At 68.9% G+C, this 46,793-nt stretch carries 42 protein-coding genes; 26 read left to right on the top strand and 16 right to left on the bottom strand.

Features of this window, described 5'->3' with window-relative positions; all coding sequences use genetic code 11:
- Positions 1-132 precede the first annotated feature (132 nt).
- On the bottom strand, positions 133-1,014 hold the full coding sequence (locus tag AAHM41_RS13060) for a LysR family transcriptional regulator (protein WP_342236978.1): 882 nt from the start codon (positions 1,012-1,014) through the stop codon (positions 133-135).
- Positions 1,015-1,109: 95 nt separating this feature from the next.
- On the opposite strand from AAHM41_RS13060, the gene AAHM41_RS13065 reads away from it, so the two are divergent.
- Entirely contained in the window at positions 1,110-2,093 is a 984-nt protein-coding gene (locus tag AAHM41_RS13065; protein WP_342236979.1) for a quinone oxidoreductase family protein, read from the top strand.
- On the opposite strand, the gene AAHM41_RS13070 is transcribed toward AAHM41_RS13065, so the two are convergent.
- Genes AAHM41_RS13070 through maiA form a run of 3 tightly spaced genes read right to left on the bottom strand, consistent with a single transcriptional unit; the run spans position 2,090 to position 4,928 of the window.
- Positions 2,090-2,980, bottom strand: coding sequence for an amidohydrolase family protein (locus AAHM41_RS13070; protein ID WP_342236980.1), 891 nt, complete (start codon positions 2,978-2,980; stop codon positions 2,090-2,092). The genes AAHM41_RS13065 and AAHM41_RS13070 overlap by 4 nt on opposite strands.
- The gene (locus AAHM41_RS13075; RefSeq protein WP_342236981.1) at positions 2,967-4,232 is read right to left on the bottom strand and encodes an MFS transporter; all 1,266 of its coding nucleotides are present in this window, start codon (positions 4,230-4,232) and stop codon (positions 2,967-2,969) included. The genes AAHM41_RS13070 and AAHM41_RS13075 overlap by 14 nt, the downstream gene beginning before the upstream one ends.
- A 54-nt stretch (positions 4,233-4,286) precedes the next feature.
- On the bottom strand, positions 4,287-4,928 hold the full coding sequence (maiA, locus tag AAHM41_RS13080; RefSeq protein WP_342236982.1) for a maleylacetoacetate isomerase: 642 nt from the start codon (positions 4,926-4,928) through the stop codon (positions 4,287-4,289).
- 66 nt (positions 4,929-4,994) lie between these two features.
- Here maiA and AAHM41_RS13085 point away from each other — a divergent pair, with 66 nt between their 5' ends.
- From AAHM41_RS13085 to AAHM41_RS13100, 4 genes are all read left to right on the top strand, one after another.
- A complete protein-coding gene (locus tag AAHM41_RS13085; RefSeq protein ID WP_342236983.1) occupies positions 4,995-5,621 on the top strand; it encodes an HAD family hydrolase in 627 nt (208 codons plus the stop codon).
- Between the two features lie 110 nt (positions 5,622-5,731).
- Positions 5,732-6,682 carry an ArsR/SmtB family transcription factor gene (locus tag AAHM41_RS13090; protein WP_342236984.1) on the top strand — a complete coding sequence of 317 codons (951 nt, stop codon included), beginning with the start codon at positions 5,732-5,734 and terminating at the stop codon, positions 6,680-6,682.
- Entirely contained in the window at positions 6,679-7,608 is a 930-nt protein-coding gene (gene metF, locus AAHM41_RS13095) for a methylenetetrahydrofolate reductase [NAD(P)H] (protein ID WP_342236985.1), read from the top strand. Before AAHM41_RS13090 ends, metF begins: the two co-directional genes overlap by 4 nt.
- Positions 7,609-7,620: 12 nt before the next feature.
- Complete coding sequence (locus AAHM41_RS13100; protein ID WP_342236986.1) at positions 7,621-8,409, top strand: class I SAM-dependent methyltransferase; 789 nt, start codon at positions 7,621-7,623, stop codon at positions 8,407-8,409.
- 60 nt (positions 8,410-8,469) lie between these two features.
- Here AAHM41_RS13100 and AAHM41_RS13105 read toward each other — a convergent pair whose 3' ends face one another.
- Together AAHM41_RS13105 and AAHM41_RS13110 are read right to left on the bottom strand one after the other, a co-directional pair.
- Complete coding sequence (locus tag AAHM41_RS13105) at positions 8,470-9,438, bottom strand: SDR family NAD(P)-dependent oxidoreductase (RefSeq protein ID WP_342236987.1); 969 nt, start codon at positions 9,436-9,438, stop codon at positions 8,470-8,472.
- Between the two features lie 60 nt (positions 9,439-9,498).
- Complete coding sequence (locus tag AAHM41_RS13110; RefSeq protein ID WP_342236988.1) at positions 9,499-10,254, bottom strand: SDR family NAD(P)-dependent oxidoreductase; 756 nt, start codon at positions 10,252-10,254, stop codon at positions 9,499-9,501.
- Between the two features lie 157 nt (positions 10,255-10,411).
- Here AAHM41_RS13110 and AAHM41_RS13115 point away from each other — a divergent pair, with 157 nt between their 5' ends.
- Positions 10,412-11,023: a TetR/AcrR family transcriptional regulator gene (locus AAHM41_RS13115; RefSeq protein WP_342236989.1), complete on the top strand. Its 612-nt coding sequence runs from the start codon at positions 10,412-10,414 to the stop codon at positions 11,021-11,023.
- A 148-nt stretch (positions 11,024-11,171) separates the two neighbouring features.
- On the opposite strand, the gene AAHM41_RS13120 is transcribed toward AAHM41_RS13115, so the two are convergent.
- The 3 genes from AAHM41_RS13120 to AAHM41_RS13130 all read right to left on the bottom strand — a co-directional run bounded on the left by AAHM41_RS13120 (position 11,172) and on the right by AAHM41_RS13130 (position 16,596).
- Complete coding sequence (locus AAHM41_RS13120) at positions 11,172-14,468, bottom strand: efflux RND transporter permease subunit (protein ID WP_342236990.1); 3,297 nt, start codon at positions 14,466-14,468, stop codon at positions 11,172-11,174.
- A gap of 14 nt (positions 14,469-14,482) precedes the next feature.
- Positions 14,483-15,700, bottom strand: coding sequence for an efflux RND transporter periplasmic adaptor subunit (locus AAHM41_RS13125; protein WP_342236991.1), 1,218 nt, complete (start codon positions 15,698-15,700; stop codon positions 14,483-14,485).
- An 89-nt stretch (positions 15,701-15,789) separates the two neighbouring features.
- Positions 15,790-16,596 (bottom strand): MipA/OmpV family protein, encoded by an 807-nt coding sequence (locus AAHM41_RS13130; RefSeq protein WP_342236992.1) that lies wholly within the window; start codon positions 16,594-16,596, stop codon positions 15,790-15,792.
- Between the two features lie 143 nt (positions 16,597-16,739).
- Between AAHM41_RS13130 and AAHM41_RS13135 the strand changes: the two genes are divergently transcribed.
- The 9 genes from AAHM41_RS13135 to AAHM41_RS13175 all read left to right on the top strand — a co-directional run bounded on the left by AAHM41_RS13135 (position 16,740) and on the right by AAHM41_RS13175 (position 25,962).
- On the top strand, positions 16,740-17,399 hold the full coding sequence (locus tag AAHM41_RS13135; RefSeq protein WP_342236993.1) for a response regulator transcription factor: 660 nt from the start codon (positions 16,740-16,742) through the stop codon (positions 17,397-17,399).
- Position 17,400: 1 nt separating this feature from the next.
- Positions 17,401-18,789 (top strand): sensor histidine kinase, encoded by a 1,389-nt coding sequence (locus AAHM41_RS13140; protein WP_342236994.1) that lies wholly within the window; start codon positions 17,401-17,403, stop codon positions 18,787-18,789.
- A 150-nt stretch (positions 18,790-18,939) separates the two neighbouring features.
- Positions 18,940-20,196, top strand: a complete 1,257-nt coding sequence (locus AAHM41_RS13145; protein WP_342236995.1) for an ROK family transcriptional regulator — start codon at positions 18,940-18,942, stop codon at positions 20,194-20,196.
- Positions 20,177-21,724: a sugar ABC transporter ATP-binding protein gene (locus AAHM41_RS13150; protein WP_342236996.1), complete on the top strand. Its 1,548-nt coding sequence runs from the start codon at positions 20,177-20,179 to the stop codon at positions 21,722-21,724. The genes AAHM41_RS13145 and AAHM41_RS13150 overlap by 20 nt, the downstream gene beginning before the upstream one ends.
- A gap of 14 nt (positions 21,725-21,738) precedes the next feature.
- Positions 21,739-22,734 carry an ABC transporter permease subunit gene (locus AAHM41_RS13155; RefSeq protein ID WP_342236997.1) on the top strand — a complete coding sequence of 332 codons (996 nt, stop codon included), beginning with the start codon at positions 21,739-21,741 and terminating at the stop codon, positions 22,732-22,734.
- 80 nt (positions 22,735-22,814) lie between these two features.
- Positions 22,815-23,741 (top strand): ABC transporter substrate-binding protein, encoded by a 927-nt coding sequence (locus AAHM41_RS13160; RefSeq protein WP_342236998.1) that lies wholly within the window; start codon positions 22,815-22,817, stop codon positions 23,739-23,741.
- Between the two features lie 160 nt (positions 23,742-23,901).
- Positions 23,902-24,834, top strand: a complete 933-nt coding sequence (locus AAHM41_RS13165; RefSeq protein ID WP_342236999.1) for a DMT family transporter — start codon at positions 23,902-23,904, stop codon at positions 24,832-24,834.
- Between the two features lie 47 nt (positions 24,835-24,881).
- Complete coding sequence (locus tag AAHM41_RS13170; RefSeq protein ID WP_342237000.1) at positions 24,882-25,400, top strand: pentapeptide repeat-containing protein; 519 nt, start codon at positions 24,882-24,884, stop codon at positions 25,398-25,400.
- Between the two features lie 43 nt (positions 25,401-25,443).
- Complete coding sequence (locus tag AAHM41_RS13175) at positions 25,444-25,962, top strand: hypothetical protein (RefSeq protein ID WP_342237001.1); 519 nt, start codon at positions 25,444-25,446, stop codon at positions 25,960-25,962.
- A gap of 3 nt (positions 25,963-25,965) precedes the next feature.
- On the opposite strand, the gene AAHM41_RS13180 is transcribed toward AAHM41_RS13175, so the two are convergent.
- The gene (locus tag AAHM41_RS13180; protein WP_342237002.1) at positions 25,966-26,448 is read right to left on the bottom strand and encodes a GNAT family N-acetyltransferase; all 483 of its coding nucleotides are present in this window, start codon (positions 26,446-26,448) and stop codon (positions 25,966-25,968) included.
- A 104-nt stretch (positions 26,449-26,552) separates the two neighbouring features.
- Between AAHM41_RS13180 and AAHM41_RS13185 the strand changes: the two genes are divergently transcribed.
- From AAHM41_RS13185 to AAHM41_RS13195, 3 genes are read left to right on the top strand one after another with little or no spacing between them, the layout of a single operon-like run.
- Positions 26,553-28,811 (top strand): ATP-dependent helicase, encoded by a 2,259-nt coding sequence (locus AAHM41_RS13185; RefSeq protein ID WP_342237003.1) that lies wholly within the window; start codon positions 26,553-26,555, stop codon positions 28,809-28,811.
- 5 nt (positions 28,812-28,816) lie between these two features.
- The gene (locus tag AAHM41_RS13190; RefSeq protein ID WP_342237004.1) at positions 28,817-29,482 is read left to right on the top strand and encodes a hypothetical protein; all 666 of its coding nucleotides are present in this window, start codon (positions 28,817-28,819) and stop codon (positions 29,480-29,482) included.
- Between the two features lie 54 nt (positions 29,483-29,536).
- A complete protein-coding gene (locus AAHM41_RS13195) occupies positions 29,537-32,935 on the top strand; it encodes a DEAD/DEAH box helicase (protein ID WP_342237005.1) in 3,399 nt (1,132 codons plus the stop codon).
- Here the strand turns inward: AAHM41_RS13195 and AAHM41_RS13200 are convergent.
- Positions 32,932-33,387, bottom strand: coding sequence for a hypothetical protein (locus AAHM41_RS13200; RefSeq protein ID WP_342237006.1), 456 nt, complete (start codon positions 33,385-33,387; stop codon positions 32,932-32,934). The two genes, AAHM41_RS13195 and AAHM41_RS13200, sit on opposite strands and share 4 nt — an antisense overlap.
- Positions 33,388-33,623: 236 nt before the next feature.
- On the opposite strand from AAHM41_RS13200, the gene AAHM41_RS13205 reads away from it, so the two are divergent.
- From AAHM41_RS13205 to AAHM41_RS13220, 4 genes are read left to right on the top strand one after another with little or no spacing between them, the layout of a single operon-like run.
- Positions 33,624-35,213, top strand: a complete 1,590-nt coding sequence (locus AAHM41_RS13205; protein ID WP_342237007.1) for an ABC transporter substrate-binding protein — start codon at positions 33,624-33,626, stop codon at positions 35,211-35,213.
- 12 nt (positions 35,214-35,225) lie between these two features.
- Complete coding sequence (locus AAHM41_RS13210; protein WP_342237008.1) at positions 35,226-36,167, top strand: ABC transporter permease; 942 nt, start codon at positions 35,226-35,228, stop codon at positions 36,165-36,167.
- Positions 36,167-37,042: an ABC transporter permease gene (locus tag AAHM41_RS13215; protein ID WP_342237009.1), complete on the top strand. Its 876-nt coding sequence runs from the start codon at positions 36,167-36,169 to the stop codon at positions 37,040-37,042. The genes AAHM41_RS13210 and AAHM41_RS13215 overlap by 1 nt, the downstream gene beginning before the upstream one ends.
- 1 nt (position 37,043) lies before the next feature.
- Positions 37,044-38,711 carry an ABC transporter ATP-binding protein gene (locus tag AAHM41_RS13220; RefSeq protein WP_342237010.1) on the top strand — a complete coding sequence of 556 codons (1,668 nt, stop codon included), beginning with the start codon at positions 37,044-37,046 and terminating at the stop codon, positions 38,709-38,711.
- Positions 38,712-38,725: 14 nt separating this feature from the next.
- On the opposite strand, the gene AAHM41_RS13225 is transcribed toward AAHM41_RS13220, so the two are convergent.
- The 4 genes from AAHM41_RS13225 to AAHM41_RS13240 form a co-directional block, all read right to left on the bottom strand.
- Positions 38,726-39,733 carry a hypothetical protein gene (locus AAHM41_RS13225; RefSeq protein WP_342237011.1) on the bottom strand — a complete coding sequence of 336 codons (1,008 nt, stop codon included), beginning with the start codon at positions 39,731-39,733 and terminating at the stop codon, positions 38,726-38,728.
- A gap of 3 nt (positions 39,734-39,736) precedes the next feature.
- Positions 39,737-40,612 carry a serine hydrolase gene (locus AAHM41_RS13230; protein WP_342237012.1) on the bottom strand — a complete coding sequence of 292 codons (876 nt, stop codon included), beginning with the start codon at positions 40,610-40,612 and terminating at the stop codon, positions 39,737-39,739.
- Complete coding sequence (locus tag AAHM41_RS13235; protein WP_342237013.1) at positions 40,612-41,355, bottom strand: gamma-glutamyl-gamma-aminobutyrate hydrolase family protein; 744 nt, start codon at positions 41,353-41,355, stop codon at positions 40,612-40,614. The genes AAHM41_RS13230 and AAHM41_RS13235 overlap by 1 nt, the downstream gene beginning before the upstream one ends.
- Positions 41,356-41,450: 95 nt before the next feature.
- Positions 41,451-42,359, bottom strand: coding sequence for a LysR family transcriptional regulator (locus AAHM41_RS13240; protein ID WP_342237014.1), 909 nt, complete (start codon positions 42,357-42,359; stop codon positions 41,451-41,453).
- A 78-nt stretch (positions 42,360-42,437) separates the two neighbouring features.
- Between AAHM41_RS13240 and arfB the strand changes: the two genes are divergently transcribed.
- From arfB to cynS, 4 genes are all read left to right on the top strand, one after another.
- Positions 42,438-42,854, top strand: a complete 417-nt coding sequence (gene arfB / locus AAHM41_RS13245) for an alternative ribosome rescue aminoacyl-tRNA hydrolase ArfB (RefSeq protein ID WP_342237015.1) — start codon at positions 42,438-42,440, stop codon at positions 42,852-42,854.
- A 93-nt stretch (positions 42,855-42,947) separates the two neighbouring features.
- Positions 42,948-43,871, top strand: coding sequence for a DUF2167 domain-containing protein (locus tag AAHM41_RS13250; RefSeq protein WP_342237016.1), 924 nt, complete (start codon positions 42,948-42,950; stop codon positions 43,869-43,871).
- A gap of 18 nt (positions 43,872-43,889) precedes the next feature.
- Positions 43,890-44,612 (top strand): site-2 protease family protein, encoded by a 723-nt coding sequence (locus AAHM41_RS13255; protein WP_342237017.1) that lies wholly within the window; start codon positions 43,890-43,892, stop codon positions 44,610-44,612.
- A gap of 69 nt (positions 44,613-44,681) precedes the next feature.
- Entirely contained in the window at positions 44,682-45,167 is a 486-nt protein-coding gene (gene cynS / locus AAHM41_RS13260) for a cyanase (protein WP_342237018.1), read from the top strand.
- A gap of 91 nt (positions 45,168-45,258) precedes the next feature.
- Here cynS and AAHM41_RS13265 read toward each other — a convergent pair.
- A partial coding sequence (locus tag AAHM41_RS13265) for an ABC transporter substrate-binding protein (RefSeq protein ID WP_342237019.1) occupies positions 45,259-46,793 on the bottom strand: 1,535 nt, incomplete at its 5' end.

Here is a 46,793-nt window from a genome sequence, read left to right on the forward strand (position 1 = left end):
GCGCCGCCGGCCTCGCGGCCTCCACGCGGCCGCCCACACCCCCCCCCCCCTCGACCAGGCGCTGCGGGCGGCAACGGGGACGTAACGATCGTCGGCGCGTAGGTTGGGTTCGCTACCGCGAACCCAACCTTGCTACGCGGCAGAGGCAGCTCCTTCCAGCAGCCGGCGTTCGCGGGTGAAGATTTCCGCGATCGCGTCCATCGCCAGCCGCATCCGGGGGGAGCGGCGGAGGTCCTCATGGATGCCGATCCAGATCTCGCGGCTGCCGACGCCGTCGCGGTCGGCCTCGACGCAGGTCAGGCCGGCATCGGCCTCGCCGACGAAACAGGGCAAGGCGGCGATGCCGATGCCGGCGCGGGTCGCGGTGAGCAGCGTCGTCATGTCGTTGCTGCGCAGCACCAGCGGCCGCGGCCCGGCGAAGCCCAGCATCCAGCGATGCTGCGGCAGCTCGCCCGAGGACTCGTCGTCGCCCAGGAACACCCAGTCCTCCGGCTGCCGGCCCGCCAGATAGGACGGCGCGGCGTAGAGGCCGAAGGCCATGGTGCCGACCCGGCGGGCCACGGCGCCATGCTCGGTCGGCCGCGACAGGCGCAGCACGATGTCGGCCTCGCGCTGGCCCAGCAGCGCCGCCCGCTTTTCGCCGACCAGGGTCAGCACGATGCCGGGATGGGCGGCCAGGAACGGCCCCAGCCGCGGCGCCACGAAGTGGTTGGCGAGGAAGGGCGGGGCCGAGACCGTGACCGGACCGGCGACGCCGGTGCCGCCGGCGGCCCGGCGGGCGAAGGCCAGCGCCTCCTCCTCCAGCCTGGTCGCGTCGTCGACCAGGCGCTCGCCCTCGGCGGTCAGGCGCCAGCCGCGCGGCAGCCGGTCGAACAGCCGCGTATCCAGCGCCGCCTCCAGCGCGTCGACCCGGCGGGCGACGGTGGTGTGCTCGACGCCCAGTCGGCGCGAGGCGGCGGCCAGCGATCCGGCCCGAGCCAAAGCGAGGAAGTAGCGGACGTCACCCCATTCCATCCGTGCAATCTTGCACGGATCTCGTGCGAATTCCCGGAATTCCGAACGAATTTTCCCGGCCCCATCTTCGGCCGGTCGCAATCCGAGGAGGCCGCATGTCCACCACCCGCGCCATCCGCCTGCACGCCACCGGCGGGCCCGAGGTGCTGTCGCTCGACACCGTCGTCCTGGCCGAGCCCGGCCCCGGTGAGATCCTGGTCCGGCAGAGCTTCGCCGGCGTCAACTTCGTCGACATCTATCACCGCACCGGGCTGTACGGTCAGCCGGCCCTGCCGGCCGGGCTGGGCGTCGAGGGCGCCGGCACGGTCGAGCGGGTCGGGCCGGGCGTGAGCGGTCTCCGCGAAGGCGACCGCATCGCCTATGCCGGGCTACCCGCCGGCAGCTACGCCGAACGCCGCCTGCTGCCGGCCGACCGCGCCATCCGCCTGCCCGACGCGATCGGCTTCGACGTCGCCGCCGCGGTGCTGGTGCGCGGCCTGACCGCCCATATGCTGTTCGAGCGGGTGCGGCCGCTGCGCCCCGGCGACACGGTGCTGATCCAGGCCGCGGCCGGCGGCGTGGGCGTGATCGCGACGCAATGGGCCAAGCGGCGCGGTGCCACCGTGATCGGCACGGTCGGCGATGCCCGCAAGGCGGAGGTGGCGAAGGCGCATGGCGTCGACCACGTGATCCTCTACCGCGAGACCGATTTCGTCGCCGCGGTGCGCGAGGCCACCGGCGGGCGCGGCGCCGACATGGCGATCGACGGCGTCGGCGGCGACACGCTGCTCAGGACCTTCGACGCCATGGCGCCCTATGGCCTGGTCGCCAGCCTCGGCCAGGTGGGCGGCAGCCTGCCGAAGATCGATGTCGGCGAGCTCGGGCCGGCGCGGTCGATCGCGCTCGCCCGGCCCAGCGTGCTGCGCCACTACCTGCCCGACCCGGCGATCTATCCCTGCGCCGCGACCGAGGTGCTGGCCGAGGTCGATGCCGGGCTGCGGCCGCTGATCGGCGCCGTCCACCCGCTGGCCGAGGCGGCCGAGGCGCACCGGGCACTGGAGGCCGGCCGCACCAGCGGGTCGGTGCTGCTGGAGGTCTAGCCGAACCCGTATAGCCGCGCCGGGTTGGCGGCGAGGACGGCGTCGCGCTGGACGGGGTCGGGCACCCAGTCGGCCAGCAGGTCGAGCAGGTCGCCGACATTCGGCATCGCCCCGGGATGGGCGACATGCGGCCAGTCGCTGCCCCACACCATCCGGTCCGGCGCGGCCTCGACCAGGGCGCGGGCGAAGGGGATGGTGTCGGCATAGGGCGGGCCGGCCGTCGAGACGCGGAAGGCGCCGGACAGCTTGACCCAGCCCCTGCCCCGGCGCAGCAGGCCGAGCAGCGCCTGGAAGCCGGGATGGTCGATGCCGGCCGAGACTGGCATGTGGCCCATATGGTCGATGACGAAGGGCACCGGCAGCCGCTCCAGCCGCGACGCCAGCTCCGGCAGCGTCCGGGCGTCGAGCAGGAACTGCAGGTGCCAGCCGAGCTCGCGGCAGCGGTCGCCAAGGCGCTCCAGCTGGTCGAAGCCGACGCCGCCGCCGAACAGCACGTTGAGGCGCAGACCGACCACGCCGGCCTCCTTCAGCCGGGCCAGCTCGGCGTCCGGCGCGTCGGCCCCGACCACGGCGATGCCGCGCAGCCGGCCGCGATTAGCCGCCAGCGTCTTGACCATCAGCCGGTTGTCGGTGCCGTGCACGCTGACCTGGATCAGCACGCCACGGCCCATGCCGACGGCGTCGAGCATGCCGAGATAGGCGGCCGGCGGCGCCTCGGGCGGGGTGTAGCTGCGGCTGGCGACCAGGGAATAGCCGGGCAGCCCACCGATGACATGGGCGTGGGTGTCGCAGGCCCCATCCGGCAGCAGGACCCGGCGCGGCGGCCGCGGCGCCGGGTCGGGGCCCTGGCACAGCGGCGCGGTGGGCAGCGGCTCAGCCATCGGCATGCAGCGTCTTTCCCTTGGTCTCGGGCAGGGCCATCGCGGCGATGAACAGCAGGGCATAGGCGCCGATGGCGAAGATCGCGATCGCCCGGCCCAGCGGCATGCCGGCGCTGAGAGCGCCGACCAGCATCGGGAACAGGGCGCCGACGCCGCGGCCGAAGTTGTAGGCGAAGCCCTGGCCCGAGCCGCGCACCCGGGTCGGGAACAGTTCGGTCAGGAAGGCGCCGACGCCGCTGAAATAGCCGGAGCCGAAGAAGCCGAGCGGGAAGCCCAGCATCAGCACCACCTCGTTGCTCAGGTTGAGGCTGGTATAGGCGAACACCATGATGATGGCGCAGGCCGAGAACACGAAGAACAGCATCTTCCGCCCGATCCGGTCGGCGAGATAGGCGCCGACCAGATAGCCGGTGAACGACCCGGCGATGACCACGGCGAGGTAGCCGCTGCTGCCGATGTCGGACAGGCCCTGGCCCTTGAGGTAGCTCGGCAGCCAGGTGGTGATGGCGTAGTAGCCGCCCTGGGCGCCGGTGGTCAGCAGCGAGGTCAGGATGGTGATCTTCAAGACCGGGCCGGAGAAGATCTCCAAGAGCCCGGGCCGGTCGCCGGTCTCGGCGATCCGGCGCTGCGTCTCGGCGAACACCGGCGGCTCGTCGACGAAGCGGCGCAGGAAGAACACCAGGATCGCCGGCACGATGCCGATGAAGAACAGGTAGCGCCAGGCGACGGACGGGTCGAAGGCCAGGAACAGGATGGTCTTGACGATCAGCGCGATCGCCCAGCCGATGGCCCAGCCCGACTGCACCGTGCCGACCGCCTTGCCGCGATGCTCGGCCCGGATCACCTCGCCCATCAGCACCGCGCCGGCCGCCCATTCGCCACCGAAGCCGAAGCCCATCAGGGCGCGGGCGATCAAGAGCTGCTCGAAGCTCTGGGCGAAGCCGCTGAGGAAGGTGAAGACCGAGAACCACAGGATGGTCAGCTGCAGCGTCCGCACCCGGCCGATGCGGTCGGCCAGCAGGCCCGCGGCCCAGCCGCCGACGGCGGAGCACAGCAGCGTCACCGTGGCGATCTGGCCGGCCTGGGCGTTGGTCAGGCTCCACAGCGCGATGATGGTCGGGATCACGAAGCTGTAGATCTGGACGTCCATCGCATCCAGGCCCCAGCCGGCGAAGCAGGCCCAGAAGGTCCGCCGCTCCGGCGGCGACATCTCCTGGAACCAGTCGGTCGGGCTGGTGTCGATCGTCTCGGTCGTCATGCTGCCCCTCGTGGTTGCCCGGCGCGCCCCCCGGCACGCCGACGATGTCGGCGCTCAGGCTTCTGCGTCGCCCTGGCGCTCCGGCGCCGCCTCGGCGAAGGCCGGCAGCGCCACCGCCCGCTCCTCGATCCCGAGCAGCGTCGGATAGGGGTTGAGGTCGCAGTCGAAGCGGCGGGCGTTGTAGAGCTGCGGGATCAGGCAGCAATCGGCGATGGTCGGCATCGCGCCATGGCAGAAGGCGCCGGTCTCCGGCGACCGCGACAGCTGGGTCTCCAGCGCGCCGAACCCCTCGGCCACCCAATGCCGGTACCACGCCTCGATCGCCGCCTCGTCATGGCCGAGCGGCGAGCGCAGGTAGCGCAGCACGCGCAGATTGTTGACCGGATGGATCTCGCAGGCGATCGACAGCGCGATCGACCGCACCCGGGCGCGGCCCGCCGGGTCCGGCGGCAGCAGCGGCGGCGCGGGATGCGTCTCCTCCAGATACTCGATGATCGCCAGCGACTGGGTGATCACCGCCCCCTCGCCTTCCAGGGCCGGCACCAGCTTCTGCGGGTTCAGCGAGCGGTAAGGCTCGGCCGCCTGCTCGCCCCGGCGCAGATGGTGGAACACCGAATCATAGTCGAGCCCCTTCAACGCCATGGCGATGCGGACCCGATAGGCGGCCGAGGAGCGATAATAGGTGTGCAGCTTCATGGCTTGGGTCAGCTTTCCCCGCGTGCTACCAGCGAATCCACATAGCCCGAAGCGGAGCCTGTTGCCATGTCCTCGTCACACTCGACCTCGGGGCGCCCCACCGTCGTCTTCGACATCGGTGCCGTGCTGCTCGAGTGGAATCCGCGGCATCTCTATCGCAAGCTGTTCACGGACGAGGCGGCGATGGAAGCATTCCTGGCCGAAGTCTGCACCCATGACTGGAATCTGTCGATGGATGGCGGCACGCCCTTCGCCGAGGCGATCGCCGCCAAGGTCGCCGAGTTCCCGCATCACGAACCCCTGATCCGCGCCTTCGACGAGCGCTGGGAGGAGATGGTGCCGCATGTCATCGAGGGCACGGTCGAGATCCTGAAAGGGCTGAAGGAGCGCGGTGACAAGGTCTACGCCATCACCAACTTCTCGGCCGAGAAATTCGCGCTGGCCCTGACCAAATGGCCGTTCCTGGGCTGGTTCGACGGCGTCATCGTCTCGGCCCACGAGAAGCTGCTGAAGCCGGATGCGCGGATCTACCGGCTGCTGGAGACCCGCTTCGGCCTCACCCTCGCCGACTGCATCTTCATCGACGACAACCCGGACAACGTCGTCGGCGCCCGCGCCGTCGGCATGCGCGCGATCCGCTTCGAGTCGCCGGAGCAGGCGCGGTGGGAGCTGACCGAGATGGGGGCGCTGTAGGGCGGCAGGGTCCAACCGCTTACACAAACACATAAAGACATGTTTATGTCTTGCTGAGAGTTTGGTATCGTGGCTCTCATGTGTGGTGCTGAGCGGGAGGCCTGAGGGTCGTGGAGCGTCTGCTGCAGGGGCTGAAAGCGGCGGCCGAGCCGACACGGCTTCGGATCCTGATGCTGTGCGCCCATGGTGACCTGTCGGTCACCGACCTGACGCAGATCCTGGGCCAGAGCCAGCCGCGCGTGTCGCGCCACCTCAAGCTGCTGGCCGAGGCCGGGCTGCTGGACCGCTTCCGCGAGGGCACATTCGCCTTCTTCCGGCTGGCCGAGACCGGCGCCGTGGCCGAGCTGGCGCGCAGCCTGGTCGACCTGATCCCCGACGCCGACGCCACGGTCGGGCTGGACCTCGAGCGGCTGGAGGCGGTGAAGCGCCAGCGCGCCGAGATGGCCGCCGGCTATTTCCGCGACAACGCCTCGCATTGGGACGACATCCGCACCCTGCATATCGCCGACAGCGCGGTCGAGCAGGCGATCCTCGACCTGCTGCCGCCCGGCGAGATCGGCGACCTGCTCGACCTCGGCACCGGCAGCGGCCGGATGCTGATCCTGCTGGGCGAACGGGTGCGCCGCGCCGTCGGCATCGACCTGTCGCGCGAGATGCTGTCGGTGGCCCGCGCCAATATCGAGCGCGCCGGGCTGCAGCGCCATTGCCAGGTGCGCCAGGGCGACCTGTACCAGCTGCCGTTGCCCGGCGAATCCTTCGATGTCGCGCTGGTCCACCACGTGCTGCACCACCTCGAGGATCCGGCCGCGGCGATCGCCGAGGCGGCGCGCGTGCTGCGCCCCGGCGGCCGGCTGATCGTCGCCGATTTCGCGCCGCACGACGTCGAGAACCTGCGCAGCGAGCACGCCCATCGCTGGCTCGGCTTCCCCGACGACATCTTTGCCCGCTGGCTGCAGCGGGCCGGTTTCGATGCCGAACCGCCGGTGCATCTGCCCGGCGCCCCCCTGACTGTCACCATCTGGCCCGCCAGGCGGGCGGCGCAACGGAAGGCCGCAGCATGACGACCCACCTGCCCCACGCGAATGCCCCCCATTCGAGTGCAGCAACCGAAGCCGGCCGCCGCGATCCGATCGTCAGCTTCGAGTTCTCTCCGCCGAGGACCGAGGCGGCGGAGGCGACACTGATGGAGACGGTGACGCGGCTGGCGCCGCTGGCGCCGGACTTCGTCTCGGTCACCTACGGCGCCGGCGGGTCGACCCGCGAGCGCACCTTCGGCATCGTCACCAAGATCCAGGACGAAAGCGGCCTGCCCGCCGCCTCGCACCTGACCTGCGTCGGCGCCTCGCGCGAGGAAATCGACGACCTCGCCCGCGCCCTGTGGGCCGCCGGCATCCGCCGCATCGTGGCGCTGCGTGGCGACCCACCCCGCGGTACCGCCTCCTACGAGGTGCGGCCGGACGGCTATGCCTATGCCGCCGACCTGGTGGCCGGGCTGCGCCGCATCGCCCCCTTCGACATCTCGGTCGCGGCCTATCCGGAGACGCATCCGGAGGCGCCGTCGCCGGAGTTCGATCTGGACAACCTGAAGCGCAAGGCCGATGCCGGCGCCGACCGGGCCCTGACCCAGTTCTTCTTCGACACCGAGGCCTTCCTGCGCTTTCGCGACCGCGCCGCCGCTTCCGGCATCCGCCTGCCGATCGTGCCCGGCATCCTGCCGATCACCAACTTCGCCCGGACCAAGGAGTTCGCGCAGGCCTGCAGCGCCAGCATACCGGACTGGCTGGAGATGCTGTTCGAGGGGCTGGACGAGACCCCGGACACGCGCCAGCTGGTCGCCGCCTCGGTCGCGGTCGAGCAGTGCCGCCTGCTGCAGACCCACGGGGTGGAGGAGTTCCACTTCTACACCCTGAACCGGGCCGAGCTGACCCTGGCGATCTGCCGCTTCCTCGGCATCCGCCCCCGCCGCGCCGAGGCCTGCGCCGCCTGAGAGGTCCTCGCCATGGCCAATGAGCGGAACCCGCTCTCCGACGCCGACCGGCCGGAAGCCCTGGCGCAGCGCGTCTACCGCCGGCACACCGGGGCGCTGGCCGGGCTGGGCTTGGCCGACACCTTCGACTACATCTGGCGCAACAATGTCTGGGGCGCCGAGGAATCGCGCTCGGGCCTCGGCTCCGGCCTGGACGGCACCGCCCGGCTGCGTGACGCGATCCCGGCCCTGCTGCGCGAGCTCGGCGCCACCTCGCTGCTCGACCTGCCATGCGGCGATTTCGGCTGGATGAGCCGCGTCGACCTCGAAGGCATTTCCTACACCGGCGGCGACATCGTCGCCGACCTGGTCGCCAAGAACATCGTGCGCTACGGCGAGACCGGCCGGCGCCGCTTCCTGCGCCTGGACCTGACCCGCGACCCGCTGCCGAAGGCCGATGTCGTGCTATGCCGCGACTGCCTGGTGCATCTCTCGGCCGAGAGCATCACTGCGGCCTTCGCCAATCTCCGCCGCTCCGGCTCGACCTGGCTGGTGCATCTCTCGGCCGAGAGCATCACTGCGGCCTTCGCCAATCTCCGCCGCTCCGGCTCGACCTGGCTGCTGACCACCACCTTCCTGGAGCTGCAGGGCAACCGCGTCATCGCCGACGGCGACTGGCGGCCGCTGAACCTGCAGCGCCCGCCCTTCGGCCTGCCGGCGCCGCACCGCGTCATCGTCGAGGGCTGCACCGAGGAGGGCGGCGCCTATCGCGACAAGGCGCTGGGCCTGTGGCGGATCGCCGAGCTGCCGGATCTCGCCTGAGCGGACTGGTCGAGCCCGAACGTGGAATGGATGATTGCGTTCGGATGTGCGCGATAACCTTCACGACGCGGCGCTGATCAATTCCTCGCTTTTCGCCCAAAGCTGCCTGGCCTTGTCGGCGTCGAGCGCATACGACCTTACGCCGTCGGCAAACGGGTTGGGCATGTCATTGATCGGCGCGACCGCGCAGTCTTCGAGATAGCGTCCGCCGATCTCGTCCTTGTTGGCCACGACTGCGGCCCAGACCGACGTAGCCGCCGCCTGCGGGATTTCCTTCAGCTCTGCCGGCGGAAGACCCGCTTCGGCGCGCGCTTTGCCGACAATCTCGAACAGGCTCTGCAGGTCATCCTGCGAGAGATGGCGGGGGAGACCGGTGATGCTGTTCCCGGGCATCACCGACGCAGCCCGGAGGCCGCGATCGCGATGCCGCCTGTCGAATTCCGCTGCGAAGAGAGAGTTGGCCGTCTTCGATCGGCCATAGGCGGCCCATGGGTCATATGCCTTTCGCTCGAAATTCGGATCGTCCAGGTCGACATCGGCGACGCGATGAGCCTGGGACGACAGCACCACCACGCGCCGGTTATCGGCGAGCAGCGGCTCGATCCGATTGATCAAAGCGAAATGACCGAGATGGTTGGTTCCGAACTGGACTTCGAAGCCGTCAACCGTCCGGCCGAACGGAGTTGCCATGACGCCGGCATTGGCGATGATGGAATCGAACGGCCGGCCGTCAGCCAGCAGCTTGTCCGCGCAGGCGCGAACGCTCTGCAAGGATGCCAGATCGAGCTCGATCAACGCCAGGCTGCCACCCCCTTGCGACGCGGCCTCACGGACCGGTGCCATGGCCGGCTCGGCCTTGGCGGGGTCCCTGACCGCGCCGACGACGTTGGCGCCGTGAGAGACCAGTGATCGGGCGGTTTCAAGCCCAATGCCCGACGATGCACCCGTAACGAGAAATCGCTTTCCCTTGAGATCAACGCCGGAAAGCACCTGGTCGGCGGTCGACTTTGCACCGAACGTCCCGGTCATCTCTTTTCCTTCAATTGCGTGTGCAGGAGCTTGGACCTTTTCAGTCCTGATCTTCGACGCTCAGACTTGCAGGCCGCCGGCCACGTCGATCACGCCGCCGGTGATGTAGCCGCCGTTCGGCCCCGCCAGAAAACAGACGATGGCCGACACCTCCTCAAGCGTCGCGATCCGACGGATGGGGTGCAGGTCCATGATCGCATCGGGCAGCTTGTCGCGCACCGCTGCCGCCATGTCGGTGGGCATGATGCCGGGCTGGACGATGTTGACCGTGATATTGCGCCCGCCGAGATCGCGGGCGACGCCCTTCGCATATCCGGCGATGGCCGCCTTGGTTCCCGCATAGTCGGCGACGCCGGTGAACGGGATGCGGCTGCCCAGGAGGGAGCCGATGAAGATGATCCGGCCGCCATCCGGCAGCACCGGCGCTGCCGCGCGCGTGGTCGCCACCGCGCCCATGACGTTGATCTGCCACTGACGATCGAGGTTGACCGTGTCGAGATCGGGATCGTCGACCGTCTTGCCCTGCACGGCGATCGCCGCATTGTTGACGAGGATGTCGAGCTTGCCGAAATACGCCACCACGGTGTCGACCAGCGGCCTGGCCGCGGCCATGTCGGCCTGGTCGCTGCGGATCGCGAGAGCCCGGACGCCCTTCGCCTTCAGCCTCTCGACCACAGCTTCGGCCTTCCCGGCCGACGCGACATAGCTGATCGCAACGTCCGCTCCCTGCTCGGCCAGGGCCTCCGCCGCCGCAGCGCCGAGCCCGCGCGAGCCGCCGGTAACGAGAGCGACCTTACCCTTCAACGTGTTGGACATGAGGATCCCTTCTGTGCGCGATCGAGGCGCCGCTCGACCCTAGCGAGCCGCCAGCTCTTTTCGTAACGTCCGTTACTATAACGACTGGTATGAAATCTGGACAGAAGCTGTCAAGCGGTTTAGTAACGTCCATTATGAAAAAAGCTGGGCCGGACTGATGGGGCGCCGTCGCGAATTTGACGTCGAGAAAGCGCTCGACGCCGCGCTATGCGTCTTCTGGCGCAAGGGCTACGAGGGCGCTTCCTACGCTGACCTGACCGAGGCTGCCGGCGTAGAGAGACCCGCCCTCTATTCAGCCTTCGGCAACAAGGAAGCGCTCTTCCGCCAAGCCCTGGCTCGCTATGAGGAGCGATATCTGGGCTACATTCCGGAGGCGCTGCAGCTCCCCACAGCGCGGGAGGTCGCTGCGCACATCCTGTACAACGCAGCCGACCTCAACACGCGCTATCCCGACCATACGGGGTGTTTCGGTATCAATGGGGCCCTGGCGGGATCGGATGAAGCGGAACCTGTGCGGCAGGCGCTGATCGAGTTTCGCGCGGCTGGTCAGGCGCAGCTTCGCGAACGGTTCGAACGGGCGAAGGCCAAAGGTGACTTGCCGGAGACGGCCAGATCCGATGCCCTTGCGGCGTTCGTGATGGCTGTCACTCACGGCATGGCGGTGCAGGCCAAAGCCGGCTTCAGCCGCGAGATGCTGAAGGCCGTTGCCGAGCAGGCGCTGTCCACCTGGCCTACAGGTGGTTCCACGCCTTCCGCAACGTCATCCTAAACCTTGGTGAGAAGGGCGCCGGGCGTCGGGCAGTTCTCGCCGTCGGCGCCAAGCAGTCGTCACGAGAAGTCATCCAAACCGACGCCGTAGAGTTCGAGGACGCCCCAGAGCCACGGGGCTTTGCGGATTCTGCCGGTGGTCGCGCAATTCAAGCCGAATGGCCTCTGGCAACCTTGCGGTCGGATTTGCTGCTCCGCTCTTCCTCCAGCCTCCTGACGCGCTCTCCCAGGCTTTCGACCGCCCTGCCCTGCTCGGCGGCAAGCCTGGCAAGGGCCTCGCGATCGAGCGGCAGGCATTCCTCGTCCTTCTTGCCGACCCAGCGGCCCAATATGCGGGCGAGCAGCCGCGAGAGGTCGTCCATGATGAGGAAGACGGAGGGAACGACGACGAGGCTCAGGACCGTCGAAACCATGATGCCGCCGATGACGGCGATCGCCATCGGGGCGCGGAAGGAGCCCCCTTCGCCGACGCCGAGGGCCGAAGGCAGCATGCCTGCGGACATCGCGATCGAGGTCATGACGATCGGCCGCGTCCGCTTGCGCCCGGCCTCGATGATCGCGACCGTCCGGTCCATGCCGGCACGCACCATCTCGACACCGAAGTCGACGAGCAGGATCGCGTTCTTGCTGACGACGCCCATCAGCATGAGGATGCCGATCAGCACCGGCATCGAGAGCGCGTTCTGGGTCAAAATCAGGCCGGCCGCGACACCGCCGATGGCGAGCGGCAGCGAGAACAGGATGGTGAAGGGCTGCACCACGTCCCTGAAGAGCAGGATCAGGACGGCCAGCACCAGCATCAGGGCCAGGATCATCACATTGGCGAAGCTCTGCTGCACTTCGGCCTGCAGCTCGACATCGCCGCTTTCGAAGAACTGGACGGCCGCAGGAAGGCCGGCCTCGGCCGCAAGCTCCCGGAAGTGTTCGGACGCGGTATCGAGTGCGACGCCGGCCGGCAGGTTCGCGCCGAGCGCAACGACGCGGTGGCGGTCGTAGCGCCTGATCGAACTGGGTCCTTCCGAAGTGTCGATGTCCGCGACGCTGGACAGCGGAACGGTCGATCCGGAGCCGGTCTCGACCTTCAGGTTGCGGATCGCGGCGATGTCGGTGCGGAAGTCGCTGTCGAGCTGCACACGGATCGGGATCAGCCGCCCGTCGAGCGCGATCTTCGTCAACTGCTCATCGATATCGCCGATGGTGGCGACGCGGATGACCTGAGAAACCTGCTCCGGCATGACGCCAAGTCGCGCCATCCGGTCGTCGCGTGGCCGGATCTGCAGTTCCGGCCGGGGCAGGGAACCGTCCGCGCTCACATCGGCGAGCAGCGGATCGCCGCGCAGCTTTGTCTCCAGAAGTGCGACCGCCTTGTCCAAATCCGCTTCGGTGTTGGACAGCAGGTTGAAGGACAGGTCGTGCGTGCCCTCTTCATTGATCTTGAAGATGCGAGCATCGGGGATCGAACGCAGTCGGCCGAGGATGTCCGCTTCGATCTGCGATTGAGGCCTGGTGCGGCCAACCGATGGCGGCCTCGGTATGTAGAGTTCGAACACCCGACTCCAGCCGACCACGGTGTCGACGACCTTGGTGAAGAGCGAATGGTCGAGCGGCTCGAGAAGCACGGTGACGGTGGCGAGCCGCAACTCGAGATCGCCGCGCGGCGAAGCGCCGCCGAGCACCAGGACGTTCCTGACGCCATCGATATCCTTGATCCGGTCATGGATGGCCGTCGTCGTCCGGTCCGTATCCTCAAGCATCGCGCCCGGCGGCAGCTCGACCGCCAGGTTGATGCGCGAGTCGTCCTCCGGCGGTATGAAGCTGCCCGGGATCTGGGCCATGACGTAAACAGAGACGGCCAGGCAGCCGAGGGCGGCGAGCAGTGTCGCATAGCGCCAGCGGGTCGTGACGCCGAGGAGGGCCGTATAGAGTTTCGTGATGCCGCTGTCGTCGCGGCCATGGCAGTCGTCGCCGATATCCGTCGGGCGCATCAGATAGGCCGCCATGACCGGCGTGATCAGCCGGGCGACCAGGAGCGAGAAGAAGGCGGAGACGGCGACCGTCAGGCCGAACTGGATGAAGTATTGCCCGGGGATGCCCGGCATGAAGGAGACCGGCAGGAAAACCGCGATCAGCGCGAAGGTGGTGGCGATCACCGCGAGGCCGATCTCGTCCGTGGCATCGATCGCGGCACGGTAGGGAGACTTGCCCATCCGGATGTGCCTCGCGATGTTTTCGATCTCCACGATCGCGTCGTCGACGAGGATGCCCGTCGCGAGCGTCACGGCGAGCAGGCTGACCTGGTTCAGCGAGAAGCCGAGGAGGTCCATGACCCAGAAGGTCGGAACGGCCGACAGCGGCAGGGCGATCGCCCCGATCAGTGTCGATCGCCAGTTGCGCAGGAACACCATCACGACGAGGACGGCGAGGAGCGCGCCCTCGATCAGAGCGTCAACTGCGGCCTGGTAGGTCCCATAGGCGATGGAGACCGCATCGTCGACCATCTCGATGGTGACGTCCGGGTGCTTCGCGCGGATGTCGTCGAGCGTCTTGACCACCACTTCGGCGACGCTCACCTCGCTGGCGCCCTTGGCCCGGAACACGGAAAACGTGACGACCGGAGTCCCGTTGAAGCGGGAAAACGACCGCGGCTCTTCAACGGTATCGGCCACTTGGCCAAGTTCGGACAGCCGGACGAAACGGCCGTTCGGCAGCCAGATCATCGTGTCGGCGAGCCTGGCCGCGTCGCGCGCATCGCCCAGCATGCGGATCGCCTGTTCGCTGCCGCCGATCTGGCCGCGGCCGGAGCCGAGATCGAGGTTCATCCGGCGGAGTTGCCCGTTGACGTCGGCGGCGGTGATTCCGAAGGAGTCAAGGCGATCGGCATCGAGCTCGACACGAACCTCGCGATCAGAGCCGCCGTAGCGCTCGACGCGGCCGATGCCACGCTGACCGTGGATGGCCCTGATGATCGTATCGTTGACGAACCAGGAGAGTTCCTCGAGCGTCATGCCGGGCGAGGAGACCGCAAAGGTCTGGATCGCCTGAGCTTCGAACTCAATTCTCGATACGATCGGGGGATCGATCGCGGCCGGAAGATCGCCGCGGATCCGGTCGACCGCATCCTTGGCATCCTGTACGGCCTGGGCCGTGGGCACTTCCAGGCGGAAGGTGACGGACGTCGTGGATCGCCCGTCGGTGACCGTCGACTCGATGTGATCGACGCCGGAGATGCCGGCGACCTCGTCCTCGATCAGCTTGGTGACCTGGGTTTCGAGTTCGACCGGCGTGGCGCCGCTCTGCGTGACGACGATCGAGACGATCGGGATGTCGATGTTCGGGAATTGCGTGATCGGCAAGGCGTTGAACGATTGCCAGCCCAGCACGACGAGCACGAAGAACGTCAGAATCGGCGCGACCGGATTGCGGATCGACCAGGCAGAGAGGTTCATGGTCTCGAGTCCGGTCAGTTGGTGAACGACTGGGCCGGCTTGACCGGAATGATCCGGTCACCGTCGCGCACGAAGGCGCCGGCCTTCGCCACCGCCAGCTCGCCCGCCTCGAGGCCCGAGAGGATCTCGACGAACGGCCCGTCCTGAATGCCGACCGTCACCGGCACCAGCCGCACGACGCCGTCCTCGACCTTGCGGACCGTGGATAGGCCGTGCGCTGACGTGACGGACGTCCGCGGCAGGACGACCGCCTGCTTCTCTTCGGCGATGATGGTTGCGCTCGCATACATGCCCGCCCGGGCCTTGGCCGTATCGGCCAGGGTGATGTGGACGGTGCCGAGACGCGTCTGCGGATCGACCGTCGGTCTCACCATGCGGATCTTGCCCTGGACGATCGTGCTGCTGCCGGCGAGCCTGACCGCTGCGGACTGCCCCACCGCGAGCTTGATGAGGTCGGCCTCCGCCACTTCGGCCTTCATCTCGATGAGGCCGTCGCGGATGATCGTGTAGAGCGGCAGACCACTGCCGGCGACGACGCCGCCCACCTTGGCATTCCTGGCGGAAATCACGCCGCCGACGGGAGCCTTGACGGCTGTGCGGGCGAGACGCAGGTCGATGTCATCGAGTTGCGAGCGGGCCAGCCTGACATCCGCTGCCGCAATGCTCAGGGATTGCTCCGCCGAACGGAGGCGGGCGCCCGAGGCGGTGGCCAATGCCTTCAGCCGGTCGACCTCCGCCCGCGAGACCGTCCTGTTGGCCGATAGCAGCTCGGCGCGATGGGCGACGCGCGTCGCCTCCTCCGAATTCGCCCTGGCTTCGACAAGCTGCGCCTGGAATTGGATGAGCGCGGCCTCCGCCCTGGCGACTCCGGCCTCGAGCTGGTCTTTCTCCAGAAGCAGCGCGTCGTCGTTGAGGACGGCCAGCGTGCTGCCCTGTTCGACCCGGTCTCCGATATCGGCGTTCAAGGTCCGGATCGGAAGCCCGTCCACGAGCGGCGAAACATGGATCTCGTCGACGGCCTCGATCGAGCCGGTCGCGAGAACATGGTCGCCGATCCTGCGCTCGACAGCCTCGGCGACAACGATCCACGGCAGTATACGCTGCCGGTCCGGCCTTGCCGCTTCCTCGGCCAGGACGCCGAAGTTCAGGATGACCGCAACCGCCACGCGGGCGCTGAACAACAGAAGCCCCCAAGGCTTCAGTCGGCCGCCACGACAGAAAAGCGAAACCATTTCACCTCACCGATCCTCGGTCGAGCTGTCGTCCAGCAGGCTTGGGGGAGGGTGGAAGCGGAGAGCGCATCTGCCGCTCCCTCGCTCCGTTACCAGCGGTAGGTCAAGCCGAGCATCGCGGAGAGCTGATCGGCGCTGCCCTCGTCGTCGACCAGCGGGCTGTCGGCGGCGTCACCGAGCAGCCGGCTGTAACCGACCTGGCCCATGACGTAGATCGAGTCGGTCATCATGTATCCGATGCCGAGATCGATGCCGACGTCCTTCAGGCCGCTGCCGGCATCGTAGCTGGCGAGCCCGCGGGCGGATCGTGCGGCCCGGGCTGCGGTGATGCCGAAGGTGTTGCTCATGTACTCGTCGTCGGCCCAGGTGAGGTGCGGCTTCACGTTGAGCCGGACGTCATCCAGCAGCTCAATCCCGTATTCCGCCTCGGCGGTCGCTGTCAGCCCGTTGCGGTCGCCGGTCAGGTCACGGGCAACCTCCAGGCCGAGGCTCACGGGACCGGCCTCGTAGCCGAGCCGGACCACCGCCACAGCGCCGACTTCCAGATCGCCGAGCCCCTTCAGGGCGTCGTTGTCGTCCTCGTAGCGCCCGAAATCGTACCGAACCCCGAGATCGAACCGCAGGCCATCGGTCATGAATGGGGTAGCATAGATCCCCAGTCCGCTCAGACGAATGCGATCTCGCCAGGACACCTCTACGAACGGCAGCGGCATCACTGAGTAGTCGTCGGACCCCTCGTAGTCCGGCGCATACATGCCGCCGCCGCCGAGGGTGAACGACCATTCCGCCGGAGGCTCGTCCTGGGCCACTGCACTTCCCGCCGCCGTCTGGACCGCCGCAGTGACGCAAAGGGTCGCCGCCGGGAACAGCCCGCGGCCGAAGAATGCGCGTCTCATCTTGTTTTCGCCTATGTTAGGTCGGATGCGGCGCCGACCCTGCCAGCGGCACCTGAACCGGACCTGAACGTGACGAAGGTGGCGATTCAGCTTCGTTTCAGGTTCCGATGGGATGCTGTCGCCCGAGCCACCGGGAGTGAGTGATGCGCATCCTGCTTGTCGAGGACGACCCGCTGATCGGCGACGCCATCCGCGCACGCCTGACCCGGTCCGGCATGACCGTCGACTGGCTCCAGGACGCCGCCGGCCTCGACGGGATGACCGAGCTGGACGCCTTCGACCTGATGATCCTCGACCTCGGCCTGCCGGACCGGGACGGCCTTGAGATCCTGCGGGAGCAGCGGGCCGCCGGCCACGACCTTCGTGTCCTGATCCTGAGCGCACGCTACGAGCTGGACACCAGGGTGCGCGGCCTCGACCTCGGCGCCGATGACTATCTGGTCAAGCCCTTCGCCATGGAGGAGCTGATGGCCCGCTGCCGCGCGCTTGCCCGTCGCCGCGGCGACCGCAGGTCGGAAGCCCTGCAGTATCGGGACCTGTGGATCGATCCCGCGTCCTTCGCCGTGCTGCGCGGCGGCGAAAGCATCACGCTGACGCCCAAGGTGTTCGCGCTGCTGCTGATGTTCGTCGAGAACCAGGGTCGGGTGCTCACCCGGCACGTTCTCGAGGACCACCTCTACGGCTGGAACGGAGAGGCCGAGAGCAACACGCTGGAAGTGTTCGTCTCGCAGATCCGCCGCAAGCTCGGCGCCGACTTGGTTCAGACGATCCGTGGGGTCGGCTACATGCTGCCGAGAGAGTAGCATGACGTCTATCCGTGCGCGCCTGCAGCGCCGGCTGGCCTGGCTGATCGCGGCGGTCTGGGCGCCGGCATCCCTCCTGATCGTGGTTGCCGTCGCCTTGGAGTACAACGAGTCGTTCCACAGCCGGACCGCTCACACGGCACAGCTGATGCTGGCCTTCGCCTCGACACAGCCGGCGTCGCCGACGGTGTTTCCGTTGTTCAGACCGCAGCAAAGCTCCGACTTCGACGTCGACCTCGACGACTACCTGGTCGTGATCAGCCGGGACGGGCAGCTGCTTTATGCCTCGGAGCCGCTGCCACCGGAGCAACTGCTGGCCCTGCCCACGAAAGGCAATGTCGAAATCGGCGGTGAGCCGCGGACGATCGATAGCTTTGAGGACGAGCGTACCGGCACACGGGTCGTGATCGGCATCGACACGTACGAGCCACTGGTCTCCTCTCTCCAGGTGGCTGGTTTGGTGGCGGGCTATGTCCTGATCGCGACGGCATTGGTGCGTTTCGTCTTGAACTTCGGCATCCGCTCCGGCCTGAAGCCGCTCGGCGCATTCGCCGACCAGGTCCGCGACCGGAGCGAGGAGAACCTCGCTCCGCTCGACGAGACCGAGGCCCCGAGCGAGCTGCGAGGGGTCGCCCACGCGCTCAACGGCCTGATGGCACGGCTGCAGCTGGTGCTGGAGCACGAGCGCGACTTCGTGTCGAACGCGGCCCATGAGCTCCGCACCCCGCTGACCGCGATCCGGGCACAGGTGGAAGCCCTCGAAGGCGACCTGCCCGAGCGCATCCAACCGCGCTTCGCCAACATCCTGGAGGCCACGGACCGGGCGGGCCGGCTGGTCGCGCAGCTGCTCGACGTCGCCCGGTCACAGTCGATCGACCTCACGCGGCGCCCTGGCAGCCGCATCGATCTGGTCGAGCTCGTTCAGTCGGTCATCGCCGACCTGGTGCCATCGGCCAATGAGCGCAACGTGGAGGTCACGCTGGAATCGCCCCGGTCGGCCGCGGTCACGGGCCACCGGGAGCTGCTGGCGATCGTGCTGCGGAACCTCGTCGAGAACGCGGTGAAGTATGCCGCCTCGCCGGGCCGGGTCATCGTCACGGTCGCGCGAGGCCAGCCGGCCGCCATCGACCTGCTGGTGGAGGACGACGGCCCCGGCCTGTCGGCGGAAGCCTTCGAGCGCGCGTTCGAGCGGTTCCAACGGCTCGGGCGCTCCGGCGGCGATGGGGTCGGTCTCGGCCTTTCGATCGTCGCCGAGCTGTGCCGGCGCATGTATGTGCCGGTGGACCGGCTAGAACCCGGCGCGCTCGGCGGGCTGCACGTCCGCTTGCGGCTGCCCGGCGCGCTGCCGCCGGTGTTGCCGCCGGACCTCCGTACCTCGCACTATGGATGACGGCCCCGGCGGCCCCGCTGCGCAGCGGCGGAGAGTTCCTGTCGCAGCCCCACACAGGAACGAGAGAAACTGTCCCTTGACGCGGGCAGCCTGTCGGGATTAATTCCATCACGTTCAATTAATTAACGCGCCCGGGAGGAGAGGAAGGAAGTGCGACGGTCCGCCATCCGCCGCGGCACGAATTCGGTGCAGCTCCGCCGCTACAACGAGCGGCTGGTGCTGCAGACCCTGCGCCGCGCCGGCGAGGCGTCGAAGGCCGAGCTGGCCCGGCTGGCCGACCTGACCAACACCGCAATCGGCGGCATCATCGCGCAGCTCGAGGCGGACGGGCTGATCGTCTCGCTCGGCAAGCGCCATGACGGCGGCCGCGGCCAGCCCGCCACCCTGTACCGGCTGGCGCCGAAGGGCGCCTACGGCATCGGCGTGCGGCTGGACCGGCGCAGCATGGAGTCGGTGCTGATCGATTTCGGCGGCGCGGTGATCGCCCGCCGCAGCCATGACGGGCTGCTGCCCGCCCCGGCCGAGGCGCTGCGCATCGCCCGCCAGGACGTGGCCGAGCTGCTGGCCGTCCTCGCCCCGGCCGACCGGCCGAAGCTGGCCGGCATCGGCCTGGCCCAGCCCTATAATCTCGGCGCCTGGCTGCACCAGCTGGACCTGCCGCCGGCGGATTTCGCCACCTGGGACACGGCCGATTTCGCCGCGATGCTGGAGGTGGCGACCGGCCTGCCCGTCTTCGGCGAGAACGACGGCACCGCAGCCGCGGTGGCCGAGCTGTTCTACGGCATCGGCCGCAGCATCGACGATTTCCTGTACCTGTTCATCGGCCCCGCCATCGGCGGCGGCGTGGTGCTGGGCGGCGACTGCCTGCGCGGCCCGACCGGCAATGCCGGCGATGTAGCGCTGCTGCCGGTCGGGCCGGGGCGCCTCGCCTCCGCCCCATCCCCCGCCGACGGCCGCGACATCCTGCTGACCCGCGCCTCGCTGAACGCGCTGTCGCGCCATCTCGTCTTTCACGGCCTGCCCGGCGGCAGCCGCGCCGACCTGAAGGCCGCGATCGCCGCCGGCCGGCCACCGGTGGCGGAATGGGTCGAGGACTGCGTCGACGCCCTGACCGATGCGATCTGGTCCGCCACCGCCCTGCTGGAGGTGCGCAGCGTGATCATCGACGCCGATATCGACGACGGGCTGATCGACGCCCTGATCGGCCGGCTGCAGGTGCGGCTGGCCGCCACCGTGCCGGAGGCCGGCCTGCCGCCGCGCCTGCTGCACGGCACCTTCGGCTGCGATGCCGGCGCCATCGGCGCCGCCAGCCTGCCGATGTTCTTCAGCTTCTCGCCGCGGGCCTCGATCCTGACCCGCAGCGCCGACGAGAGAGGATGGCGCGACCATGCTGCAGCCGCAGACTAGCCCCACGCCGATCCTGGAGATGCACGGCATCTCCAAGACCTTCCCGGGGGTGAGGGCGCTGACCCGGGTCGACCTGACCGTCTATCCCGGCGAGATCCACGCCCTGATGGGCGAGAACGGCGCCGGCAAGTCGACCCTGATGAAGGTGCTGTCCGGCGCCTACCAGGCCGATGCCGGCGGCACCATCCGCCTCGACGGCCGTGAGGTGGCGATCGACGGGCCGCTCGCCGCCAAACAGCTCGGCATCGCCGTGATCTACCAGGAGCTCAGCCTGTCGCCGAACCTGAGCGTGGCAGAGAACATCTATCTCGGCCGCGAGCCGAAATCCGGCCCCTTCGTCGACCGCAAGGCGATGCTGGCCGGCTGCGAGGACGTGCTGAGGCGGCTCGGCGCCGGCTTCCGCCCGACCACGCTGGTCGGCACCCTGTCGATCGCCGAGCGCCAGCTGGTCGAGATCGCCCGCGCCATCCACGCCCAGGCCCGCATCCTGGTGATGGACGAGCCGACCACGGCGCTGTCGGCGCGCGAAACCGACCGGCTGTTCGAGCTGATCCGCCGGCTCAAGGCCGAGGGGCTGGCGATCATCTACATCAGCCACCGGATGTCGGAGATCTACGAGCTGTCCGACCGCGTCTCGGTGCTGCGCGACGGCAGCTATGTCGGCACGCTGGACCGCGATGGCCTGTCCGCCGAGGCGCTGGTCAAGATGATGGTCGGGCGCGACATCTCCGGCTTCTACAAGAAGGAGCATGACGCGCATCAGAGCCGCGGCCGGGTGGTGTTCTCGGTCCGCGACATCAGCGACGGGCACCGGGTGCGCGGCTGCAGCTTCGAGCTGCACGAGGGCGAGGTGCTGGGCATCGCCGGCCTGGTCGGGTCCGGCCGCACCGAGCTGGCGCGGCTGATCTTCGGCGCCGAGCCGAAGACATCCGGCGAGGTCAGCCTGGACGGCAAGCCGCTGCGGATCCACGGTCCTGGCGACGCCATCGCCGCCGGCATCGCCTACCTGACCGAGGACCGCAAAGGCCAGGGCCTGTTTCTCGACATGTCGGTGCAGGACAACATCAACCTCGTGGTCTGCGGCACCGACGCCGGGGCCGGCGGCGTGCTCGACCGCGCCCGCGCCAAGATCCGGGCCCGCGACGCCATCGCCGCGCTGAAGATCCGGGTGGCCAATCCGGAGGTCACGGTCGGCGCGCTGTCCGGCGGCAACCAGCAGAAGGTGCTGCTGTCGCGCCTGCTGGAGACCAAGCCGCGCATCCTGATCCTCGACGAGCCGACGCGCGGCGTCGACATCGGCGCCAAGTCGGAGATCTACCGCATCATCGACGGGCTGGCGAAGGCCGGGATCGGCATCATCGTCATCTCCTCGGAGCTGCCGGAGGTGATCGGCATCGCCGACCGCGCCTTGGTGATGCGCGAGGGCCGGATCGAGGGCGAGGCCGGCGGCGCCTCCGGCCGCCCGCTGACCCAGGAGGCGATCATGGCCCTCGCCACCGGCATCACCGACCCCGTCACCGTCCAGTAAGGGATCGTCATTCCATGGCCGACAACGCCGCAACCTCCGCCGTCAACCGCGACGCCGAACGCCGGCTGATGATCCAGGGCCTGATCCGGACCGTCGGCATGCTGCCGGTGCTGATCCTGCTGTGCATTGCCTTCTATGCGATGAACGGCCGCTTCGCCTCCTGGCAGAACGCCTCGATCGTGATGCAGCAGGCCTCGATCAACACCGTGCTGGCCGCCGGCATGACCTTCGTCATCCTGACCGGCGGCATCGACCTGTCGGTCGGCTCGATCCTGGCGGCCGCCGCCATGGTCGCGGTGCTGGGATCGCTGATCCCGGATGCCGGCCTGCTCGGCATCCCGCTCGGCCTGCTCTGCGGCCTCGGCTTCGGCCTCGCCAACGGGGCGCTGATCGCCTTCCTGCGGCTGCCGCCCTTCATCGTCACGCTGGGGTCGCTGACCGCGGTGCGCGGCATCGCCCGGCTGCTGGGCGACGACACCACCGTGTTCAACCCGTCCCTGGCCTTCGACTTCATCGGCAACGGCACCCTCTTCGGCGTGCCCTGGCTGGTGATCATCGCCTTCCTGGTGATCGTCCTGTCCTGGCTGGTGCTGCGGCGGACGGTGCTGGGCGTGCACATCTATTCGGTCGGCGGCAACCCGGACGCGGCCCGGCTGTCGGGCATCAAGGTCTGGCGGGTGCTGCTGTTCGTCTACGGCGCCTCCGGCCTGCTCGCCGGCCTCGGCGGGGTGATGTCGGCCGCCCGGCTCTACGCCGCCAACGGGACCCAGCTCGGCACCAGCTACGAGCTCGACGCGATCGCCGCGGTGATCCTGGGCGGCACCTCCTTCGTCGGCGGCATCGGCTCGATCTGGGGCACGCTGGTCGGCGCGCTGATCATCGCCGTGCTGTCGAACGGGCTGATCCTGGTCGGCATGCCCGACGTCTGGCAGTACATCATCAAGGGCCTGATCATCATCGGCGCCGTCGCGCTCGACCGGCTGCGCCTGCAGGGATCGGCCCGCACCTGAGTTTCCGACCATCCGGAACGGGCCGGCGGGACCTCTGGTCGCCCGCCGGCTCCAATCGCACAGACCAGGGGAGGAACCACGTGCTGAAACACATCCTGCTCGCCGGCGTCGCGCTGGCGCTGTCTGTCGGTGCCGCCGAGGCCAAGGATCTCAAGAAGATCGGCGTCTCGCTCGGCTCGATGGGCAACCCGTTCTTCGTCGCCCTGGCCAAGGGCGCCGAGTTCGAGGCGAAGAAGACCAATCCGGATGTCGAGGTCCAGGCCGTCGGCTACGACTACGACCTGGGCAAGCAGTTCACCCAGATCGACAACTTCATCGCCGCCGGCGTCGACATGATCCTGCTCAACCCGGGCGACCCGAAGGCGATCGGGCCGGCGATCAAGAAGGCCCAGGCCGCCGGCATCATCGTGGTCGCGGTCGACACCGCGGCCGAGGGCGCCGACGCCACGGTGACGACCGACAACGTCCAGGCCGGCGAGATCGCCTGCAAATACATCGCCGACAAGCTGGGCAACAAAGGCAACGTCGTCATCGTCAACGGCCCCCAGGTCTCGGCCGTGACCGACCGGGTCAAGGGCTGCCACAACGTCTGGGACAAGCTGCCGGACCTGGAGATCCTGTCCGGCGACCAGGACGCCAAGGGCTCGCGCGACGGCGGCCTGGCGGTGATGCAGAGCCTGCTGACCCGGTTCGAGAAGATCGACGGCGTCTTCGCCATCAACGACCCGACCGCGATCGGCGCCGACCTGGCGGCCAAGCAGCTCGGCCGCAGCGACATCGTCATCACCTCGGTCGACGGCGCGCCGGATATCGTCGCCGCGCTGAAGGGCAGCACGCTGGTGCAGGCCTCCTCGGCCCAGGACCCGTTCTTCATGGCCCGCAAGGCGGTGCAGGAGGGCGTCGGCCTGCTCAACGGCCAGAAGCCGGCGCAGGACCCGACCCTGATCCCCTCGACCCTGGTCACCCGCGACAACGTCAACGACTACAAGGGCTGGACCGGGGAGTAAGCCTCGCCGCCTGGATTGGGTTCGCGGACCGCGAACCCAATCCAGGCGTCCTGTCCGACGTCGCCGTGCATGGCAGACCCGGCGCGATCGGCCATGGCCCTGCCGATTCGTCCGGCGTAACTCTGGAGGAACGATCGAGCCGCAACGGGCCCCGTTTCCGATGACGATCTCCCAGGCCGAACCGAAAGGGTCCGCTGACGAAGCGGCCCCGGCCTCCATTCTGCCCGCCATCGGCTACAAGCTGGCCTCGGCCGCCCTGTTCACCTGCATGTCGGCGCTGATCAAGCAGCTCGGCGACCAGTATCCGGTTGGGCAGATCGTCTTCGTCCGCAGCTTCTTCGCCATGATCCCGGTGCTGTGGCTGGTCCATCGCCTCGGCGGCTTCCGGGTGCTGAAGACAGAGCGGCTGGGCGGGCATCTGCGCCGCTCCGGCTCCGGCCTCGTCTCGATGTTCTGCGGCTTCACTGCGTTGAGCATGCTGCCGCTGGCGACGGCGACGGCGCTGGGCTACGCCGCGCCGATGTTCATCACCATCCTGGCCATCCCGCTGCTGGGCGAGACCGTGCGGATCTATCGCTGGAGCGCGGTGGTGATCGGCTTCGTCGGCGTGCTGCTGGTGGTGCATCCGACCCCCGCCACCGGCGTCTCGCTCGGCGCCCTGGTGGCGCTCGGCGGGGCGCTGGCCACCGCCTTCGCCATGGTCTCGATCCGCAAGATGGCGGACACCGAATCGAACGTCACCATCGTCTTCTACTTCACCTTGTCCGGCGCGGTCGCGGGCGCCGCCACCCTGCCCTTCATCGGCGTCTGGCCGGACCTGATCGACATCCCGATCCTGGTCGCGGTCGGGGTGCTGGGCGGCATCGCCCAGATCCTGATGACCAAGGCCTATCAGCTGGCCCCGGCCTCGGTGATCGCGCCGTTCGACTATGCCTCGCTGATCTTCGCACTCGGCCTCGGCTTCCTCGCCTGGGGCGAGTTCCCGACCCCGATCGAGCTGCTCGGCACCGCGGTGATCGTCGGCTCCAGCCTGTTCATCGCCTTCCGCGAGCGACAGCGCCGGATCGTCCGCCCGGTCGGCAAGTCGCTGTGACTCTCATACGCTTGCGCTGAGTCCTGGGAATCGGTGACTGTCCGGCCATGTTGGTCGCATTCTTCGGTTCCCGATTCGTCCGGGCCCTTCTTCTGTCCGCCCTGCTGCTCGGCCCGGCCGCCATGGCATGGGCCGGCTGCACCGACGCCGCGGCGCCACAGGTGAACTGGCGCCGCTGCCTGCAGGACGGCCGGATCCTGAGCCGCGTCGACCTGACCGGCGCCCAGCTCCGCGACGTCAGCCTGACCCGTGCCACGATGGACGGGGCGATCCTGACCGGCGCCGAGGCCTATGGCGCCAAGTTCAACCGCGCCACCCTGCCGGGCGCCAAGCTGGATTCTGCGCGGCTCGCCAACACCGATTTCACCGACGCCGACCTGACCGGTGCCGATCTGAGCAAGAGCGACCTGCGCAACGCCCGCTTCGTCGGCGCCAAGCTGCGCGGCGCCACCCTGACCGGGGCTGAGTTGCGCGGCACCGTGTTCCGCGACGCCGATCTGTCCGGCGCCACCTGGACCGACGGTGCCAAGATCTGCGCCGAGGGCTCGATCGGGCTGTGCGAATAGCCCGGCGGGCCGGCGGCCTCCGAAGCATGAACCGAGCGAAGCGATGACCAGCACCGACCGCCCCACCCGGCGTCCCGCCCTTCCCCTCGACCGCGTCATCGCGGTGATCCAGATCGTCGGCGGGATTGCCGGCCTGACCGAGATCGGCGAGCGGATCTATCGCGACGGCCCGGCGATCATCGCCGCGACGCAGTGGCTGGTCCTGCTGGCCGCGGCACTGATGATGCTGCTCTGCATCGCCGCCGGCGCCCTGCTGTGGAAGCGCCGCGCCCTCGGCTATGCCCTGTCGCTGCTGGTCCAGGCCAGCCAGATCCCGATCCTCTACACCGCCGGCATCGCCTATCATTTCCACATGATCGCGCGGCTTCCGGTGACGCTGGTCGCCGGCGCCACGGCGATGTCGATCACCTCATCCTACGGCATCGGCCTGGACCCGTTCCGCGGGGCGCTGTCACTCGGCTTCTATCTCGACACCGGCCTGGCCGGGACGATCGTCGCGCTCAACCTGGTGCCGGTGGTCCTCTGCATCATCCTGGAGTATTTCCGGCAGCGGAACCGGTAGCCGTCACCCCGCCTTCGCCAGTGCCGCCAGCTTCTCGCCGGTAAGGCGGTAACCGGTCCAGTCCGATTTGTGGTCGAAGCCCAGCCGGTCATAGACCTCCCGCGCCGGGTTCCAGGTGAGGACCGAGAGGTCCAGCCGCTTGCCGCCGCGCGCCACCACCAGCTGCGCGATCCGGGCCACCAGCGCCCGGCCGACGCCGAGCCCCCGGGCGGCGTCGCGGACATAGAGATCCTCGAGATAGATCCCCTCCCGCCCCTCCCAGGTCGAGTAGCTGGAGAAGAACAGGGCGAAACCCAGCACCCGGCCGCCGCGCTCGGCCATCAGCGCCTCGAATTTCGGGGTCGGTCCCCAGCCGTCGCGCAGCAGGTCGGCCTCGGTCGCCAGCACCGCGTCCGGCTCCTTCTCGAACACCGCAAGCTCGGTGATCATCGCCAGGATTTCCTTGGCGTCACGGGGCTCGGCGGGGCGGATCACGAGGTCGGTCATGGCAGGCTCTCGGTTCGGGTCGCGGCGATCCTCGACGCGCCTCCAGGCTGCGTCAACCCGACGCCAGCGGTTTCGGCGCAGCCCGGTCATGCTATAGACAACACATGGTCGAACTTTCCCGGAACATGCCGGCCGGCTTCGAGCCGCCGTACCTGCAGAATCTGAACCCGGCGCAGCGCCAGGCGGTCGAGACCGTCGACGGCCCGGTGCTGGTGCTGGCCGGCGCCGGCACCGGCAAGACCCGGGTGCTGACCACCCGCCTGGCCCATATCCTGTCGACCCGCAAGGCCTGGCCGAGCCAGGTGCTGACCGTCACCTTCACCAACCGCGCCGCCCGCGAGATGCGCGAACGCGTCGCCCACCTGCTCGGCACCCCGACCGAGGGCTGGTGGATGGGCACCTTCCACGCCCTGGCCGCCCGCATCCTGCGCCGGCATGCCGAGCTGGTGGGGCTGCGCTCGAACTTCTCGATCCTCGACATCGACGACCAGATCCGGCTGATCAAGCAGCTGATCGAGGCCGACGGCATCGATTCGAAGCGCTGGCCGGCCCGGGTGCTGCTGGGCGTGATCGAGCGCTGGAAGGACCGCGGCCTGACCCCGGCCAAGCTGAAGCCGGCCGATGCCGGCGAGGTGGCGCAGGGCCGCATGCTGCAGCTGTACATCGCCTATCAGGAGCGGCTGCGGACGCTGAACGCCTGCGATTTCGGCGACCTGCTGCTGCACAACCTGACCATCTTCCAGGAGCATGCGGAGGTGCTGGCCGACTACCAGGACCGGTTCCGCTACATCCTGGTCGACGAGTACCAGGACACCAACGTCTCGCAATATCTGTGGCTGCGCCTGCTGGCCCAGAAGCACCGCAACCTGTGCTGCGTCGGCGACGACGACCAGTCGATCTATTCCTGGCGTGGCGCCGAGATAGGCAACATCCTGCGCTTCGAGCAGGATTTTCCCGGCGCCGCCGTGATCCGGCTGGAGCAGAACTACCGTTCCACCAGCCACATCCTGGGCGCCGCCGGCGGGCTGATCGCGCACAACCAGGGGCGCCTGGGCAAGACCCTGTTCACCGAGGCGGAGGGCGGCGAATCCGTCATCGTCCGCAGCGTCTGGGACGGCGAGGAGGAGGCGCGCTGGGTCGGCGACGAGATCGAGCGGCTGCAGCGCCAGCAGGTGACGCTGAACGAGGTCGCGGTGCTGGTCCGCGCCGGCTTCCAGATGCGCGAATTCGAGGAGCGGTTCCTGACCCTCGGCCTGCCCTATCGCGTGGTCGGCGGCCCGCGCTTCTACGAGCGGCAGGAGATCCGCGACGCCATCGCCTATCTGCGCGTGGTGGCGCAGCCGGATGACGATCTGGCCTTCGAGCGCATCGTCAACGTGCCGAAGCGCGGCCTGGGCGACGCCACCGTCCAGCTCCTGCACACGGTCGCCCGCGCCCAGGGCGTGGCGCTGACCGAAGCGACGCTGCGGCTGATCGAGACCGACGAGCTGAAGCCGAAGCCGCGCGGCGCGCTGCGCGCCCTGATGGGCGATTTCGAGCGCTGGCGCCGCCTGGCGGAGCAGGCCTCGCAGGTCGAGCTGGCCCAGACCGTGCTGGACGAGAGCGGCTACACCGCCATGTGGCAGGCCGACAAGTCGCCCGAGGCGCCGGGCCGGCTGGACAACCTCAAGGAGCTGATCAACGCCATGGGGGATTTCGAGACCCTCCAGGCCTTCCTCGAGCATGTCAGCCTGGTGATGGAGAACGAGACGGGAAAGACCGGCGAGCAGGTCACGCTGATGACCCTGCACGCGGCCAAGGGGCTGGAATTCGCCCATGTCTTCCTGCCCGGCTGGGAGGAGGGGGTGTTCCCGAACCAGCGCGCCCTGGACGACGGCGGCATCGCGGCGCTGGAGGAGGAGCGGCGCCTGGCCTATGTCGGGCTGACCCGGGCGAAGCGCCGCGCCTATGTTTCCGCCGCCGCCAACCGCCGCATCCATGGGCAATGGCAGACCGCCTTGCCCTCGCGCTTCGTCGGCGAGCTGCCGGACGCCCATGTCGAGGTCACCTCGGAGACCGGCTTCGGCGACACCGGCTATGGCCGCTTCGCCGAGGCGGCACCGACCCGGCTGTGGACGGCACCGCCGCAGGGTGGCTTCATGCGTCGCGCCCCGACGGTGATCGAAGGCAGCGGCTATGAGGTGCAGTCCCGGCCGCGTCCGGCCCGTGCGTTCAATGTCGGCGACCGGGTGTTCCACCAGAAGTTCGGCTATGGCGAGGTCCGCAGCGTCGACAGCGACAAGCTGACCATCGCCTTCGAGCATTCCGGCGAGAAGCGGGTGATGGACAGCTTCGTCGTCCCCGCCGCCGAGGCAGGACAATAGGCAGCATGAAGATGATGGTTCGAGGCGCGGCGCTGGCGCTGCTCGCAGCGTTGACTGTTTCCGGCGCGGTTGCGGCGGAGACGGGCAGCAAGCTGGTCCTGCCCGGCGGCAATGGCGAGATCCTGGCCCTGACCTTGCCGGCCGGCTGGGTCCGCAGCTTCGCCGCCACCGAGGGCAGCACCACGGTGGTGGAGTGGCGCAAGGCCGATCCGGCGCAGTCCGGCGACGGCAGCATCACCGTGACCCGCATCGGCGGGCTGGGCAACAGCGACCCGGCCGAGTTCATCCGCGACAGCGCCGAGGCCCTGAAGCAGGCCTGCGACGACATCGTCGAGGGCCAGGTCCGGACCGACCCGGGCGGCACCGTCCGCACCGCGCTCGGCTGCACCCGGCGCATCAGCGACGGCCAGGGCGAGATGCAGCTGCTGCACATTGCCGTCGGCCGCGAGGCGATCTATATCGCCCGCCGGATCTGGCCGCTGGCGGCCTATGACAAGGCGCATCTGCCACTGTCGTCGGGGCAGATCGCCGAAGGCGGCGCCGACATCGACGACCTGCGCCTGTGCAGCCTGTCCGGCGTCGGCACCGCCTGCCCGGCCGAGCTGGCCGCGGCGGTGAAGGACCAGATCACCGACCTGTCGCCCCTGGTGCTGAAGAGTGGCGGGCAGTGAGGGAAGCGGCGGCACGCTGACGCTCTCGAGCCCTCTCTTCAGCGGAGACGAGCCATGCCCGAAGCCGAGACCGCAAAACTTCTCGAGATTCTGGCTTACTGGCACAGGATCGAGTTCTTCATTCCCTTCGACCTCAGGCAAGTCACCGAAGAGAAGAGAGGTGAGTGCATTGCGGTCGCTTCTGCCGGGCTGGCCGACAAGACCGCCATCGATCTCTGGGATGTCTCCATCGGCGAGGACGAGGAGATCGCAGGGTTCAATCTCTATCTCGGCATCTTCGCCAAGGCGGAGATCGACCAGCTCGCGAAACGGCTCCATACCAACGCGGTCGCCGGGACCGAGGAAAGCGAAGATGCCGAACGCGCCGACACCGAAGGCGATACCTGCTTCGCCAGGCTGAAGCTGACGCCGGGCGGCGTGCCGGACCTCGACTCGGTTTCGGTGTCGACGGTGCCATGGGCGATCGGACGCGCCAACCATGACGAATGGGACGCCCTGACGGACCAGAACCGCGCCGATGCCTTCGCCGACCTCGGTGAGCGCCTGCGCGGAGCCGAGACCAAGCGGCTTCTGGGAGCGGACGGCAAGCAGGCAGCAGGACTGAGCGGCTCTGATCTCACCTCGCTCATCGGACTGCTCCAGGATTGGGCCTGCTTTTCCCCCAAGCACTCGGACGCCGCCGTGCTGCAAGTCGTAACAAAGAAGAAGAAGAAGAAGAGGATTTCGGAGAGACCAGGACCGACTCATCGAGCGGCGGATCAGACCGGCCCGGAGCACGCCGAGGCTGGTGAGAAGCCGGCCGATGGCGACGATGACGAGATCGTCGCCACGGATACCGGGATCGACATCCTGAACAGCTTCTACATCCGGGATCTGGAGCGGGCGATGGCCGCGCTGCGCCGGGGCGACGTGCCGGCTGCCCTGGCCGCCTATCTCGATCCGCCGGCTTCGAAGCGGATCGACCTCTACTCCGGAGAAGGGCGCCGGGCGATCTTGGACATGCTCCATCCGGGCCGCCTGCCTTCGGCACGCTGGTTGCGAACGCCGGGACAAGCCATGAGCTTGATGCAGCAATTCGCCATCAACGCCGCTCTTGAACGCCTCGGCGCCGACGGCGTGTTCTCGGTCAACGGCCCGCCGGGCACCGGCAAGACCACCCTGCTCGGCGACATTGTCGCCGAAATCATCGTCCGCCGGGCGCGGGCTCTGGCCGGCTTCGAGACGGTTGCCGACACCATGATCAACGCCTCGATCCGCGCGGCCTTCGCGCGGTCGGATGCTCCGGCCTGGATCCGTCAGCTTTCTCCCGAACTCGTCGGCCATGAGATGGTGGTTGGCTCGTCCAACAACACGGCGGTCGAGAACATCTCGAAGGATCTGCCGAAACGAAAGGCGCTCGGTGAGGGCTGGAGGAATAGCGGCTATCTGCGGCCGGTCGCCCACAAGGTTGTGGTCCAGCAGGGAAACGGGAGGTTCAAGGAACCCGCCGACCTCGATGATGCCCCTTGGGGATTGATTTCCTGCGCTCTGGGCAAGTTCGCGAACCGCCGGGATTTTGCCGATCGGGTGTTCTTCAGGGTGGACCAGCGGGGCCGCAGGCCCGCCTTGCGAGACCCGGCAGCGACCATCCGCGAATGGATCGACGCTTACGACGGCCCGTCCTTCCCCGCTGCCGCCCTGTCATTCCGCGAGGCGGACCAGGCCGTGTCGGCGCAGATCGCGGCGTTGGCGCAGCAAGCCGACATCGCGGCCGAGATGCTGTCGTCGGATGGGCCGGGCATCGTGAGCGCCGCGGCGGCGAAGGCCGAAGCGGCGGGGACGGTGCAGCAGACCGCCACGACGAGGCTCGCCACGATCGAGGCCGAGCTCGCACAATGCTCCCGCAGGCTGGCCGAGCTTGCCGAGGAGGAACGGCTGATCGACCGGCAGTCGCCTGGTCGTCTGGCGTGGCTGTTCCGGCCATCCAGGCATCGAGCCTTCAAAGAGAGCCGCCGGGCCAATGCCGAAGAACAGCTGTCCCGCCGCAGGCGCCTGCGGGTACTGGAAGCGCAGGCGGCCTCCGCCTCAGCCACGCTCGCCACAGCCACGGCGGCACTCGATGCGGCTCGATCGGCGCGCGATGCGGCGGCGGTGGAGTGGTCGCGCAAGCAGGATCGTTGGAAGGATCTGCAAGACCGCCTGGGGCTTTCGGAACTGACGGATCTGGAAAAGGAGACCATCCAGGAAAGGGGGCTCTGGCACGACGATCGCCTCGCAGAATTGCGTTCGACGCTGTTCAACGCCGCGCTGGCTCTGCATGAGGCGTGGCTGGCGGAAGCCGGCAGAAACAAGGACAAAGGCGGGCATGGCTTCGGAGGCAATCTGGTCGCCATCAGCCGGATGCTGAAGGGCGCGCGCCCGATCAACGCCGACTACGCCAGGGTGATCTGGCAGAGCCTGTTCATGGTCGTTCCGGTCGTGTCCTCGACCTTCGCCTCCTTCGGCCGACAGTTCCAGGATCTGGGACCGGGTGACATCGGCTGGCTGTTCATCGACGAAGCTGGCCAAGCCCCGCCTCAGGCTGCGGTCGGTGCGTTGTGGCGGGCAAGGCGCGCGGTGGTCGTGGGCGATCCGCTGCAGATCGAGCCCGTATACACGGTTCCGGCCAGGCTGATCGAGGCTCTGGCGGGCGGCGTCGCGGCGATCCAGGACGGGCGATATGCACCCAACCGCGTCTCGGTGCAGCAACTCGCCGATCGAGCCAATCCCTACGGAGCGATGGTTCCTGCGAATGACCGGGATGAGAGCATCTGGATCGGCAGCCCGTTGCGTGTCCATCGACGCTGCGCCAGGACCATGTTCGACATCGCGAACGCCATCGCCTATGACGGCAAGATGATCTTCGCCACCCGTCCGGATGAGGACGGATATGCGGGCTGGGTCGATGTCGCAGGGCTGGTCCGAGAGGGCAGGCAGGTGGTCCCCGAGCAGATCGAGATCGCAGTCCAAGCCGTGCTGGATCTCTATCGCATCGGTCGAGGCGTGCTGCCGCCCCTTTATCTCATCTCGCCGTTCCGCAGCGTCAAGCAGGCCCTGACGAGGCGGCTCACCGATATCGAGTGCTGGAATGCGCGGCTCGATCCGCTCGGTCTGGCCGTCCCCAAAAGGACGGATCTCGCCAACTGGTGCAAGGAACGCATCGGCACGGTCCACACCTTCCAGGGCAAGGAGGAATTCCTGGTGCTGATGGTGCTCGGCGCGGACCATGCTCATGCCAACAGCGCCGACTGGGCATCGTCGAAACCCAATTTGCTGAATGTCGCAGCGACCCGGGCCAAGCGGGGCTTCTTCATCATCGGCGATCGGAGCCTCTGGGGCGGCAAGCCGTATTTCCGGACGGCGCGGGACAAGCTGCGATGCATGTCGCCGCAGGACTTCCTCGATGACCTGGGCAACCTGCCCGCTGCGCCCTAGCCGGGCCGCCAGCGCAGCACGGACAACGTGACTAGGCACAGGGCAACGAACGTCAATATCGCGTTGGCGGCGTGGGAGTATTCCCATTGCCGCCGCAGCGCCGCCCAGTCGTCCGGCACGGCGGTCCAGTTCGCCGTGGCCTGGTTGGCGGGATAGGTCCACAGGAAGAACACCGCGAGCGTGGCGGCAAGGCATAGGCCGCCGGCCAGGGCCAGCCGGAACGGCACCGGCTGCCGTCGCACACCGATCGCCAGGGCGGTATCCGCTGCGATCGCCACGACCAGCACGATTCCGAGCAAAGCCCAGCCGCGGTAGGTCCCCTGGACCGCGAAATAGGCGGTCTCGTCCAGGCTGAGCTTGTTCGGCATGGCCAGCAGGTGCGCACCGCCCGGGACCAACGCCAGGGCGGTCAGCACCACGGCCAGAAACTGCAGCGCCTTCATCGCGAGCATCTCGTCATCTGCAATGAATCTAGGTGGGACCGCGCCCGCGGGAACCGGTGGCTTCCGCATATGCCGGATGTGCCGCGCGCGCACCGGGCGGTGATCCCGAAAGCTGTTGACTCGACCCGGACTCCCTTCCCATCATTCGTTTACCAACAGTGACCCTCCCCCATCAGAACCAAAGTTTCTGACGGCAGGGAGCGGAAGAAATCCGAAAAAATTAAAATAAATCTGGAGGCTTCGGCATGACGTTCTCCCTCGCAGGTCTGTTGAAACTGGCCCGCGTCGCGATGCTTTCGCTTGCGGCAACTGCCGCGTCCGTGGCGCCGGCCCTGGCAGAAGGCAAGACGATCACGGCGGTGATGCATTCGGCGCTGCGGGTGCTGGACCCGATCCTGACCACCGCCTACATCACCCGCGACCACGGCTACATGATCTACGACACGCTCGTTGCCATGGACGAGCATTTCGCGGTCAAGCCGCAGATGGCGGACTGGACGATCTCCGACGACCGCCTGACCTACAGCTTCACCCTGCGCGACGGCCTCAAATGGCATGACGGCCAGCCGGTGACGGCGGCGGATTGCGTCGCCTCGCTGCGCCGCTGGGGCCAGCGCGATACGCTCGGCCAGCTCCTGATGGAGAAGACCGCCTCGCTGGAGGCCAAGGACGACCGCACCATCGTCCTGACCCTGAAGGAGCCCTACGGCCTGGTGCTGCAGGCCCTGGGCAAGCCCAGCTCGATCGTGCCCTTCATGATGCCGAAGCGCGTCGCCGAGACGCCGGCCGACCAGCCGATCACCGACTACACCGGCTCCGGCCCCTTCCGCTTCGTCACCGAGGAGTTCCAGCCCGGGGTCAAGGCGGTCTATGCCAAATTCGCCGACTACGTGCCGCGGACCGAGCCGGCGAGCTGGGCGGCCGGCGGCAAGGCCGTGAAGGTCGACCGGGTCGAATGGGTGGCGATGAGCGACCAGCAGACCGCGGCCAACGCCCTGCTGTCGGGCGAGATCGACTTCTACGAGCAGGTACCGATCGATCTGCTGCCGCTGTTCGAGGGCAATGACGAGATCACCGTCCACATCGCCAACACGCTCGGCTTCCAGAACATCGGGCGGATGAACTTCCTGTACCCGCCCTTCGACAACAAGAAGATCCGCCAGGCGGCGCTCTACGCGCTGACCCCAAAGGACTTCATGGACGCGATGACCGGCAACCCGGAATACTACCAGCTCTGCGGTTCGATCTACGGCTGCGGCACGGTGCTGGCGAGCGAGGCCGGGGCGACGGCGCCGGACATGGCCAAGGCGAGGCAACTGCTGCAGGAGGCAGGCTATGACGGCACGCCGGTCGTGCTGATGGCGCCGACCGACGTCCCGACCGTCAGCATCCAGCCCAATGTCGCGGCCCAGTCGCTGCGCCAGGCCGGCTTCACGGTCGACATGCAGGCGATGGACTGGCAGACGCTGGTCACCCGCCGCGCCAGCCAGGCGCCGCCGAAGGAAGGCGGCTGGAACCTGTTCTTCACCAATTTCGTCACCTCCGACATGGCCGACCCGCTGTCCAGCTTCCCCTTGAACGGCAAAGGGCCGAAGGGCGGCTGGTTCGGCTGGCCGACCGACCCGGTGGCCGAGACTCTGCGCGCCCGCTTCGCCCGCAGCCAGGATCCGGCGGAGCAGAAGGCGATTGCCGAGGAGCTGCAGAAGCACGTCTATGACGAGGTGATGTACCTGCCGCTCGGCCAGTACAGCGTCCCCACCGCCTGGCGGAACGTCCTGACCGGAGTGCTGAACGGGCCCGCCCCCTATTTCTGGAACATCGAGAAAGCCGAATAGCGGACGGGCGCCGTGCTGACCTATCTCGCCCGCCGCATCCTCGCCACCCTGCCGGTGATCCTGGTGGTGGCGCTGGTGGTGTTCCTGCTGCTGCGGCTGACGCCCGGTGACCCGGCGGCGATCATCGCCGGCGACCAGGCGTCGCCGGAGCAGTTGGCCGCCATCCGCGCGGCGCTCGGCCTCGACCAGCCGCTCCACGTCCAGTTCCTGGGCTGGATCGGCCGGCTGCTGCGCGGCGATTTCGGCGTGTCGCTGATCTCCAAGGTGCCGGTGGTGCAGATGGTCGGCCAGCGACTGGAGCCGAGCCTGAGCCTGGCCGTGCTGACCATCGTCGTCGCCGTCGCGGTGGCTGTGCCGCTCGGCACCCTTGCCGCCTGGCGCCAGGGCGGCTGGGTCGACCGCATCACCATGTCGGTCTCGGTGCTGGGCTTCTCGGTGCCGGTCTTCGTCGTCGGCTATCTCTGGATCCTGCTGTTCGCGATCGAATGGAAGCTCCTGCCCGTGCAGGGCTTCAAGAGCCTAGCCGACGGCCTCTGGCCGTTCCTGCAGCGCATGATCCTGCCGGTGGCGACGCTCAGCCTCGTCTACATCGCGCTGATCGCCCGCATCACCCGGACCAGCGTGATCGAGGTGATGGGCGAGGACTATGTCCGCACCGCCCGGGCCAAGGGCATCAGCGAGCGCGCCGTGCTGTTCCGCCACGCCCTGCGCAACGCGGCGGTGCCGATCGTCACCGTGATCGGCATCGGCATCGCCCTCCTGATCAGCGGCGTGGTGGTGACCGAGAGCGTGTTCAACCTGCCCGGCATCGGCCGGCTGACGGTGGAGGCGGTGCTGGCGCGCGACTATCCGGTGATCCAGGCGGTGATCCTGCTGACCTCCTTCGTCTATGTCGCGGTCAATCTGGTCATAGACCTGATGTACACCGCGCTCGACCCGAGGATCCGCTACTGATGGCCGCCGGAGCGCCCCTGGACCTGCCGCAGCGCAGCCCGTTCCAAGCCACGGTCAGGGCACTGACCGCCAACCTGCCGACGCTGATCGCGGCGCTGGTCCTGGCCCTGATCATCCTCGGCGCCCTGTTCGCGCCGCTGCTGTTCACCCAGGACCCGGCGGCGATGGCCCCGGCCCTGCGGCTGAAGCCCAGCACCTGGGAGCATTGGCTGGGCACCGACGCCTATGGCCGCGACCTCTATTCCCGCATTGTCTACGGCGGCCGGGTGTCGCTGGTGGTCGGCATCGGCGCCGCCGCGGTCAGCGTCGCCATCGGCCTCGCCATCGGCCTGGTCTCTGGCTTCTTCCGCGCCGTCGACGCGGTGGTGATGCGGGTGATGGACGGGCTGATGGCGATCCCGAACATCCTGCTGGCCATCGCCGTCGTCGCCCTGTCCGGCGCGACGCTCTGGACCGTCCTCGTCGCCATCACCATCCCGGAGATCCCGCGCGTGGTCCGGCTGGTGCGGTCGGTGGTGCTGTCGGCGCGGGAGGAACCCTATGTCGAGGCCGCGATCGCCGCCGGCACCTCCCTCCCCCGGATCCTGTGGCGGCACCTGATGCCCAACACCCTGCCGGCGCTGATCGTCCAGGGCACCTATGTCTGCGCTTCGGCGATCCTGACGGAATCGATCCTGTCCTTCCTCGGCGCCGGCCTGAGCCCGGAGATCCCGACCTGGGGCAACATCATCGCCGAGGGTCGCAACTACTTCCTGGTCAAGCCGACTCTGATTCTGTGGCCGGGGCTGCTGGTGTCGCTGACCGTGCTGTCGGTCAACCTGGTCGGCGACGCGCTGCGCGATGCGCTCGACCCGCGCATGGCGAAGAGGGGCTGAGATGCCGGACATCACTCCTACCGACGCCCCGATCCTGGAGATCCGCAACCTCGCAATCCGCATCGCCGGCCCGGCCGGGGCGCCGCGGGTGGTCGAGGACATCTCGCTCGAGGTCCGCGCCGGCGAGACCGTCTGCGTCGTCGGCGAGAGCGGCTCCGGCAAATCGGTCACTGCGCTCGCCACCATGGGGCTGCTGCCGCGCCGGGCGCTGGAGCCGGCGGCGGGGTCGATCCGGCTGGAGGGCGAAGAGCTGCTGGGCGCCTCGCCGGCCCGGCTGCGTGCCCTGCGCGCCACCCGCATGGCCATGGTGTTCCAGGAGCCGATGACGGCGCTGAACCCGGTCGCCACCGTCGGCCGGCAGATCGAGGAGGTGCTGCGCACCCACACTGGCCTCGGCGCCGCTGAGCGGCGCGCCCGCATCCTGGCGATCCTGCAGCAGGTGCATCTGCCGGAGGTCGACCGCATCTTCGCATCCTATCCGCACCAGCTGTCGGGCGGGCAGCGCCAGCGCATCGTCATCGCCATGGCGCTGGTGCTGCGGCCGCGGCTGCTGATCTGCGACGAGCCGACCACCGCGCTGGACGTGACGACCCAGCGCCAGATCCTGGGCCTGATCCGCGAGTTGCAGGAGCAGCAGGGCACCGCCGTGCTGTTCATCACCCACGACATGGGCGTGGTCGCCGAGATCGCCGACCGCGTCGTGGTGATGCGGCGCGGCCGGCTGGTCGAGACCGGCGGCACGCAGGAGATCCTGCGGCGGCCGGCCGAGGCCTATACCCGCACCCTGATCGCCGCGGTGCCGAGCCTGGTGCCGCGGGCGCCGCGCGCCCCGGTCGACGCCCCGCCGGTGCTGGAGACGGCCGGCCTGGGCAAGACCTATCGCAGCCGATCCGGCCTCGCCCGGACGCGCGAGGTCGCGGCCGCCGAGGGCGTGACCCTCCGCCTGGCGCCGGGCCGCACCCTCGGCATCGTCGGCGAGTCCGGCTCGGGCAAGTCGACCGTGGCGCGCTGCGTCATGCGGCTGATCGCCCCCTCGGCCGGCGAGATCCGGATCGGCGGCACCGACATCGCCCGGCTGTCGCGCCGCCAACTGCGGCCGCATCGCCGTCGGGTGCAGATCGTGTTCCAGGATCCCTACCGGTCGCTGAACCCGCGCCTCAGGGTCGCCGACACGCTGATCGAGGGGCCGATGAATTTCGGCCTGCCGCGAACCGAGGCGCTGGAGCGGGCGCGGCGGCTGATGCCGCTGGTCGGGCTCGACGCCACGGCGCTCGACCGCTTCCCGCACCAGTTCTCCGGCGGCCAGCGCCAGCGCATCGCCATCGCCCGGGCGCTGGCGATGGAACCGGACCTGCTGGTCGCCGACGAGGCGGTCTCGGCGCTCGACGTCTCGGTTCAGGCCCAGGTGCTGACGCTCTTGGAGGAGATCCAGGACCGCCTCGGCATCGCCATCCTTTTCATCACCCACGACCTGCGCGTGGCGGCGCAGATCTGCGACGAGGTGGCGGTGATGCGCCAGGGCCGGGTGGTGGAGATCGGGCCGGCGGCCGAGGTGCTGCGCCGGCCGCGCGATGCCTACACCCGCCAGCTGTTCGAGGCGGCGCCGGGCCGGCACTGGGACTTCGCCAATTTCCGCCCGGTGGCGCTGGCGGCCCCGGCCGAGGCCTGACCCGGGGCCGCGGCTCAGCTGAGCGAGAAGCCCAGCGCCTCCGCCTCTTCCGGCCGCAGCACGCCGTCCGCGACCCGGCCGGAGGCCGCCTGCCAGTCGTAGAGCGCCTTGGCGGTGAAGCCGTTGAGCACGCCGGCGGTGAAGCCCCAGTCCGGGATCAGCCCGCGGCCGATGAAGGCGTCCTGCAGCAGCCGCACCTCGGGGCCGCTCGACCCCGGCATCAGCCGGGCCAACCCCGGGTCCGCGCCGCGCTCCGCCACCAGGCGCAGATGCCGGCCGGCGATCAGCAGATCGTCGAAGGCAAGGCCGGTCTCGGCCAGGTCGGGGCTGGCGGCGAGCCCTGCCGCCGCGCGGAAGGCGGCGTAGTCGCCGGTCGGGTCGGCCGGCGGCAGGTGCCGGCCCGGCAAGGTCTGGCAGCCGGCGGAGGAGAACTCGATGCCGTCGCCCGGCCAGCCGGCGGCGTGGATGTTGTCCTCCGGCGCGCAGATGTCGAAGCGGCCGGACAGGTCGTAGCCGGCGGCATCGGGCGAGCGCCAGACCGGCACCTCCACGGTGCGGTCGAGCTGGAACGCCCCCTCCTCCGCCGGCCGGCCAGCGGGCACATGGGGGCCGACGACATAGGGGTGCAGGCCCGACGCCAGCATGTTGGCGATGCGCCGGTCCGGCGCCTCGACCTGGCAGCGCATGTAGTGGGCGTTCGGGACGGTCGAGCCGGGCCAGGCGATCAGCCGCCCCGCCGGCCGGTCCCACACCCCGAGGACGCAGCGCGGCACGTGATGGTCCGGCCGGACTTCGCGCAGTTGCAGCGCCTCGGTCCACCGGCCGGCGGAGTCCGGATCGGCCAGGGCACAGCCGCGCAGCCCGAACAGGATCCTCGCCCCGCGTGGCCGGAAGCGGGACAGGCGGCACAGCGCCTCGAAGGTCCCGGCATTCGCGGTGAAGACGGAGCCGGCGAAGGACGCCGCCAGGTGCGCGTAGTTCGGCGAGCGGTGGTCATCGTGCCAGACCGGCGGCATCGGCATCCCCTATGCCTCGAGCAGCGCATGCAGCCGGGCTCCGACCGCCGGCAGGAAGCGGCGGTTCTGCGCCATGTGCGGGCCGACCGTGTAGACCGCGGCGACGAGGCTGCGGCCGGAGGGGGCTTCCCAATAGGCCATGTCGTGCCGGGTCTCGCTGGTCCAGCCGGCCTTCGACCACAGCCGGACATCCCTGGGCAGCGTCTCGCCGAGGAAGCTGCGGACCTGGTCCTCATAGTCCGGCGGCAGCCGGTCCGGGTCGCGCTCCGGCTCGCGGTCGAGCAGAACCATCATCCGGCCGCAGGCGGCGGGCGAGACCAGCTGACCGGCGACGATGCCGTGCAGCAACGCCGCCGCCGCACGCGGGGCGATCAGGTTGCCGCCATGGGCCCGCGCCGCCTTCTCCCGGCCATAGGGCGAGTCCTCGTAGGTGCCGTGCCACAGCCGCAGCCGGTCGAACTCCGGCCAGGCCCAGCCTTCGAACCAGCGCTGGATCGCCTGTCGCTTGTCCCACCACGCCGCCATCTCCGCATCCGGCAGCGGACCGCCCGGCGTGGTGCCGGTCATGCGGCCGAACAGGTAGGTGGTGGCGTCGTTGCTGGACTGGCGGATCATCGCCGACAGCGCCCGCAGATCCTCCTCGGCCGGCTGCAGCAGACCGGCCTCGACCCAGTGCTGGAAGGCGACGAGATAGAAGCTCTTGCAGGTGCTGGCCGGATAGACCGCGACCTCGTCGCGATGGCCGAAGACCGGCCCGTCCGAGTAGCGGTCAGCGGCGCCGTCGCGCAGCCGGCCGGGATAGAGCCGGAATGTCAGGCCGAAATCCTCGGGCCCGACCTCGCCCTTGAACTCGTCCAGCAGGTTCTGGACCAGCGCGGCGCCCATCAGCCGGCGCAGGCGGCGACGAAGGCGGCGAGGATGGCGCGGTCGGCCTCGCTGCGCAGGTATTCCGGGTGCCATTGCACGCCGAGGCAGAAGCGCTGTCCCGGATGCTCGATCGCCTCCACAACGCCGTCGGGGGCGACGCCGGAGACGATCAACGCCGGCCCCGCCGCCTTCACCGCCTGGTGGTGCGAGCTGTTGACGCCGAAGCGCGCCGCGCCGGTGATGCGGGCCAGCAGCGTGCCGGGCGTGACCTCGACCTCATGCGCCGCGGTCCAGCCGGCCGGGTCGTGGATCTTGCGCTCCGGGCTGTGGTCCAGCGCGTTGTCGATCTCGGCCGGGATGTGCTGCACCAGCGTGCCGCCCAGCACCACCGCCAGCAGCTGTTCGCCGCCGCAGATGCCGAGCACCGGCTTGTTCCGCGCCACCGCGCCCTTGACCAGCGCCCATTCGAACTGGGTGCGCACCGGCTTGGTCTTCACCGTTTCGTGCACCGAGCCGGCGCCCCAGAGCGCGGGGTCGACGTCGAAGCCGCCGCCGGTGACGGCGACGCCGTCGCACAGGTCGAGATAGCGGTCGACCGCATCGACCAGATGCGGCAGCGCCAGCGGCACGGCGCCGTGCTCGGCCAGCGAGCCGCAGTAGTTCTGCCGCAGCGCGTACCAGGGCGAGGAGGAATAGCCGCCCGGCTCCTCGGCATCCAAGGTCACTCCGATGACGGGCCCATGTTTCAAGGAGGAGGGCATGATCGTCCTGTGCGGAAGCGGAACGGGTCCCTCGGTGATGCCCGGCGCCCCGGCGGCTGTCAAATTCCGGTCGGTTATGGGCTTCGTATCGGCCGTTATCGCCTGGCGCTGCGGGTGCGCTGCGTCGGCTTGCCGGTGAGGTGGTCGAGGAACAGATGCGCCGCCTGCGACAGCGGGTAGTTCTCGTGGTGCAGCGCCGTGATCGGCAGGGTGATCTCCGGCACGATGGCGCGGACGGTGACGTCCGGCACGGCCCAGGCCTGGGCGGTGTGCTCGTCGACGATGGCCGAGCCGGCGCCGTAGCGCACCAGCGGCAGCGCCAGGTAGTAGGTCTGGATCAGGTTGCGCGGGGCGTAGCGGATGCCGGCGCGGTCGAAGGCGTCGGACAGGGTGGCGCCGATCGAGGTGTCGGGGTCGACGCCGATCAGTGTCTCGACATCGATCCGGTCGAGCGTGATCTCCGCCGCCTCGCCAGGCCCGAGCGGCGCGGTCGAGAGGTGCACCAGCCGCGACGTGCCGATGGCGATCTTGCGCATGCCCGGCGGCAGCACCGGCTCATAGGCGATGGCGAGGTCGAGGCTGTTGGTGGCGACGAGATCCAGGATCTCGCGGGTGTGGTGGGTGCGCAGGTCGAAGCTGACGCCGGGGTGGCGGCGGTGGAACGACGCCATCTGCTCGGTCATGAAGCCGAAGCCAAGGCTGGGCAGGCAGGCGATGCGGACATGGCCCTCGCGCCCGCGCCGGAGGTTGGCGGCGATGCTGGAGATCCGCTCCAGCCCGGCGAAGGTGCGGTCGATCTCAACCTCGAGCAGCTTGGCCTCGCGGGTCGGCACCAGCTTGCCCTTGACCCGCTCGAACAGGCGCAGGCCCAACTGGTCCTCGGCATGGCGCAGCAGCTTGCTGACCGCCGGCTGCGAGACGTTCAGCAGCTCGGCCGCGCCGGTGATCGACCCGGCCTTCTGCACCGCCTGCAGCGCCTCGATATGCCTCAGCCTGATGGTCATTGCGTCTCCTCCGCCCGGACCGGGATGGCACAGCGGCGGGGGCATGACAAGCGCGCCCGGCCGTGCGAGGGTCCGGCCATGATCCGGATCACCGCCCGCATCGCGCTGGACGAGCGCGACTTCGAGGAGAGCTTCATCCTCGCCTCCGGCCCGGGCGGGCAGAACGTCAACAAGGTCGCGACCGCGGTGCAGCTACGCTATCCGATCGACCGCGCCGGGATGCCGGAGGACATGCGGGCGCGGCTGGAGACACTGGCCGGGCAGCGCCTGACCAAGGACGGCGTGCTGGTGATCACCGCCCGTGAGCATCGCAGCCAGGAGCGCAACCGGGCCGAGGCGGTGGCCCGGCTGGTCGACCTGTTCCAGCGCGCCGCGGTGGCGCCGAAGAAACGCCGGCCGACCCGGGCGACGCTGGGCAGCAAGATCCGGCGGCTCGACTCCAAGAGCAAACGGTCGTCGGTGAAGCGGATGCGCGGCAGCCCGGGCGAGGACTGAGACGGAATTCGCTTCAAATTGCTGCCATCTTGCGCGCTTATGATGAAGTTCCCATGCGGCGGGGGCCGTGGGACACGGGAGGGGGACATCATCATGAGTTTCGGCCTGTCGCATCGCGTGCTCGCGGTCGCGCTGACGCTGGCCCTGGCCGGCACCGCCGCCGCGCAGACGCCGCCGGCACCCGCCGACCGGGCGGCCACGATCCAAGCGGAGCAGGACGCCGCGTGGGAGGCGGCCAGGAAGGTGGTCCAGCGCGGGCCGGTCGACATTCCGCTGATCGACCAGGGCACGCTGGCCCTGCCCGAAGGCTATGCCTTCGTGCCGAAGCAGGAATCGGCCCGCCTGCTGCGCGCCTCGGGGAACAGCGCCAGCCCGACGCTGATCGGCCTGGTCTTCCCGCTCAGCGACGAGCAGTGGTCGGCGTCGATCGACTACACCGAAGAAGGCTATATCCGCGACGACGACGCCAAGGACTGGAACGCCGACGAGCTGCTGACCAGCCTGAAGGACGGCACCGAGGCCGAGAACCAGGACCGGATTGCCCGCGGCTTCCCGCCCCTGGCGGTGACCGGCTGGATCGAGGTGCCGCAATACGATGCCGCGACCCATCGCCTGGTCTGGTCCGCCAAGGTGGTCGAGACGGACAACCCGCGGGACCAGGGCACGGCGAACTACAAGACCTATGCGCTGGGACGCGAGGGCTATTTCGGCCTGAACCTGGTGACCTCGACGGCGACGGTCGAGGGCGACAAGAAGTATGCTCGCGAGCTGCTGAGCGCGATCAGCTACAGCCCCGGCAAGCGTTATGCCGACTTCACCGAGGGGACTGACCGGGTGGCCGAATACGGGCTGGCGGCGCTGGTGGCGGGCGTGGCGGCGAAGAAGCTGGGGCTGATCGCCATCATCGGCGCCTTCGTGCTGAAATTCGCCAAGGTGTTCATCATCGGCTTCGGCGTCTTCGGCGTCGCCCTGGCCAAGCTGTTCCGGCGGAAGCCGCGCGACGGCGGCGTTTCCTGAGAGGGCCCGGCACCAGTCATGATCAAGGCGCTTCTGCTGCTGGTCGGCGGCCTGAAATTCGGCCCATTGGCGCTGACCGGCGGCACCATGCTGCTGTCGCTGGTCACCTACGCCTTCGTGTTCGGCTGGGGCTATGCCGCCGGCTTCGTGCTGATGCTGCTGGTGCACGAGATGGGGCACTACATCGCGGCCAAGCGGCGCGGGCTGAATGTCGGGGCGCCGACCTTCATCCCCTTCGTCGGCGCCTGGATCCAGCTGAAGGAGCAGCCGATGAATGTCGAGACCGAGGCCTATGTCGCCTTCGCCGGCCCGTTCCTCGGCACGCTCGGCGCCTTCGCCGTGTATTTCTGGGCGCGCGAGGTGGACAGCCGGCTGCTGCTGGCCGTGGCCTATTCCGGCTTCTTCCTGAACCTGATCAACCTGCTGCCGGTGTCGCCGCTGGACGGCGGCCGGATCACCGCGATCCTGTCGCCGCGGGTCTGGCTGCTGGGCGCGCCGATCATGCTGGGGCTGCTGCTGTGGCGGCCCAGCCCGGTGCTGCTGCTGGTGGCGCTGTTCGCGGCGCCGCAGGTGCTGAAGGCCTGGCGGCACGACCCGAACAGCCCGGAGGCCAAGGCCTATTACAACGCGCCGCTGGACGCCCGGATCGAGTATGGCGTGCTGTATCTCGGCCTGACCGCGCTGCTGGCGATCATGACCTACAGCGTGCATGGGATGCTGGAAGGCTCTCGTCCCTTCTGACACTTGGCTGGCATGGCCGTTGCATGGCTCTGCGATCGGTTCGCAATCACCGACCGGAGAGGGTTCGCCATGAAGCGCGACGAGCTGACCGAGAAGATCCTGGACATCAAGCGCGAGAAGGGCTGGAGCTGGCGCGAGATCGCCGAGACCATCGGCGGCCATTCGCCGGTGCTGGTCACCGCCGCCCTGCTGGGCCAGATGAAGCTGACCAAGCCACTGGCAGCGGAAGCCGCGATCCTGTTCGGCCTGACCCCGGCGGAGCAGCGGATGCTGAACGAGCCGCCCTATCGCGGTTCGTTCCAGGCGCCGCCGACCGACCCGCTGATCTACCGCTTCTACGAGCTGGTGATGGTCTACGGCACCACCTGGAAGGAGCTGATCCAGGAGGAGTTCGGCGACGGTATCATGTCGGCGATCGACTTCGACCTGCAGATCGAACGCCAGCCCGACCCGGCCGGCGACCGGGTGAAGATGACGATGTCCGGCAAGTTCCTGCCCTACCGCTACTACGGCGCCACCGGCAACGCCCCGAGATTCGGGTATCGGGAGGAGTGAGGACGACCGAGAGATTGAAGCCCCGGAAATCCACTCTCCCCCTCCCCCCGCAAGGAGATCGGAAGAAGCGGTCGAAGTGCGATCAGCTTCCCTACTCCGCCTTCCAGGCACCCCACAGCCGCGGCTTGTCGGCCGCCCAGGGCTTGTAGCCCTTCAGCTTCGGCCCGACCGCGTCGACCGCCGGGTCGTAGTACAGGCCGATGATCGGCAGCTGCTGCGCCATCAGCGCGTGCAGCTGCTTCAGCGCCTCCTTGCGCTTGGCGGCATCCTCGGTGCGGATCGACTGGGCCAGCAGATCCGCCGCCTTCGGGTCGTCCCATTGCCGGGCCGGGTTCTTGGCCTTGCTGCCGATCAGGATGCCGTACAGCAGCGACGGGTCGAGCCGGGCCGAGAACGAGAAGGATTGCAGCTGGAACTTGCCGGCGGTGTAGTTGTCGAGCTGCGTCGCCCAGTCCAGCACCTCAAGCCGCGCGTCGATCCCGGCCGCGGCCAGCATGGCCTGGATCATCACGGCGTTGTCGTACATGCCGTCATAGCGCTTGTTGGTCTGGATGGTGATCGGCTGGCCCTTGTAGCCGGCCTCCTGCAGCAGCGCCTGCGCCTTGGCCGGGTCGTAGGCCGGCCAGTCGAGGAAGCTTTCGTCGAAGAAGGTGCTGCTGCGCGCCACGGCCGAAGGGTTGGCCTCGGCCAGGCCGTAGGTGCGGGCCTGGGCGATCTGCTTCAGGTCGAGCGCATGGGCGATCGCCCGGCGGATGCGGATGTCGGACAGCAGCGGATCGGCGGTCTCGACCAGGATCACCGACCAGCCGAGGCCCTGGGCCGTCTCGACCATGCCGCCATTGGCCTTGGCCTGGTCGATCTGCCCCGGCGCCAGGCTGGGCAGCAGGTCGACCCCGCCGGTGGCCAGCGCCGCCTCCGCCGTCGCCGGGTCGGGCACGATCTGGAAGCGGATGGTGTCGGCATGGGCGATGCGGGCGCCGGCATAGCCGCTGCCGGGCTCGGACAGCGGCTTGTAGTCGGCGAAGCGTTGCAGCACCACCGCCTCGCCGCGCTTCCAGGAGGCCAGCGTGTACGGGCCGGTGCCGACCGGCGCGTTCCAGCTGCCGTCCGGATTGAGGCTGTCGGGGCTGATCGTGCCGCTGGCGAAGCACTGGACATTGGCGAGCTGCGCCAGGAACAGGGCGTTCGGCTCGGCCAGGCGGAAGCGGATCGTCTGCGGGTCCGGCGTCTCCACCGCCTCGACCTTCAGCCCGGCGGTGCCGTCGAACACCGGCCGGCAGCTCCAGCTGTCGGTCGCCCAGCGCCGGTCCCAGCTCCATTTCACCTCGGCCGAGGTGACCGGCTTGCCGTTGTGGAACACCGCGCCCTTGCGGATCTTGAAGTCGTAGATGCGCCTATCATCCGTGACCGTCCAGGACTCCGCCAGGGCCGGGCCGACCGTGAGGTCCTCGCGGTAGCCGACCAGGGATTCGACGACATGCTGCATCACCGTATCGGTGTTGCCGTCGCGGTTGATGCCGGGTTCGCTGCTGCGGATATCCGCGTTCAGCGCCACGGTGATGGTGCCACCGTCGCGGGGGGGCGCCCGCCCCGCCCCCCCGCCCGCCCCCCCCCCCGCGCCGCCCG

It is taken from the genome of Inquilinus sp. OTU3971 (assembly GCF_038440215.1).

Excerpts from the sequence above, each read along its gene's own strand:
- AAHM41_RS13110 (WP_342236988.1), bottom strand. The coding sequence starts at position 10,254 with ATGTCCAACACGTTGAAGGGTAAGGTCGCTCTCGTTACCGGCGGCTCG.
- AAHM41_RS13060 (WP_342236978.1), bottom strand. The coding sequence starts at position 1,014 with ATGGAATGGGGTGACGTCCGCTACTTCCTCGCTTTGGCTCGGGCCGGA.
- AAHM41_RS13205 (WP_342237007.1), top strand. The coding sequence starts at position 33,624 with ATGACGTTCTCCCTCGCAGGTCTGTTGAAACTGGCCCGCGTCGCGATG.
- AAHM41_RS13170 (WP_342237000.1), top strand. The coding sequence starts at position 24,882 with ATGTTGGTCGCATTCTTCGGTTCCCGATTCGTCCGGGCCCTTCTTCTG.
- AAHM41_RS13175 (WP_342237001.1), top strand. The coding sequence starts at position 25,444 with ATGACCAGCACCGACCGCCCCACCCGGCGTCCCGCCCTTCCCCTCGAC.
- AAHM41_RS13200 (WP_342237006.1), bottom strand. The coding sequence starts at position 33,387 with ATGCTCGCGATGAAGGCGCTGCAGTTTCTGGCCGTGGTGCTGACCGCC.
- AAHM41_RS13155 (WP_342236997.1), top strand. The coding sequence starts at position 21,739 with ATGGCCGACAACGCCGCAACCTCCGCCGTCAACCGCGACGCCGAACGC.
- AAHM41_RS13215 (WP_342237009.1), top strand. The coding sequence starts at position 36,167 with ATGGCCGCCGGAGCGCCCCTGGACCTGCCGCAGCGCAGCCCGTTCCAA.
- AAHM41_RS13070 (WP_342236980.1), bottom strand. The coding sequence starts at position 2,980 with ATGCCGATGGCTGAGCCGCTGCCCACCGCGCCGCTGTGCCAGGGCCCC.
- AAHM41_RS13140 (WP_342236994.1), top strand. The coding sequence starts at position 17,401 with ATGACGTCTATCCGTGCGCGCCTGCAGCGCCGGCTGGCCTGGCTGATC.
- AAHM41_RS13150 (WP_342236996.1), top strand. The coding sequence starts at position 20,177 with ATGCTGCAGCCGCAGACTAGCCCCACGCCGATCCTGGAGATGCACGGC.
- AAHM41_RS13235 (WP_342237013.1), bottom strand. The coding sequence starts at position 41,355 with ATGCCCTCCTCCTTGAAACATGGGCCCGTCATCGGAGTGACCTTGGAT.
- AAHM41_RS13255 (WP_342237017.1), top strand. The coding sequence starts at position 43,890 with ATGATCAAGGCGCTTCTGCTGCTGGTCGGCGGCCTGAAATTCGGCCCA.
- metF (WP_342236985.1), top strand. The coding sequence starts at position 6,679 with ATGACGACCCACCTGCCCCACGCGAATGCCCCCCATTCGAGTGCAGCA.
- AAHM41_RS13085 (WP_342236983.1), top strand. The coding sequence starts at position 4,995 with ATGTCCTCGTCACACTCGACCTCGGGGCGCCCCACCGTCGTCTTCGAC.
- AAHM41_RS13230 (WP_342237012.1), bottom strand. The coding sequence starts at position 40,612 with ATGGGCGCCGCGCTGGTCCAGAACCTGCTGGACGAGTTCAAGGGCGAG.
- AAHM41_RS13250 (WP_342237016.1), top strand. The coding sequence starts at position 42,948 with ATGAGTTTCGGCCTGTCGCATCGCGTGCTCGCGGTCGCGCTGACGCTG.
- maiA (WP_342236982.1), bottom strand. The coding sequence starts at position 4,928 with ATGAAGCTGCACACCTATTATCGCTCCTCGGCCGCCTATCGGGTCCGC.
- AAHM41_RS13165 (WP_342236999.1), top strand. The coding sequence starts at position 23,902 with ATGACGATCTCCCAGGCCGAACCGAAAGGGTCCGCTGACGAAGCGGCC.
- AAHM41_RS13240 (WP_342237014.1), bottom strand. The coding sequence starts at position 42,359 with ATGACCATCAGGCTGAGGCATATCGAGGCGCTGCAGGCGGTGCAGAAG.
- AAHM41_RS13120 (WP_342236990.1), bottom strand. The coding sequence starts at position 14,468 with ATGAACCTCTCTGCCTGGTCGATCCGCAATCCGGTCGCGCCGATTCTG.
- AAHM41_RS13190 (WP_342237004.1), top strand. The coding sequence starts at position 28,817 with ATGAAGATGATGGTTCGAGGCGCGGCGCTGGCGCTGCTCGCAGCGTTG.
- AAHM41_RS13225 (WP_342237011.1), bottom strand. The coding sequence starts at position 39,733 with ATGCCGATGCCGCCGGTCTGGCACGATGACCACCGCTCGCCGAACTAC.
- AAHM41_RS13130 (WP_342236992.1), bottom strand. The coding sequence starts at position 16,596 with ATGAGACGCGCATTCTTCGGCCGCGGGCTGTTCCCGGCGGCGACCCTT.
- AAHM41_RS13115 (WP_342236989.1), top strand. The coding sequence starts at position 10,412 with ATGGGGCGCCGTCGCGAATTTGACGTCGAGAAAGCGCTCGACGCCGCG.
- AAHM41_RS13105 (WP_342236987.1), bottom strand. The coding sequence starts at position 9,438 with ATGACCGGGACGTTCGGTGCAAAGTCGACCGCCGACCAGGTGCTTTCC.
- AAHM41_RS13065 (WP_342236979.1), top strand. The coding sequence starts at position 1,110 with ATGTCCACCACCCGCGCCATCCGCCTGCACGCCACCGGCGGGCCCGAG.
- AAHM41_RS13075 (WP_342236981.1), bottom strand. The coding sequence starts at position 4,232 with ATGACGACCGAGACGATCGACACCAGCCCGACCGACTGGTTCCAGGAG.
- cynS (WP_342237018.1), top strand. The coding sequence starts at position 44,682 with ATGAAGCGCGACGAGCTGACCGAGAAGATCCTGGACATCAAGCGCGAG.
- AAHM41_RS13100 (WP_342236986.1), top strand. The coding sequence starts at position 7,621 with ATGGCCAATGAGCGGAACCCGCTCTCCGACGCCGACCGGCCGGAAGCC.
- AAHM41_RS13185 (WP_342237003.1), top strand. The coding sequence starts at position 26,553 with ATGGTCGAACTTTCCCGGAACATGCCGGCCGGCTTCGAGCCGCCGTAC.
- AAHM41_RS13125 (WP_342236991.1), bottom strand. The coding sequence starts at position 15,700 with ATGGTTTCGCTTTTCTGTCGTGGCGGCCGACTGAAGCCTTGGGGGCTT.
- AAHM41_RS13220 (WP_342237010.1), top strand. The coding sequence starts at position 37,044 with ATGCCGGACATCACTCCTACCGACGCCCCGATCCTGGAGATCCGCAAC.
- AAHM41_RS13135 (WP_342236993.1), top strand. The coding sequence starts at position 16,740 with ATGCGCATCCTGCTTGTCGAGGACGACCCGCTGATCGGCGACGCCATC.
- arfB (WP_342237015.1), top strand. The coding sequence starts at position 42,438 with ATGATCCGGATCACCGCCCGCATCGCGCTGGACGAGCGCGACTTCGAG.
- AAHM41_RS13180 (WP_342237002.1), bottom strand. The coding sequence starts at position 26,448 with ATGACCGACCTCGTGATCCGCCCCGCCGAGCCCCGTGACGCCAAGGAA.
- AAHM41_RS13195 (WP_342237005.1), top strand. The coding sequence starts at position 29,537 with ATGCCCGAAGCCGAGACCGCAAAACTTCTCGAGATTCTGGCTTACTGG.